At 67.3% G+C, this 47,541-nt stretch carries 47 protein-coding genes and 1 riboswitch; of the genes, 29 read left to right on the top strand and 18 right to left on the bottom strand.

Features of this window, described 5'->3' with window-relative positions; all coding sequences use genetic code 11:
- Nucleotides 1-1,029: IS66 family transposase (tnpC, locus tag MXC11_RS09045; RefSeq protein WP_250008998.1), on the top strand; the 1,029-nt coding region annotated here is incomplete at its 5' end.
- Between the two features lie 56 nt (nucleotides 1,030-1,085).
- Here tnpC and uvrA read toward each other — a convergent pair.
- Nucleotides 1,086-3,920, bottom strand: coding sequence for an excinuclease ABC subunit UvrA (uvrA, locus tag MXC11_RS09040; RefSeq protein WP_250008993.1), 2,835 nt, complete (start codon nucleotides 3,918-3,920; stop codon nucleotides 1,086-1,088).
- A gap of 128 nt (nucleotides 3,921-4,048) precedes the next feature.
- Here uvrA and MXC11_RS09035 point away from each other — a divergent pair, with 128 nt between their 5' ends.
- The 4 genes from MXC11_RS09035 to MXC11_RS09020 are packed head-to-tail and all read left to right on the top strand — an operon-like array spanning nucleotide 4,049 to nucleotide 7,789.
- A complete protein-coding gene (locus tag MXC11_RS09035; RefSeq protein ID WP_250008990.1) occupies nucleotides 4,049-5,434 on the top strand; it encodes an MFS transporter in 1,386 nt (461 codons plus the stop codon).
- A gap of 18 nt (nucleotides 5,435-5,452) precedes the next feature.
- Nucleotides 5,453-5,962 carry a single-stranded DNA-binding protein gene (locus tag MXC11_RS09030; RefSeq protein ID WP_250008984.1) on the top strand — a complete coding sequence of 170 codons (510 nt, stop codon included), beginning with the start codon at nucleotides 5,453-5,455 and terminating at the stop codon, nucleotides 5,960-5,962.
- A 20-nt stretch (nucleotides 5,963-5,982) separates the two neighbouring features.
- Nucleotides 5,983-6,867, top strand: coding sequence for a sugar nucleotide-binding protein (locus MXC11_RS09025; RefSeq protein ID WP_250008977.1), 885 nt, complete (start codon nucleotides 5,983-5,985; stop codon nucleotides 6,865-6,867).
- Nucleotides 6,860-7,789, top strand: a complete 930-nt coding sequence (locus MXC11_RS09020; protein ID WP_250008970.1) for an NAD-dependent epimerase/dehydratase family protein — start codon at nucleotides 6,860-6,862, stop codon at nucleotides 7,787-7,789. Before MXC11_RS09025 ends, MXC11_RS09020 begins: the two co-directional genes overlap by 8 nt.
- 89 nt (nucleotides 7,790-7,878) lie before the next feature.
- Here MXC11_RS09020 and MXC11_RS09015 read toward each other — a convergent pair whose 3' ends face one another.
- Nucleotides 7,879-8,532, bottom strand: coding sequence for an OmpW family outer membrane protein (locus tag MXC11_RS09015; protein ID WP_250008962.1), 654 nt, complete (start codon nucleotides 8,530-8,532; stop codon nucleotides 7,879-7,881).
- 173 nt (nucleotides 8,533-8,705) lie between these two features.
- Between MXC11_RS09015 and MXC11_RS09010 the strand changes: the two genes are divergently transcribed.
- The 6 genes from MXC11_RS09010 to MXC11_RS08985 are packed head-to-tail and all read left to right on the top strand — an operon-like array spanning nucleotide 8,706 to nucleotide 13,593.
- Nucleotides 8,706-9,479 (top strand): DUF3450 domain-containing protein, encoded by a 774-nt coding sequence (locus tag MXC11_RS09010; protein WP_250008955.1) that lies wholly within the window; start codon nucleotides 8,706-8,708, stop codon nucleotides 9,477-9,479.
- Nucleotides 9,476-10,816 (top strand): MotA/TolQ/ExbB proton channel family protein, encoded by a 1,341-nt coding sequence (locus MXC11_RS09005; RefSeq protein ID WP_250008948.1) that lies wholly within the window; start codon nucleotides 9,476-9,478, stop codon nucleotides 10,814-10,816. The genes MXC11_RS09010 and MXC11_RS09005 overlap by 4 nt, the downstream gene beginning before the upstream one ends.
- A gap of 46 nt (nucleotides 10,817-10,862) precedes the next feature.
- Entirely contained in the window at nucleotides 10,863-11,345 is a 483-nt protein-coding gene (locus MXC11_RS09000) for a MotA/TolQ/ExbB proton channel family protein (RefSeq protein WP_250009005.1), read from the top strand.
- A gap of 13 nt (nucleotides 11,346-11,358) precedes the next feature.
- Nucleotides 11,359-11,769 carry an ExbD/TolR family protein gene (locus MXC11_RS08995; RefSeq protein WP_250008942.1) on the top strand — a complete coding sequence of 137 codons (411 nt, stop codon included), beginning with the start codon at nucleotides 11,359-11,361 and terminating at the stop codon, nucleotides 11,767-11,769.
- Nucleotides 11,769-12,515 (top strand): energy transducer TonB, encoded by a 747-nt coding sequence (locus MXC11_RS08990; RefSeq protein ID WP_250008940.1) that lies wholly within the window; start codon nucleotides 11,769-11,771, stop codon nucleotides 12,513-12,515. Before MXC11_RS08995 ends, MXC11_RS08990 begins: the two co-directional genes overlap by 1 nt.
- Before the next feature lies 1 nt (nucleotide 12,516).
- A complete protein-coding gene (locus MXC11_RS08985) occupies nucleotides 12,517-13,593 on the top strand; it encodes a tetratricopeptide repeat protein (RefSeq protein ID WP_250008932.1) in 1,077 nt (358 codons plus the stop codon).
- On the opposite strand, the gene MXC11_RS08980 is transcribed toward MXC11_RS08985, so the two are convergent.
- The 6 genes from MXC11_RS08980 to thpR form a co-directional block, all read right to left on the bottom strand.
- Nucleotides 13,581-14,096 carry a DUF3299 domain-containing protein gene (locus MXC11_RS08980; protein WP_250008925.1) on the bottom strand — a complete coding sequence of 172 codons (516 nt, stop codon included), beginning with the start codon at nucleotides 14,094-14,096 and terminating at the stop codon, nucleotides 13,581-13,583. The two genes, MXC11_RS08985 and MXC11_RS08980, sit on opposite strands and share 13 nt — an antisense overlap.
- Before the next feature lie 10 nt (nucleotides 14,097-14,106).
- A complete protein-coding gene (locus MXC11_RS08975) occupies nucleotides 14,107-15,369 on the bottom strand; it encodes an ABC transporter permease (RefSeq protein ID WP_250008917.1) in 1,263 nt (420 codons plus the stop codon).
- A 3-nt stretch (nucleotides 15,370-15,372) separates the two neighbouring features.
- Complete coding sequence (locus MXC11_RS08970; protein ID WP_250008911.1) at nucleotides 15,373-16,080, bottom strand: ATP-binding cassette domain-containing protein; 708 nt, start codon at nucleotides 16,078-16,080, stop codon at nucleotides 15,373-15,375.
- Nucleotides 16,081-16,085: 5 nt separating this feature from the next.
- On the bottom strand, nucleotides 16,086-16,724 hold the full coding sequence (locus MXC11_RS08965; RefSeq protein WP_250008908.1) for a DUF2796 domain-containing protein: 639 nt from the start codon (nucleotides 16,722-16,724) through the stop codon (nucleotides 16,086-16,088).
- Nucleotides 16,725-16,800: 76 nt separating this feature from the next.
- A complete protein-coding gene (gene trxA, locus MXC11_RS08960) occupies nucleotides 16,801-17,670 on the bottom strand; it encodes a thioredoxin (RefSeq protein WP_250008905.1) in 870 nt (289 codons plus the stop codon).
- Between the two features lie 105 nt (nucleotides 17,671-17,775).
- The gene (thpR, locus tag MXC11_RS08955; protein WP_250008899.1) at nucleotides 17,776-18,333 is read right to left on the bottom strand and encodes an RNA 2',3'-cyclic phosphodiesterase; all 558 of its coding nucleotides are present in this window, start codon (nucleotides 18,331-18,333) and stop codon (nucleotides 17,776-17,778) included.
- An 87-nt stretch (nucleotides 18,334-18,420) separates the two neighbouring features.
- Here thpR and nrdR point away from each other — a divergent pair, with 87 nt between their 5' ends.
- The 15 genes from nrdR (at nucleotide 18,421) to MXC11_RS08880 (ending at nucleotide 30,799) form a co-directional block, all read left to right on the top strand.
- Nucleotides 18,421-18,885 carry a transcriptional regulator NrdR gene (nrdR, locus tag MXC11_RS08950; RefSeq protein ID WP_250008883.1) on the top strand — a complete coding sequence of 155 codons (465 nt, stop codon included), beginning with the start codon at nucleotides 18,421-18,423 and terminating at the stop codon, nucleotides 18,883-18,885.
- 5 nt (nucleotides 18,886-18,890) lie between these two features.
- The gene (gene ribD, locus MXC11_RS08945; protein ID WP_250008882.1) at nucleotides 18,891-20,015 is read left to right on the top strand and encodes a bifunctional diaminohydroxyphosphoribosylaminopyrimidine deaminase/5-amino-6-(5-phosphoribosylamino)uracil reductase RibD; all 1,125 of its coding nucleotides are present in this window, start codon (nucleotides 18,891-18,893) and stop codon (nucleotides 20,013-20,015) included.
- Nucleotides 20,016-20,084: 69 nt separating this feature from the next.
- Nucleotides 20,085-20,234: riboswitch (FMN riboswitch) on the top strand.
- Between the two features lie 122 nt (nucleotides 20,235-20,356).
- Nucleotides 20,357-21,019 (top strand): riboflavin synthase, encoded by a 663-nt coding sequence (locus MXC11_RS08940; RefSeq protein ID WP_250008876.1) that lies wholly within the window; start codon nucleotides 20,357-20,359, stop codon nucleotides 21,017-21,019.
- Between the two features lie 8 nt (nucleotides 21,020-21,027).
- Complete coding sequence (gene ribBA / locus MXC11_RS08935) at nucleotides 21,028-22,119, top strand: bifunctional 3,4-dihydroxy-2-butanone-4-phosphate synthase/GTP cyclohydrolase II (protein WP_250008874.1); 1,092 nt, start codon at nucleotides 21,028-21,030, stop codon at nucleotides 22,117-22,119.
- A 50-nt stretch (nucleotides 22,120-22,169) separates the two neighbouring features.
- Nucleotides 22,170-22,646, top strand: a complete 477-nt coding sequence (gene ribH / locus MXC11_RS08930; protein WP_250008867.1) for a 6,7-dimethyl-8-ribityllumazine synthase — start codon at nucleotides 22,170-22,172, stop codon at nucleotides 22,644-22,646.
- Nucleotides 22,647-22,696: 50 nt separating this feature from the next.
- Nucleotides 22,697-23,119 carry a transcription antitermination factor NusB gene (gene nusB / locus MXC11_RS08925; protein WP_250009002.1) on the top strand — a complete coding sequence of 141 codons (423 nt, stop codon included), beginning with the start codon at nucleotides 22,697-22,699 and terminating at the stop codon, nucleotides 23,117-23,119.
- An 8-nt stretch (nucleotides 23,120-23,127) separates the two neighbouring features.
- Nucleotides 23,128-24,108 (top strand): thiamine-phosphate kinase, encoded by a 981-nt coding sequence (thiL, locus tag MXC11_RS08920; RefSeq protein WP_250008860.1) that lies wholly within the window; start codon nucleotides 23,128-23,130, stop codon nucleotides 24,106-24,108.
- The gene (locus MXC11_RS08915; protein ID WP_250008854.1) at nucleotides 24,095-24,589 is read left to right on the top strand and encodes a phosphatidylglycerophosphatase A family protein; all 495 of its coding nucleotides are present in this window, start codon (nucleotides 24,095-24,097) and stop codon (nucleotides 24,587-24,589) included. The genes thiL and MXC11_RS08915 overlap by 14 nt, the downstream gene beginning before the upstream one ends.
- 71 nt (nucleotides 24,590-24,660) lie before the next feature.
- Nucleotides 24,661-24,855, top strand: a complete 195-nt coding sequence (locus tag MXC11_RS08910) for a putative motility protein (RefSeq protein WP_250008852.1) — start codon at nucleotides 24,661-24,663, stop codon at nucleotides 24,853-24,855.
- A 64-nt stretch (nucleotides 24,856-24,919) separates the two neighbouring features.
- The gene (locus MXC11_RS08905; protein WP_250008846.1) at nucleotides 24,920-26,491 is read left to right on the top strand and encodes a thymidine phosphorylase family protein; all 1,572 of its coding nucleotides are present in this window, start codon (nucleotides 24,920-24,922) and stop codon (nucleotides 26,489-26,491) included.
- A 2-nt stretch (nucleotides 26,492-26,493) separates the two neighbouring features.
- Nucleotides 26,494-27,402, top strand: coding sequence for a ribose-phosphate diphosphokinase (locus MXC11_RS08900; RefSeq protein ID WP_250008839.1), 909 nt, complete (start codon nucleotides 26,494-26,496; stop codon nucleotides 27,400-27,402).
- A gap of 35 nt (nucleotides 27,403-27,437) precedes the next feature.
- Nucleotides 27,438-28,817: a DEAD/DEAH box helicase gene (locus MXC11_RS08895; RefSeq protein WP_250008831.1), complete on the top strand. Its 1,380-nt coding sequence runs from the start codon at nucleotides 27,438-27,440 to the stop codon at nucleotides 28,815-28,817.
- Between the two features lie 133 nt (nucleotides 28,818-28,950).
- On the top strand, nucleotides 28,951-29,565 hold the full coding sequence (ribA, locus tag MXC11_RS08890) for a GTP cyclohydrolase II (RefSeq protein ID WP_250008823.1): 615 nt from the start codon (nucleotides 28,951-28,953) through the stop codon (nucleotides 29,563-29,565).
- A complete protein-coding gene (locus MXC11_RS08885; protein WP_250008816.1) occupies nucleotides 29,562-29,984 on the top strand; it encodes an MFS transporter in 423 nt (140 codons plus the stop codon). The genes ribA and MXC11_RS08885 overlap by 4 nt, the downstream gene beginning before the upstream one ends.
- Entirely contained in the window at nucleotides 29,984-30,799 is an 816-nt protein-coding gene (locus MXC11_RS08880; RefSeq protein ID WP_250008808.1) for a cobalamin-binding protein, read from the top strand. Before MXC11_RS08885 ends, MXC11_RS08880 begins: the two co-directional genes overlap by 1 nt.
- 12 nt (nucleotides 30,800-30,811) lie before the next feature.
- Here the strand turns inward: MXC11_RS08880 and MXC11_RS08875 are convergent, their stop codons facing one another.
- The 4 genes from MXC11_RS08875 to MXC11_RS08860 form a co-directional block, all read right to left on the bottom strand.
- Nucleotides 30,812-32,695, bottom strand: a complete 1,884-nt coding sequence (locus tag MXC11_RS08875; RefSeq protein WP_250008801.1) for a TonB-dependent receptor domain-containing protein — start codon at nucleotides 32,693-32,695, stop codon at nucleotides 30,812-30,814.
- Nucleotides 32,696-32,782: 87 nt separating this feature from the next.
- A complete protein-coding gene (gene dxs, locus MXC11_RS08870; protein WP_250008794.1) occupies nucleotides 32,783-34,693 on the bottom strand; it encodes a 1-deoxy-D-xylulose-5-phosphate synthase in 1,911 nt (636 codons plus the stop codon).
- Nucleotides 34,694-34,824: 131 nt separating this feature from the next.
- Nucleotides 34,825-35,715 (bottom strand): (2E,6E)-farnesyl diphosphate synthase, encoded by an 891-nt coding sequence (gene ispA / locus MXC11_RS08865; protein ID WP_250008776.1) that lies wholly within the window; start codon nucleotides 35,713-35,715, stop codon nucleotides 34,825-34,827.
- On the bottom strand, nucleotides 35,712-35,954 hold the full coding sequence (locus MXC11_RS08860; protein WP_250008768.1) for an exodeoxyribonuclease VII small subunit: 243 nt from the start codon (nucleotides 35,952-35,954) through the stop codon (nucleotides 35,712-35,714). Before MXC11_RS08860 ends, ispA begins: the two co-directional genes overlap by 4 nt.
- Nucleotides 35,955-36,090: 136 nt before the next feature.
- On the opposite strand from MXC11_RS08860, the gene MXC11_RS08855 reads away from it, so the two are divergent.
- Nucleotides 36,091-37,149 (top strand): efflux RND transporter periplasmic adaptor subunit, encoded by a 1,059-nt coding sequence (locus MXC11_RS08855; RefSeq protein WP_250008761.1) that lies wholly within the window; start codon nucleotides 36,091-36,093, stop codon nucleotides 37,147-37,149.
- Nucleotides 37,146-40,208: an efflux RND transporter permease subunit gene (locus MXC11_RS08850; RefSeq protein ID WP_250008754.1), complete on the top strand. Its 3,063-nt coding sequence runs from the start codon at nucleotides 37,146-37,148 to the stop codon at nucleotides 40,206-40,208. Before MXC11_RS08855 ends, MXC11_RS08850 begins: the two co-directional genes overlap by 4 nt.
- Here the strand turns inward: MXC11_RS08850 and MXC11_RS08845 are convergent.
- The 6 genes from MXC11_RS08845 to MXC11_RS08820 form a co-directional block, all read right to left on the bottom strand.
- Nucleotides 40,193-40,951: a sulfite exporter TauE/SafE family protein gene (locus tag MXC11_RS08845; protein WP_250008747.1), complete on the bottom strand. Its 759-nt coding sequence runs from the start codon at nucleotides 40,949-40,951 to the stop codon at nucleotides 40,193-40,195. The genes MXC11_RS08850 and MXC11_RS08845 overlap by 16 nt on opposite strands.
- Nucleotides 40,952-41,050: 99 nt before the next feature.
- Entirely contained in the window at nucleotides 41,051-41,578 is a 528-nt protein-coding gene (gene ppa, locus MXC11_RS08840) for an inorganic diphosphatase (RefSeq protein WP_250008746.1), read from the bottom strand.
- Nucleotides 41,579-41,615: 37 nt separating this feature from the next.
- Nucleotides 41,616-42,476, bottom strand: a complete 861-nt coding sequence (locus MXC11_RS08835; RefSeq protein ID WP_250008738.1) for a M90 family metallopeptidase — start codon at nucleotides 42,474-42,476, stop codon at nucleotides 41,616-41,618.
- Between the two features lie 81 nt (nucleotides 42,477-42,557).
- Complete coding sequence (locus MXC11_RS08830; RefSeq protein WP_250008732.1) at nucleotides 42,558-42,857, bottom strand: hypothetical protein; 300 nt, start codon at nucleotides 42,855-42,857, stop codon at nucleotides 42,558-42,560.
- Nucleotides 42,858-42,903: 46 nt separating this feature from the next.
- Nucleotides 42,904-44,448, bottom strand: a complete 1,545-nt coding sequence (locus MXC11_RS08825; protein WP_250008727.1) for an ATP-binding protein — start codon at nucleotides 44,446-44,448, stop codon at nucleotides 42,904-42,906.
- Nucleotides 44,445-45,995 carry an ATP-binding protein gene (locus tag MXC11_RS08820; RefSeq protein ID WP_250008725.1) on the bottom strand — a complete coding sequence of 517 codons (1,551 nt, stop codon included), beginning with the start codon at nucleotides 45,993-45,995 and terminating at the stop codon, nucleotides 44,445-44,447. Before MXC11_RS08820 ends, MXC11_RS08825 begins: the two co-directional genes overlap by 4 nt.
- A gap of 109 nt (nucleotides 45,996-46,104) precedes the next feature.
- Here MXC11_RS08820 and MXC11_RS08815 point away from each other — a divergent pair, with 109 nt between their 5' ends.
- Nucleotides 46,105-47,427, top strand: coding sequence for a UDP-glucose dehydrogenase family protein (locus MXC11_RS08815; RefSeq protein ID WP_250008720.1), 1,323 nt, complete (start codon nucleotides 46,105-46,107; stop codon nucleotides 47,425-47,427).
- Nucleotides 47,428-47,541 lie beyond the last annotated feature (114 nt).

The following is a 47,541-nucleotide window of genomic DNA, read 5'->3' as shown; positions in this document are numbered from 1 at the left end:
GCACCGGTACCGGCTCAGGTGATCGACAAGGGCATCCCGACCGCCGGCCTGCTGGCCCAGGTCATGGTCGCCAAGTATGCCGACCATCTGCCGCTGTACCGCCAGGAACGGATCTTTGGTCGCGCCGGCCTGGCCATCCCGCGTTCGACGCTGGCCGAGTGGGTTGGCGCCTGTGGCGTGCAACTGCAACCACTGGTCGATGCGCTGCGTGATGGCCTGCTGCGCCAGGAGGTCCTGCATGCCGATGAAACCCCGGTACCGATGCTGGCTCCGGGCATGAAGAAGACCCAGCGGGCCTACGTGTGGGCCTATGCGACCAGCCCGTTTGCCGCGCTGCGTGCCGTGGTCTACGACTTCAGCCCCAGCCGTGCCGGCGAGCATGCGCGTACCTTCCTCGGCGACTGGAAAGGTCAGCTGGTCTGCGATGATTTTGCCGGCTACAAGGCCTGCTTCGAGCAGGGCGTGACTGAAATTGGCTGCATGGCCCATGCCCGACGCAAGTTCTACGATCTGCATGCGGCCAACCAGAGCTCACTGGCCGAACAGGCGCTGCACCACATCGGTCAGCTGTACGCCATCGAGCGTGAAGTCGGCGATCTGCCGCCTGATGAGCGACAACGAATACGCCAGGAACAAGCCAAGCCCATCGCCGATGCCCTGCACGTCTGGATGCTCGCCCAGCGCCAGTTGGTGCATGAAGGCACGGCCATCGCCAAGGCGCTCGACTACAGCCTCAAACGCTGGACGGCCCTGGTGCGCTATCTCGATGATGGCAGGGTCGCCATCGACAACAACGGGTGCGAAAACCAGATCCGCCCGTGGGCTATTGGCCGCTCTAACTGGCTGTTTGCCGGATCGCTACGCAGCGGCAAGCGTGCGGCGGCGATCATGAGCCTGATCCAGTCGGCGCGCTTGAATGGGCATGATCCGTATGCCTACCTGAAAGATGTGCTCACCCGTCTGCCGACGCAGCCGGCCAGTGCACTGTCGGAGCTGCTGCCGCATTGCTGGAAACCGGCCGGGGCGTGATGCCCGGACGGTTACAGTGCGCCGGGGCTGGCCCGGCACACTGTGGGCCGGCCCGGTCAGCTCCGGTCGCGCTCCAGCAGCGGCGCGAGGAAGCGTCCGGTGTGGGAGTGGGGCATGGCTGCGACGGTCTCCGGCGTGCCGGTAGCAATGATCTGCCCTCCCCGTGAGCCCCCTTCGGGGCCCAGATCGACCAGCCAGTCAGCCGTCTTGATCACGTCGAGGTTATGCTCGATCACTACCACGGTATTGCCGTGATCGCGCAGGCGATGCAGCACATCAAGCAGCTGCTGAATATCGGCAAAGTGCAGGCCCGTGGTCGGCTCATCGAGGATATACAGAGTCTTGCCAGTGTCGCGTTTGGACAGCTCGCGGGCCAGCTTGACCCGTTGCGCCTCGCCCCCGGACAGGGTGGTTGCGCTTTGCCCCAAGCGGATATAGGACAGGCCGACATCGATCAGGGTCTGCAGCTTGCGCGCCACCGCGGGAACAGCATCAAAGAAGGCGCGTGCCTCCTCGATGGTCATTTCCAGCACCTCGTGGATGCTTTTGCCCTTGTACTTCACTTCAAGCGTTTCGCGGTTGTAGCGCTTGCCCTTGCAGACATCGCACGGCACGTAGATGTCCGGTAGAAAATGCATCTCCACCTTGATCATGCCATCGCCCTGGCAGGCCTCGCAGCGCCCTCCCTTGACGTTGAAGGAGAAGCGCCCTGGTCCGTAGCCGCGCGAGCGCGCTTCCGGCACGCCGGCAAACAGCTCACGGATCGGCGTGAACAGCCCGGTATAGGTCGCCGGGTTGGAGCGCGGAGTGCGGCCGATCGGGCTCTGGTCGATATCCACCACCTTGTCCAGCTGCTCCAGCCCCTCGCAGCGCTCGTGCTCGGCGACCTCCAGCATGCTGGCACCGTTGAGCGCGGTGGCGGCCAGCGGGTAGAGGGTGTTGTTGATCAGGGTGGATTTGCCCGAGCCGGATACCCCGGTCACGCAAGTCAGCAAGCTCAGCGGAATCTCCAGATCGACGCCCTGCAGGTTGTTGCCGCGCGCCCCGGTCAGGCGCAGCACCCGCGCCGGGTCCATCGGTGTGCGGCTGCTCGGATAGCGGATCCGCTCGCGCCCCGACAGGTACTTGCCGGTCAGCGAATCCGGGTGTGCCATCACCTCGTCGGGTGTGCCCTGGGCCACGATGCGTCCACCGTGCATGCCCGCGCCCGGACCAATATCGACCACATAATCCGCCAGGCGGATGGCATCTTCGTCGTGCTCGACCACGATCACCGTGTTGCCCAGATTGCGCAGGTGGGTGAGGGTGGCCAAGAGGCGTTCATTGTCGCGCTGGTGCAGACCGATGCTCGGCTCATCGAGGATGTACATCACCCCGACCAGGCCGGCGCCGATCTGGCTGGCCAGACGGATGCGCTGTGCCTCACCGCCGGATAGCGTATCGGCGCTGCGCTCCAGGGTCAGGTAGTCGAGGCCGACGTTAACCAGAAACTGCAGGCGTTCGCGGATCTCCTTGAGGATCTTTTCGGCAATCTCGCCGCGCCGGCCTTCCAGCTGCAGCGCGGAAAAATAGGCACTGGCCTCGCCGACCGGCAGCGCGGTGACCTCTGGCAGGGTGCGCTCACCGACCCAGACATGCCGCGCCTCCGGGCGCAGGCGCGAGCCCTGGCAGGCTGGGCACGCATGGCTGCTGAGCAGCTTGCCGAGCTCCTCGCGCAGGCTGGCAGACTCGGTTTCCCGGTAACGCCGCTCCAGGTTGGGAATGATGCCCTCGAAGGGGTGCTGGCGACGCACCACATCGCCCCGGTCATTGAGGTAGCGAAATTCGATGGCATTGTTGCCGCTGCCGTGCAGCAGCACCTCCCGCACCTTGCTGGGCAGGCTGTCGAAGGGCGCTTCCAGGCTGAACGCAAAATGCGCCGCCAGCGAGGCGAGCATCTGGAAGTAATAGACGTTGCGCCGGTCCCAGCCGCGGATCGCACCTTCGGCGAGGCTCAGCTCGCCGTTGACCAGCCGGCGCGGATCAAAGAACTGCTTGACCCCCAGCCCGTCACAGCTCGGGCAAGCCCCGGCCGGGTTGTTGAAGGAGAACAGCCGCGGCTCCAGTTCGCCCAGCGAGTGACCGCAGTGCGGGCAGGCAAAGCGGGCGGAGAAGATGATTTCCTCCCCGTCTTCGCCGTCCATGGGGGTGACCAGGGCAATGCCCTCGGCGAGCTTGAGCGCGGTTTCAAAGGATTCGGCCAGGCGCTGCTGCAGATCGCCGCGCACCTTGAAGCGATCCACCACCACCTCGATCGTGTGCTTCTTCTGCTTGTCCAGCTTGGGCAGCTCATCGAGTTCATGCAGCCGGCCATTGATGCGCGCCCGCACAAAGCCCTGGGCGCGCAGTTCTTCAAACACCGACAGGTGCTCGCCCTTGCGTTCACGGATCACCGGGGCCAGCAGCATGCGCTTGCTGCCTTCTGGCAGGGCCAGCACCTGATCGACCATCTGGCTGACGGTCTGCGCCTCCAGCGGTACGCCGTGTTCCGGGCAGCGCGGAATGCCGACGCGCGCATATAAAAGGCGCAGGTAGTCGTAGATCTCGGTGATGGTGCCGACGGTGGAGCGCGGGTTGTGGGAGGTGGACTTCTGCTCGATGGAAATGGCCGGCGACAGCCCTTCGATGGTGTCGACATCGGGCTTTTCCATCATCGACAGAAACTGCCGGGCATAGGCTGACAGCGACTCGACGTAGCGGCGCTGGCCCTCGGCATACAGCGTATCGAAGGCCAGCGATGACTTGCCCGACCCGGACAGGCCGGTGATGACGATCAGCTGGTCGCGGGGCAGGGTGAGATCGATGTTCTTCAGGTTGTGGGTGCGGGCCCCACGAATCAGGATCTTGTCCACAGTGCTCTCGGCTGGCGGGCGATGGGGCGGCGAGTATAAGGCGCGCTGCGCGCGTGCGGCAAAGCGCGCGCCTGTGCCGAGGCGGGCGGTGCTGCTAGAATCGCAGGCCCTTTTTGCGAGGTGTCCGCATGCACGATCCGCATTCCGAACGCATGAGCCCGACCGAGCAGCGTGCGACCGCTGGCCTGGCCGCGGTGTTCGCCTTCCGTATGCTTGGCATGTTCATGGTGCTGCCGGTCATGGCGACCTATGGCCTGGAGCTGACCGACGCCACTCCGGTGCTGATCGGTCTGGCGATTGGCGCTTATGGCCTGACCCAGGCGCTGCTGCAGATTCCCTTCGGCATGCTCTCCGATCGCATCGGCCGCATGCCGGTGATCTATGCCGGGCTGCTGATCTTTGCCCTGGGTGCTGGGGTGGCTGCGCTGTCCGACTCGATCTGGGGCGTGATTGCTGGGCGCATCCTGCAGGGCGCCGGGGCAATTTCTGCCGCAGTGATGGCGCTGCTCTCCGACCTGACCCGCGAACAGCACCGCACCAAGGCGATGGCCAGCATCGGCATGAGCATTGGCTTGTCCTTTGCCCTGGCGATGATCGTCGGCCCGCTGCTGACCCGCGCCTTTGGCCTGGCTGGCCTGTTCTGGGCCACGGCGGTGATGGCCCTGCTGGGACTCTTAATCATTGCACTGCTGGTGCCGCGCCCCTCGCGCAGCCTGCAGACTCGTGAGGCCGGGGTGGCACGTCAGGCGCTGGGCGCCACGCTGCGCCATGCTGAGCTGCTGCGCCTGGACTTTGGCATCGCCGCCTTGCACGCGATTCTGATGGCCAGCTTCGTGGCACTGCCGCTTGCGCTGGTCGAGCAGGGCGGGCTGCCCCGCGAGGAGCACTGGTGGGTGTACCTGACCGCCATGCTGCTAGGCTTCTTCGGCATGATCCCCTTCATCATCTACGGTGAAAAGAAGCGCCAGATGCGCCGTGTGCTGACGGGTGCCGTGCTGCTGCTGTTGGTGTGTGAGCTGTTCTTCTGGCAATTCGGCAACGGGCTCGGTGCGCTGCTGGGCGGTACCGTGCTGTTCTTCGTCGCCTTCAACCTGCTGGAGGCCTCGCTGCCTTCGCTGGTCAGCAAGATTGCGCCGGCAGGCGGCAAGGGCACGGCGATGGGGGTGTATTCGACCAGCCAGTTTCTCGGTGCGGCGCTCGGCGGGCTGCTCGGTGGCGCGCTGTTTGCGCAGGGTGGTGTGTCGGCGGTGTTTCTGGGCTGCGCGCTGCTCGCTGCCCTGTGGCTGATCATTGCTGCTACTATGCGCGAGCCGCCGTATGTGACCAGTCTGCGCCTGGTGCTGTCCCCTGCAGCCCTTGCGCAGCCTGATCTGATCGCCCGCATCAAGGCGGTGCCCGGCGTGAGCGATGCGGTGCTGGTGGCTGAGGAAGCCGCCGTGTATGTCAAGGTGGATAAACAACAAGTGGACCGCACGTCCCTCGAGCGCCTGGTCAACATGGCCGCGACGTGCTGATGCCCAGGAGAGAACGTCATGGCCCGTGGGGTTAACAAAGTCATTCTGATCGGCAACGTCGGCGGCGATCCGGAAACCCGCTACCTGCCCAGCGGCAACGCTGTCACCAATATCACCCTGGCCACCTCCGAATCCTGGAAGGACAAGCAGACCGGCCAGCCGCAGGAGCGTACCGAATGGCACCGCGTGGTGTTCTTCGGCAAGCTGGCAGAGATTGCCGGCGAGTACCTGCGCAAGGGCTCGCAGGTGTATGTCGAAGGCAGCCTGCGCACCCGCAAGTGGCAGGATCAGAGCGGTCAGGACCGTTACACCACGGAAATCGTCGTCGACATGGGTGGCCAGATGCAGCTGCTCGGCGGGCGTCCGGGTGCCGGTGATGACGCGCCGCGTGCTCCGCGCAGTGCGCCGCAGTCCGCCCCGCAGGCCAGCGCGCCGCGTCCCTCGGCGCCCAGTCGCCCGGCGGCGCCGCAGCCGAGTGCCCAGCCGGCCCCGGACTACGACAGCTTCGACGACGACATCCCGTTTTAGATCCCTGCGGAGTCATTCCCATGCGTATGCGTCTGATGCTGCTGGGCGGCGGCAATGCCCTCGGTCAGGCGTTGCTGCGCCAGGGCGCCGAGGAAGACATCGAACTGCTGGCCCCGCGTCCGCCAGAAGGCGGCTGGGATCCGGCCAGCCTGACGGCGCTGCTCGATGAGCAGCGTCCGGATGCGCTGATCAACCTGGCCTACTACAGCGACTGGCTGCAGACCGAGCAGGTTGAAGCCGAGCGGCTGTTTGCCCAGGAGCGTGCCATCCAGCGCCTGGCGGAGCTGTGCCTGCACCATGATGTGATCCTGCTGCAGCCTTCGAGCTGCAAGGTGTTCGATGGCAGTCGCACCACGGCCTACAACGAAAAGGACGAGGTGCACCCGCTAAGCCTGCGCGGTCAGGCGCTGTGGCGTTTCGAGCAGATCGTGCGTTCGACCTGTCCGCGGCATGTGCTGCTGCGCTTTGGCTGGCTGCTCGATGAGAGCGGCGAAGGGCGCCTGGCGCGGGTGCTGCGACGGGCTGCCAGCGGTGAGCCGCTGTATCTGGCCGATGACCGGCGCGGTAATCCGACGCTGGTGGACGATGCGGCGCGGGTGATTCTCTCGATCCTCAAGCAGCTCGACTGCGGGGCTCCCCTGTGGGGAACCTACCACTATGGGGGGATCGAGGCAGCCACCAGTCTGGCGCTGGGGCAGGCCGTGCTGGCTGAGGCGCGCCGCTACCAGGGTGGCCTGGTCGAGGAGGTGCTGGCCCAGGCCCATAGCGATCGCCCGGATGCCCCGGAAGAGCCGCAGCACGCCGTCTTGTCCTGCAAGAAGATCCTCAACACCTTCGGCATCAAGCCGCGCGCCTGGCGTGCCGGTCTGCCGGCCCTGCTGGAGCGCTACTACCGTCATGGCTGAGTCCTGCATCCTGGTGACCGGCGGCGCCGGCTTTATTGGCTCGCACCTGGTCGAGGCGCTGCTGACGCGCGGTCACCGGGTGCGGGTGCTGGATAATCTGTCGTCCGGGCAGCGCAGCAACCTGCCCGTGAATGATCCGCGCCTGACCCTGGTCGTGGCTGATGTAGCGGATGCCGCCGCGGTCAGCGCAGCAATGCAGGGCTGTACGGCGGTGGCCCATCTGGCGGCGGTGGCCTCGGTACAGGCCTCGGTCGAGGATCCGGTGGCAACCCATCGCAGCAACTTCCTCGGTACCCTCGCAGTCTGCGAGGCGATGCGTGAGCAGGGGGTGCGCCGCGTAGTGTTCGCCTCCAGTGCCGCGGTCTACGGGCAGAACGGTGAGGGGCAGGCGATTGCCGAGGATACGCCACCGGCGCCGCTGACTCCCTATGCCGCCGACAAGCTGGCCAGCGAGCACTATCTGGCGTTCTATCGCCGCCAGCATGGCCTGTCGCCGGCGATCTTCCGCTTCTTCAACATCTTCGGGCCACGCCAGGACCCTTCTTCGCCGTATTCCGGGGTGATCAGCATCTTCTGCCAGCGTGCGCAGGCCGGGCAGCCGATCACCGTATTTGGTGATGGCGAGCAGACCCGTGACTTCGTCTATGTGGCCGATCTGGTCGCGCTGCTGGTGCAGGCGCTGGAGGCGGATGAGGTGCCGGAGGGAGCGGTCAATGTTGGTCTGGGGCAGGCCACCAGCCTCAACCAGCTGCTGGCGCTGCTGGGCGAGCTGCTCGGCACGCTGCCGCCGGTCAGTCATGCCCCGGCGCGCGCCGGTGATATCCGCCATTCGCGCGCCGACAACCACCGGCTGCAGCATCATTACCCTTTCCCCGAGCCCACGCCGATGCGTGAAGGGTTGCGCCAGTTGCTGCGGCGCTGAGCGGGGCAGGGCCGGCCTCAACGCAGTCTTGCCGTGTAACCATGAAAAAAGGGGCGCCTTGAGGCGCCCCTTTTGTGTGTGGCTTACGTTTAGAACTTGTAGCCAAGGCCAACCATGTACACCCACGGGTCGATATCCACATCAACCTTGACCTTCTGGCCGGCGAGCTTGGCGGTGGCCGTGGTGTCGATATCGGCATACCACACCGACATGTTGAACAGCAGGTTGTCAGTGAGCAGGAAGTCGACACCGGCTTCTACCGCCAGACCGAACGAGTCATCCAGCTCCAGATCGCTGAAGCCCATGCCCTTGGCGCCGCTGCTCAGGTCTTCAGAGAAGAACGTGGTGTAGTTGAGGCCGGCACCGACATACGGCTGCACTTCATAGCTGCCACCGATCGGGTAGTACTGCACCGAGAGGGTCGGCGGCAGGTGCTTAGTATCCGCCAGATCACCGATGCCTTTCACACTGATGGTGTGCGTGTACGGGGTCACGGCCAGCAGTTCGATACCGATGTGTTCGGTGAGCATATAGGTGCCGGTCACGCCCAGCTGAGTGTCGCTGTCCAGCGAGGCTTTGAGGCCGGAGGGCGCGCCACCGATGCTGATGTCCGAGCTGTCTTCGCGCGGATCAACGGTCGCGGCACCGGCACGGACGATGATGTCACCCGGCTGGTAGGCATGAGCAAACGGAGCAGCGACAGCCAGAGCCAGCAGGGAAGCGGTGAGAGTCTTGCGGATCATGGGAACGCTCCAGGCGATATGTTCTGTGGTGATGTGGGCACATCGTAAGGGGCGGCTGTGCGCGTGTTCTTGATCCAGCTCAATAGATTGGCCGGTGAGTTGCAAAAGCGCCATGCGCAGATGATAATTCTTCTCCTTTGCGTAGCAGCCCCATCCCCGAGGACGACGGCCCCATGATCTTCCATCCCTTCCGCCTGCTGGCGGCCACGCTGGCCCTGACCAGTTTGCCGCTGACGGCGGCACCGCTGGATGCCGCCCTGGACGAGAGCCAGCGTCTGGCCGCTGAGGCCAAGGCCTCCCAGGCGCGCATCGATGCGCTGGATGACGCCAGTCAGCGCATGCTGGCCGAGTATCGCAGCGCGCTGCAGCAGGCCGAGGCGTTGAAAGGCTATAACAAACAGCTGCGCGAGCTGGTCGCCGCCCAGCGCGAGGAGCTGGCCGGTTATCAGCACCAGCTGGACAGCCTGGCGCGCACCCAGGAGGCGGTCACGCCGCAGATGCGGCGCATGGTCGAGGTGCTGGGCGAGTTCATCGAGGCTGATCTGCCGTTCCTGCCTGAGGAGCGTGCCGAGCGCCTGACGCAGCTGCGTGAGCTGCTGCCGCGCGCGGATGTCAGTCTGGCCGACAAGTACCGGCGCATCCTGGAGGCCTATCAGGTTGAGAGCGATTACGGCCGCACCCTGGAAGCCTGGCGTGGTGAGCTGGTGGCACAGGAGGCTCCGCCGCGCAGTGTCGACTTCCTGCGTCTGGGGCGCAGCATGCTGTATTACCAGACCCTCGATGGTCATGAGAGTGGCTGGTGGGATGCGCAAAACCGTCGCTGGCAGGTGCTGGAGGGCGATCAGCGCCGGCCGCTGCGCCAGGCGATTGCCGTGGCTCGCCAGCAACAGGCCCCGCAATGGCTGACCCTGCCGGTGAAGACCCTGACTCCCGAGGTAACCCCATGAAGCGTCTGCTGTGCAGTCTGTTGCTGGCCACCGCGCCGCTCCTGGCCCAGGCCGAATTGCTGAACCCCGATCAACTCCTGGAGCGCATCCGCAGCGAGCGTCTGAACGAGCAGCAGGCCATGCAGGTCCGCGAGCAGGTCTTTATCGCCCAGCGCGCCGAGCAGGCCCGCCTGCTGGAGGAGGCGCGCCGCGCGCTGGCCGAGCAGGAGGCGGAAGCGGCGCGTCTCAAGGCTGACTTCGAGCGTCAGGAGCGCACGCTGACCGAACAGGAGCAGCTACTGGCGCGCCAGAGCGGGGATCTGGGCGCGCTATTTGGGGTGATTCGCCAGAGTGCCGGCGATATGGCCGGTCAGTGGCAGGACAGCGTACTCAATGCCCAGTACCCCGAGCGCCTGACGCAGCTGCGCACCTTGGCGCAAAGCCGCACGCTGCCCTCGACTGATGATCTGCAGAACTACTGGCTGCTGCTGCTGGAAGATCTGGCCGCCAGTGGCCGTATCGAGCAGCAGACCCTGCCGGTCGTCGGCGCCGATGGCCTGCGCCGCGAGCAGCCGGTGCTGCGGGTGGGCACCTTCAGCGCCTACGCCGATGGGCAGTTCCTGCGCTATGACGCCGATGCCGCGCAGCTGCTGGCGCCGCCGCGCCAGCCAGCAGGCGCCGATCAGGTGGCGGATTTTCTCAAGACCCGCGAGGCACTGGCGCCCCTGACCCTGGATCCGACCCGCGGCACGCTGCTCGATCAGCTGCAGCGCGCCCCGACCCTCTGGGATCGTGTGCAGCAGGGTGGGCTGGTCGGTGGGGTGATTCTTGCCTTGGGTGTGGTCGGGCTGCTGCTGGCGCTGTGGCGGATGCTCTGGCTGGCCGGCGTGGCGCGCGGCGTGCAGGGGCAGATGCGCGATCTGGGGAATCCACGGGATGATAATGCGCTGGGGCGGATCATCGGCGTGCTGGGCGAGCGTCCGCAGCTGGCGGATCTGGACACCCTCGAACTGCGGCTGGATGAGGCGATTCTCCTCGAAACCCCGCCGCTGGAAAAAGGCCAGGGCCTGCTCAAGCTGCTGGCGGCGGTGGCGCCGCTGCTCGGCCTGCTCGGCACGGTGACCGGGATGATCGTCACCTTCCAGGCCATCACCCAGTCGGGTAGCGGGGATGCCAGCCTGATGGCCGATGGCATCTCCCAGGCGCTGGTCACCACCGTGCTGGGGCTGGTGGTGGCGATCCCGCTGCTGTTCCTGCATGCCCTGCTGGCCAGTCGCAGCAAGGCGCTGATCCAGCTGCTGGAACAGCAGAGCGCCGGACTGATCGCCCTGCATCTCTCGGGTAGCCGCCGTGACTGACAGTCTGATCGCCCTGCAGGATCACTGGCACGCGCTGCTCGATTTCATGGGCGCTGGCGGGGTGGTGATGTGGGCGCTGGCGGCGCTGTGTGTGGCGTTCTGGACCCTGGTGTTCGAGCGTCTGCACTACATGGCCCGGGTGTTTCCGGCCTGGTCGCAGGAGCGGCGCCGTGCCTGGTTCGAGCTCGAGCGCACGCCCGGGCGCTGGCAGCACGCGGTGCGCAGCGCCTGGCTGGCCCAGGCCCGCCAGCAGCTGATGGGGCCGCTGCGCCTGCCGCGGGTGCTGGTGGCGCTGTATCCGCTGCTGGGCCTTCTGGGCACGGTCAGCGGTATGGTGGCGGTCTTCGATGTGCTGGCGCTGAGCGGTGGCGGCGATCCGCGCGGCATGGCCGCCGGTGTCTGGCAGGCCACCCTGCCGACCATGGCCGGCATGGTGCTGGCGATTTCCGGGCTGTTCAGCCTGGCGCGTCTGGAGCGTAATGCGCGCCGGGCGCTGGAGCGGCTGGCCGACCAGCTGCGTAACGACTGATTCGAGGTTTGCCATGCGCATGCGCCGTCACCACCAGACTGACGAAGACACGGGGATCGACCTGACCCCGATGCTCGATGTGGTCTTCATCATGCTGATTTTCTTCATTGTCACCAGCTCGTTCATCAAGGAGTCGGGCATCGAGGTGGCGCGCCCGCAGGCCGGCACGGCCACCGCCCAGGACAAGGGCAACATCCTGATTGCCGTCACCGCCGACGGCCAGGTATGGCTGGATAAGCAGCCGGTGGACGTGCGTAGCGTGCGCGCCCATGTCGAGCGCCTGCGTCTGGATCAGCCGGAAGGCTCGGTGGTGGTCCAAGCGGATCGCGAAGCGCGTACCGGGCTGGTGGTGCAGGTGATGGATCAGGCGCGTCTGGCCGGCGCGCGCGATGTGGCGCTGGCCACCAGCGCGGAGAGCCGCTGATGCTGCGCTGGGCAGGATCACTGCTGGCGGCCTTTGCCGTGGCGCTGGTGCTGTTTGTCCTGATGATGAGCATGGTGGCGCCGCGTCAGGCCCGGCAGGCCGAGGAGCCACTGCGCATTGCCGAGTACGTGGCGATACCCAGCGACAGTCCGCTCAACAGCCGCAGCCGCGCCGTCGCTCCCGAACGCCCGCAGCCGCCGACGCCCGAGCCACCGAGTCCGCAACCGCTGACGCTCAGCGCCGCGATGCCCAGCCTGCTGAGTCTGGCCATCGAGCTGCCGGATCTGGCCAGTGATATCAGTCTGGCCCCGGCGCCGACCCCGAGCCTGAGGGGGCTGAGTGCCGCCGCCAGCGCGCCGGCCCCTACGCCTGCCGCCGCGACGGCAGCATCCGCCACAGCCGCCGCAGCATCCGCCTCGCCAGCCCAGGGCGATCCGGGGCCGCCGGCTGCGGCAGGGCGTGAGGACAGCGAGGTGGTGCCGCTCAACAACATCATTCCCGAATACCCGCGCCAGGCCCGTCAGCGTGGTATCGAGGGCCATGTGCGGCTGGCCTTTACCATCACCCGCGAGGGCCGGGTGGAGAATATCCGCGTGCTGGAAGCGCAGCCGCGCCGGGTCTTCGAGCGCGAAGCGCGCCGCGCCGCCGCCCGCTGGCGCTTTGCGCCGCGCAGCGAAAACGGCCTGAGCGTCGCCCGCGAAGCGACCAAGACGCTGTACTTCCGTCTGCAAAAAGGAGGCCGCTGAGATGCGTCTTCTCTACCTGATGCTGCTGCTGGCACTGGCGGCCCCGAGCTGGGCGCAGAGCGTGCAGCCGGCGGTGTTCATGGCGCTGGAGAGTGCGCGCCAGGCGCAGCAGCGCGGTGATCTGGAAGCCGCGCAGCGCACGCTGGACGCCGTGAGCGTCAAGGACGGCACGCTGGAGGCGGCGCTGCTCTGGCGCAGCCGCGCTTATCTGGCTTGGGCGCAGGGGCGTCATCCAGCCGCCATCGAGGCGCTGGAGCGGGCGCTGGCCAGTGGCCTGCTGGAGCCGGCGCAGGCTGAGCAGGAGCGCCTGAATCTGGCGCGCCTCAACCATGCCGAGGGGCGTCATCGTCAGGTGGTCATGCTGCTCGGGGAGCGGGCAGGGCGCCTGGAGGATGACGATCTGCAGCGGCTGATTCAGGCCTATCAGGCCCTCAAGCAGCCGGAGCGGGCGCTGCCGCTGGTCGAGCGCTACCTGGCGCGCCAGCCCAGGGCGGCTGATCGCTGGCTGGAGTTTGCCATGGCGGCGCATCTGCAGGCGGGGCAGGCTGGTGAGGCGGAGCGCTGGCAGCGCCATCTGCTGCAGCGCCATCCCGACAGTCTGGTGGCCTGGCAGCGTCTGGCCGCCCTGCAGCAGCGGGCCGGGGCGCCGGACAAGGCACTGGCGACCCTGCGCGCCGCCTATACGCGGGGGCTGCGCTTCTCAGCCGATGAGCTGGAGCAGCTGGTGCAGTTGTCGGTCGCGGCTGGGCAGCCCTGGCAGGGGGCTCGTCTGCTCGGCGGGCTGCTGGAGGCCGGGCTACTGGCGCCGAGTGCCGAGCGGGAAGAGTTGCAAGCGCGGCTCTGGTGGCAGGCGCGTGATCGGGCGCAGGCGCTGCGTGCGTATCGCAGCCTGGCCGAGCGCAGCGGTCAGGGTGTGCACTGGCTGCGGGTCGCGCAGCTGGAAATCGAACAGCAGCGCTGGCAGGCCGCACTCACCGCGCTGTCGCGCGCCGAGCAGGCGGGCGCGGGGCAGGCTCAGGTGGCGCGCTGGCGGCGCTGGGCGCAGCAGCAGCTAGAGGAAACCGCTCACTCCTCGTAAGGCACCAGCCGGGTGGCGTTCATCTGATAGCCAGCCTCGGCCAGCGCCGTGGCTTCACGGCTGACCTTTAGCATGCCCTCGATCCAGTACGGGCGCTGCAGGTCGCTTATCGGCACACCCGCCTCACTGCGCACCAGAACCAGCTGGTTGGGCGGTGGCGGCGGGACGTGGATGCAGGCACCAACATACGGGGCGAACAGAAACTCCCGCACCCGGCCATCCCGACCCAGATACAGCGGCACCAGATAACCCGGCAGGCGAATCTCCTGACCATCCAGCGCCTCGACCAGCGGGGTGTTTTCGGTCTGCTGCGGGGCGGCGGGGCCGCTCTCATCGCTGAGCAGGCTGTTGAGGCGCGCCAGTTCATGGAAGGCCGCCAGCGGCGGCAGGGGCGCGGCGGCGCCTTCAGGCAGCAGATCGGCCCAGTCGAGGGTGCGCGGGGCGGCATGTAGGCCGGCGCTGGCCAGCAGCAGGGATAACAGCAGGTGGCGGAGGCGGGTCACTGGCAAGGTCTCACAAACGAATACTCAGGCCATCGACCAGCGATTGGCGGTAGGCACGCCATGCCGGCAGCAGGCCCAGCAGCAGTCCGGCCAGCAGGGTGGCGCCCAGCAATTGCCATTCATGGGCGCTGGGCGCTGAGAGCGGCAGGTGCAGACCGTACTCGCTGAGCAGCCAGCCGCGTCCTGCCAGTAGCGTCAGATACAGCAGCCCCAGCCCGCCGAGTAGGCCGGCGAGGGTCAGTGCGCCGGTTTCGGCCAGCAGCAGCGCCGCAATCTGCCAGGGCCTTGCACCGACCGAGCGCAAAATGGCCATTTCCCGCCGCCGCTCGCCAAGGCTGGCCAGCAGTGCGGTGAGCATGCCGAGCAGGCCGACCAGCACCACGCAGGCCGAGACCAGCAGCAGTGCCTGTTCGGCACTGGCCATCAGGCTCCACAGCTCCTGCAGCGCCACGCCGGGCAGCACCGCCAGCAGCGGTTCGCCACGGTAATCGTTGATGGCCCGTTGCACGGCAAACGTCGCCACGCGCTGCTCCAGGCCAAGCAGCACGGCGGTGATTGCCTGCGGGGTCAGGTCCTGCTGGCGGGCCTGTTCGGCATCGAGACGGGCGCGACCGCGCACCGGCACGCCTTGTTTCCAGTCGATATGCAGCGCCTGCATGCCGGCCAGGGAAATATGCAGGGTGCGATCGACCGGGGTGCCGGTCGGGGCGAGGATGCCGCTGACCCGGAAGGGCTTGTCATCATGGCGGGTCAGGCTGATGCGCCCGGTGCCGTGGGCCAGCACGAGGCGCTGCCCGAGCCGGTAGCCAAGCGCGCGCGCCACCTCGGCGCCCAGCACCACGTCGTACAGATCCGCGAAGGGCCGCCCTTCACGCAGCTGCAGCGCCTGACGCTCGCCGTAGCGGTAATGTGTGAAGTAGTCAGCGCTGGTGCCAAGCACCGGATAGCCGCGGTGCGAGTCACCCAGCGACAGCGGAATCGCCCACTTCACCTGCGGCAGGGCGGCAATCTGCTGATAGCTGTCCCAGCGGATGTTGTGGGTGGCATGGCCGATGCGAAACACCGCATACAGCAGCAGGTTGATCGAACCGGCCCGCGCCCCGACCAGCAGATCCGTACCGCTGACGGTGTTGGCAAAGCTCAGGCGGGTTTCGGTGCGTACCCGCTCGACGGTCAGCAGCAGGGCGCTGGACAGGGCGATCACCAGCAGCACGATCAGCGCACTGGCGCGGCGGTTGGCCAGGCTGGCCAGGGCCAGACGGATCAGCGGCATGGCTCAGAGGCTCCGCGCAGCATGGTTGAGGGTGGCAAGATCCAGGCAGCGGGTGAAGTGGCCGGCCAGGCTATGGTCGTGACTGACGAACAGCAGGCTGGCGCCGGCGGCGCGGCACTCCTCCAGCAGCAGCTCGATGAAGGCCTGACGGGCCTGGGCATCCAGCGCCGAGGTCGGCTCATCGGCGATCAGCAGTTCTGGCTGGCCGATCAGCGCCCGCGCCGCCGCCACCCGCTGCTGTTGGCCGATCGACAGCTGATCGACCCGCCGCGCAAGCAGCGCCCCGTCCAGCCCCAGACGGGCCAGCAGGGCATGGGCCGCCGCGTTGACGCTGCCGTGGCGCTGACAGGCGCGCTGGCGGCGCAGGGCGGAAAAGCGGCAGGGCAGCGTGACGTTGTCGCACAGATCCAGAAACGGCAGCAGGTTGAATTGCTGGAACAAAAAGCCGCTGTGATCGACCCGCAGCCGATCGCGCTGCCCGGCGCGCAGGCGGCCCAGCTCGTGACCAAGCAGGCAGACCCGCCCGCCTTGGGGCATCTGCACGCCGCCGAGCAGGCCGAGCAAGGTGCTCTTGCCGCTGCCGCTGGCGCCCTGCAGGAACAGCCGCTCACCGGCCTCCAGACGCAGGTGCGGGACGTCCAGCAGCAGCGGCTGGCCAGGCCAGGCAAAACGCAGGTCGTGCAGCTCCAGCACGGGCGCGGCAGTGGTCATGGTGTTCAGAAACGCAGCTGGCTGTGGCGGGTATCCAGACTCAGGCCTTGCTGGCCGGCCGGGCCGATCAGTTGCACCTGCAGGCGCTCAAGCCCGGCAAAGCGCACGAAAAGTCCCTCCAGATTCAGGCTCTCCAGCGCGGCGGGCTGCTGGCAGGTGAAGCGGTAGCGGGCCTGGATATCGCTGTGCTCGGCCGCTGCTGCGGGCTTGTGTTCATGTTCGTGTTCATGGGCGTGTGTAGCGTCTGCCGGCGCGTGGGTCTCGAACAGCGGGCTGTTCAGGCTCGGGGTTGCAGCCGTGCAGCCGGCGGCTGCAGGCAGGGCGAACAGCGCGGCGCCTTCCTGCAGGGCGGCCTGCAGCTGCTGGACGGCTTGGCGCTCGGCGGCCGTGCGCGGTGCATGCTCAAAGCCCAGCAGGTTGGCGGCCGGAGTGTGCCAGTCGATCTGCAGCTCGCCGGCCTCCAGCACCACATCCAGCTGGGCAACGCCGTGCTGATGGCTGCCAAGGCTGGCCGCCGGTGCGGCGGCGGCGCTGTGCTCGCTGTGGGCATGTGCGTGCTCATGCGCATGATCATGAGGCGGCGCGGCAGCCAGTACGCTCAGCGGCAGCAGGATCAGGGACAAGGCAGACAGCAGCAGACGCATGACAGCTCCGGGGTGATGGGCGGGCGTTACTTTGTAACAAAGCGCCGCCGGCCCGACAACCCGGCGCGTCAGCAGATCAGTACAGCGCCTGATAGAGCTTGCGGCGGTAGGGGCCGACCAGCGGGTGCTCGTTGCCGAGCAGGTCGAACACCTGCACCAGGGTCTTGCGCGGCAGATCATCCGCATAGCTGCGGTTGCGCATGAACAGGCGCAGCAGCCCTTCCAGTGCGGCCTCGTACTGCTGGCGGGCCAGCTGATGGATGGCCAGCTGATAGGCCGCCTCATCGTCACCGGCATCCTGAGCCAGCCGGCTCTTGAGCAGCGCGGCGTCCGGCAGATCCAGCACTTGGCGCAGGAAGGTCAGCTGGGCGCGGGCGCCGGCCAGCTCCTGACGGTGCTCGTCACTCTTGACCGCGTCCAGCACCAGCTCGGCTTCGCCCAGCTCGCCACGCTCGGCCAGGCAACGTGCGTAGAGGATCAGGGCTGCCGCGTTCTGGTTGTCCTCGCTGAGCAGTTGCTTGAGCAGTTGCTCGGCACTGGCCGGCTCCCCAGCGGCGTAGTGCTCGCGGGCGGTGGCCAGCAGGTCGCCTTGCGGCGCAGCGGGCTCGGCGACATGCGGGGCGAGCAGGGCGCGGATCGCCGATTCGGGCTGGGCGCCGGCAAAGCCATCGACCGGCTGGCCATCCTTGAACAGCACCACGGTGGGCAGGCTGCGGATGCCAAAGCGCATCACCGTGTCCTGCTCAAGATCGCAGTTGACCTTGGCCAGCAGCAGCTCGCCCTGATAGTCCTCGGTGATCTTGGCCAGCAGCGGCATCAGCGCCTTGCAGGGCGCGCACCACTCGGCCCAGAAATCGACCAGAACCGGCTTGTGGAAGGAGTTTTCGATCACCAGCTGCTCGAAGCTGGCGTCGGTGACGTCGAAGATGTACGGAGTGGCGCTCATAGTGCTCTCGCGGCAGGCGCGTGGCGGGCACGCGCAAAAGAAACAGGGCAGACAGCATACGTGGGGGCGGGGCCGTACAGAAGCAAGCCCCGCGCCGCAGGTGCCTCAGCGCAGTCCCAGTCGCGCAGCCCAGGCCGGTGGCTCGACACCTTCCAGCGGCCAGCTGGCCAGCGCGCGGTAGTAGACCCCGCGCGGGCCGTCCTGAGAGGCATACAGGGCAAAGCGCTGAGCCTCCAGGCAGAAGGAGGCATCGACCTGTGCGGGCTGCAGCGCGGCGTGGCGCACCAGGGTCAGGTGCGGGCGAAAGCGCCGTGGCTCGACCGGGATGCCGGCCTCGCGCAGCGCCGTGTGCAGATCAGCGGCCAGTTGCAGCAGCGCGGCCGGCGGCCTCTGGGGTGCCAGCCCGAACAGGCCGTGGCGCAGTACGAACGGGCTGTCCAGCGGAATGCGCAGCGGCGGGGCGCTGATATCGGCGGCAATCCGCTCTAGCAGTGGCAGACGGCTGCGCGGCTGCTGGCCGAGAAACGCCAGGGTCAGGTGCAGGCTCTCGGCGGGGACCTCCTTGCCGCCCAGTGCCAGCGCATCGCGCCACTGGCAGAGCGCGCTGGCCAGCTCCGCAGGACAGGGCAGGGCAAAGAACAGGCGCAGGCTATCGTCAGGCATGGGCAATACTCGTGAACGGGACGCTTCAGTATGACGGGTCATCGGTTACCATGACCGGCACTTTCATCCGTTGCCGATCGAGCCATCATGCACTGTCCCTTCTGTGGCGCCCACGATACCAAGGTCATCGATTCCCGGCTGGTCGCCGAGGGGCAGCAGGTGCGCCGGCGCCGCGAGTGCCTGGCCTGCCAGGAGCGCTTCACCACCTTCGAGACCGCCGAGCTGGTCATGCCGCGGCTGATCAAGTCCGACGGCGTGCGCCAGCCGTTCGATGAGGAAAAACTGCGCGCCGGCATGCAACGTGCGCTGGAGAAGCGCCCGGTCAGCGTCGAGCGCCTCGAGGAGGCCATCGCCCATATCAAGCACAAGCTGCGTGCCACCGGCGAGCGCGAGGTGCGCTCGCGGGTGGTCGGCGAGCTGGTGATGGATGAGCTGCGCGGTCTCGACGAGGTGGCCTATATCCGCTTCGCCTCGGTGTACCGGCATTTCCAGGATCTCGAGCAGTTCCGCGAGGAAATCGAGCGCCTGTCCCGCGATCCTGCCAAGGGCTGATCCCGATGCACGACTCCCTTTTGGCCTGCGATCAGGCCCATATGGCCCGCGCGCTTGAGCTGGCGCGCCGTGGTCTGTTCTCCACCCACCCCAACCCGCGGGTCGGCTGCGTGATTGTCGCGGCGGATGGCGAGATCATCGGCGAGGGCTGGCATGTCCGTGCCGGCGAGCCGCACGCCGAGGTGCACGCGCTGCGCCAGGCCGGCGCGCGGGCGCGCGGCGCCACCGCCTACGTGACCCTTGAGCCGTGCAGCCATCACGGCCGCACCCCGCCATGCGCCGAGGCGCTGGTCACGGCCGGGGTGGCGCGGGTGGTCGCGGCGATGCAGGACCCCAATCCGCAGGTCGCCGGGCGCGGGCTGGCGCGGCTTGAGGCCGCCGACATCGCGGTGAGCTGCGGGGTGCTGGAAAGCGAAGCGCGGGCGCTCAATCCGGGCTTCATCAAGCGCATGGAGTGCGGCCTGCCCCATGTGCGGGTCAAGCTGGCGATGAGCCTGGATGGGCGCACCGCGATGGCCAGCGGCGAGAGCCAGTGGATCACCGGGCCGGCGGCGCGCGCCGCGGTGCAGCGTCTGCGCGCGCGCTCCAGTGCGATCATCACCGGCGTCGATACGGTGCTCTGTGACAACGCCCGCCTCACCGTACGCCCCGACGAGCTGGGCGTGGAGCCCGAGCAGGCGGCACTGGCCGCCGCGCGCCCGCCGCTGCGGGTGCTGATCGACGGCCAACTGCGCGTGCCGCTGTCCGCGGCGTTCTTCCAGGCCGGGCCGGCGCTGGTGGTCTGCGTCGAGGAGGGCGGGCGCAGCGCCGAGTATCAGGCCGCCGGCCATCGCCTGTTGTGCCTGCCGGGCGCCGAAGGGCGTGTCGATCTGTCCCTGCTGCTGCTGGAGCTGGCGGCAGTGGGGGTCAACGAGCTGCTGGTCGAGGCCGGGCCGCGGCTGGCCGGCGCCTTCGCCCGCGCCGGGCTGGTCGATGAGTACCGGATCTTCATGGCCCCGCAGCTCTTGGGCTCCAGTGCGCGGCCGCTGCTCGACTGGCCGCTGGCGCGGATGAGCGAAGCGCCGCAGCTCTCCATTCGCGAGATCCGCGCGGTGGGCCGCGACTGGCAGATCATCGCCACCCCGGCCTGAACGGCTGCCCGCCGGCCGTCTGCAGCCGGCAGGCAAATGTGGTAAAAGATCCCCGCGGCCGCCTGGCCGCAACGTTCTCAGGGCGGGGTGCAATTCCCCACCGGCGGTGATGGCGCGCAGCGCCCAGCCCGCGAGCGCCTGGCGTCTTCGGCGGCAGGGTCAGCAGATCCGGTGTGATTCCGGAGCCGACGGTAACAGTCCGGATGAGAGAGAGCGGGATGCACGCCACGGGGCGGATGTACCGCGCCCGTGCGCTCCCTATCTGTCCAGCGCCCTGTTTTTGACCAAAACAGGAGTTTGACCATGCACAGTTGTGTGAATCGCTGCGGAGGGCTGGCCTGATGTTTACCGGCATCATCGAAGCCATCGGCAGCATCCGCGCCATGACCCCCAAGGGCGGCGACGTGCGCGTCTACGTTGCCACCGGCAAACTGGACCTGTCCGACGTCAAACTCGGCGACAGCATCGCCGTCAACGGCATCTGCCTGACCGCGGTGGAGCTGCCGGGTGATGGCTTCTGGGCGGATGTCAGCCGCGAGACCCTGACCCGCACCGCCTTCGTCGATCTCAAGGTCGGCACCCGGGTCAATCTGGAAAAGGCCCTGACTCCGACCAGCCGCCTCGGTGGCCATCTGGTCAGCGGTCACGTCGATGGGGTGGGCGAGATCCTCGCGCGCGCTGACAATGCCCGCGCCATCCAGTTTCGGGTGCGTGCGCCGCGCGAGCTGGCCAAGTACATCGCCTTCAAGGGCTCGATCACCGTCGATGGCATCAGCCTGACCGTCAACGCGGTGGACGGCGCCGAGTTCGAGCTGACCATCGTCCCGCACACCCTGCAGGAAACCATCATGGCCGACTACCAGGCCGGGCGGCGCATCAACCTTGAGGTCGATCTGCTGGCCCGCTACCTGGAGCGCCTGCTGATGGGCGAGCAGGCCGCAGAACCGGCATTCTCCGGCATTACCGCCAGCTTCCTCGCCGAACACGGCTACCTGAACAAGTGAGAACGCCCATGGCACTGAACAACATCGCCGAACTGGTCGAGGACATCCGCCAGGGCAAGATGGTCATCCTGATGGACGACGAGGATCGCGAGAACGAAGGCGATCTGATCATGGCCGCCGAATGCGTGCGGCCTGAAGACATCAATTTCATGGCCAAGTACGCCCGCGGGCTGATCTGCATGCCGATGGACCGCGCGCGCTGCGAGCGCCTCGGCCTGCCGCTGATGGTGCAGCGCAACGGCTCGGGCTTTGGCACCAAGTTCACCGTCTCGATCGAGGCCGCCGAGGGCGTGACCACCGGCATTTCCGCCGCCGACCGCGCCCGCACCGTGCAGGCTGCGGCAGCTCGCGAAGCGGTCGCCGCCGACATCGTCAGCCCCGGGCATATCTTCCCGCTGATGGCCCAGCCGGGTGGCGTGCTGGCGCGCGCCGGGCACACGGAGGCCGCCTGCGATCTGGCGCGGATGGCCGGCTTTCAGCCAACCGGGGTGATCTGCGAGATCATGAACGATGACGGCAGCATGGCCCGTCGCCCGGAGCTGGAAAAGTTCGCCGCCGAGCACGGCATCAAGATCGGCACCATTGCCGACCTGATCCACTACCGTCTGGTCCACGAGCAGACCGTCGAGCGGCTCTCCGAGCGCACGCTGGACAGCGAGCTTGGGCAGTTCCGCCTGCTCACCTACCGCGATCACGTCGAAGGGCAGGTGCATCTGGCGCTGATCAAGGGCGAGATCAGCAGCGATGAGCCGATTCTGGTGCGGGTGCACAACATGGACCCGCTGCGGGATCTGCTGGCGGTACAACGCCCTGGGCGCTGGAGCCTGCGCGCAGCGATGCAGGCCGTCGAGGCCGAGGGCCGTGGCGTGGTGCTGCTGCTCAATCACGCGATCAGCGGCAACGAGCTGCTGGATCTGGTCGAGCAGCAGCTGGGCAATGCCCGCCCGGCAGAGCCGGCCACCTACAGCACGGTGGGCGCCGGTTCGCAGATCCTGCGTGATCTGGGCGTGCGCAAGATGCGCCTGCTCAGCTCGCCGATGAAGTTCAACGCGATATCCGGCTTCGATCTGGAAGTTGTAGAATACCTGCCCTCCAAATGACCTCTCTTCGGGGCGCTGCGGCGCCCCGGCTCTTTATCTGGAATCCGCTCATGACCCTGAAGACCATCGAAGGTACCTTCATCGCCCCCAAAGGCCGTTACGCCCTGGTGGTCGGCCGCTTCAACAGCTTCGTCGTGGAAAGCCTGGTGCAGGGCGCGGTCGATGCGCTGGTGCGTCACGGCGTCAGCGAAAGCGACCTGACCATCATCCGCGCGCCGGGCGCCTTCGAGATCCCGCTGGTGGCGCAGAAAGTGGCCAAGCGCGGCGAATTTGACGCGATCATCGCCCTGGGGGCGGTGATCCGTGGGGGCACCCCGCACTTTGAATACGTCGCCGGCGAGTGCACCAAGGGCCTGGCCCAGGTGTCGCTGGAGTACGACGTGCCGGTCGCCTTTGGCGTGCTGACCGTCGATTCCATCGAGCAGGCCATCGAGCGCTCCGGTACCAAGGCCGGCAACAAGGGCGCGGAAGCCGCGCTGTCCGCGCTGGAAATGGTCAGCCTGCTGGCACAGCTGGAGGCCAAGTGAGCGAGCTCGATCGCGCCGCGGCCGCGCCCAAGAAGCCCAACAAGATCGCCATGCGCCGCAAGGCCCGCAGCCTCGCGGTGCAGGCGCTGTATTCCTGGCAGATGGCCGGTCAGCCCCTCAACGAGATCGAAGCGCAGTTTCGCGTCGACAACGATTTCAGCGATGTCGATGGCGCCTACTTCCAGGAAATCCTCCACGGCGTGCCGCGCCTGAAGAGCGAGCTGGATGCCGCGTTCAGCAGCTGTCTGGATCGCCCGATCGAGGAGATCGATCCGGTCGAGCTGGCCATCCTGCGCCTCTCCACTTATGAGCTGCGCAACCGCATCGATGTGCCCTACAAGGTAGTGATCAACGAGGGTATCGAGCTGGCCAAGGTGTTCGGCGCCACGGACGGGCACAAGTTCGTCAACGGCGTGCTGGACAAGCTGGCGCCGCGCCTGCGCAGTGCGGAAGTGCGCAGCAAGCGCAGCTGATCCCGGCGATGGCCGCTCCCGGCGAGTTCGAGCTGATCCGGCGCTACTTTGCCGCCGCCCGCTGTGCGGCGCGGCGTGACGGGGTGGCGCTGGGCATTGGCGATGACTGCGCGCTGCTGCAGTTACCCGCCAGCGAGCAGCTGGCGATCTCCACCGACAGTCTGGTTGCCGGGGTGCATTTTCCCCACGATCCAGACCCGGCCCTGCTCGCCCAGCGGGCGCTGGGCACCGCGGCCAGCGATCTGGCCGCGATGGGCGCCGCGCCCCTGGCCTTCACCCTGGCGCTGACCCTGCCAGACGCCGAACCTGACTGGCTGGCAGCGTTTGCTGCGGGGCTGGAGCAGATGGCCGCCGCTTGCCAGCTGAGCCTGATCGGCGGCGACACCACCCGTGGTCCGCTCAATCTCAATATCACCGTGTTTGGCCGGGTGCCGGCCGGGCAGGCGCTGACCCGCAGCGGTGCGCAGGTCGGGGATCTTCTGTGCATTGGCGGGCCGACCGGCGAGGCCGCCGCCGCGCTGCCGCTGGTGCTGGGCGAGCGCACCGCCGCGGGCGCCCACGATGCGCGGCTGCTGGAGCGCTACTGGCACCCGCAACCGCAGTTGGCGCTGGGTCTGGCCCTGCGTGGCCGGGCCAGTGCGGCGCTGGATGTCTCCGATGGCCTCCTGGCGGACTGCGGGCACATCGCCGCGTCTTCTGGGGTGCGTCTCTTGATCGAGGCGGCGCGGGTGCCGCTGAGTGCTGCGCTGCGCGCCGCCGCGGGTGAGCAGGCGCTGTCCTGCGCGCTGAGTGGCGGTGATGACTATGTGCTGGCCTTCACCCTGCCGGCCCAGGCGCTGGCCGCGCTGCAGGCGGCGGCACCGTATTTCCATGTGATCGGGCGGGTCACGGCCGGGCAGGGCGTGGTGCTGCTGGATGCCGAGGGCCACGAGATCACCCCGGCGCGTGCCGGCTATCAGCATTTCGGAGGCCCCGATGGGCAAGCCTGAGCGTCCCGAGACCACCCCGGCCAGCCTCTGGCATGACCCCTGGCAGTTCATCGCCTTCGGCTTTGGCAGTGGCGCGATCCGCCCGGCGCCCGGCACCTGGGGTACGTTGGTCGGGCTGGCCTTCGTGCCTCTGTTGCAGGCACTGCCGGCGCTGGGCTTTCTGGCCGTCATCCTGATCGCCAGCCTGTTCGGCTGCTGGCTGTGCGGGCGGGTGGCGCGGGATCTGGGCGTGCACGATCACGGCGGCATCGTCTGGGATGAGATCGTCGGCATCTGGATCGCCTGCTGGCTGCTGCCGCCGGGCTGGCCGTGGCTTGTGGCGGCGTTTTTGCTGTTCCGTCTGCTGGACATCGCCAAGCCTTGGCCGATCCGCTGGGTCGATCGTCATGTGCACGGCGGCACCGGGATCATGCTCGATGATCTGCTGGCGGGCCTCGGCGCCTGGCTGCTGCTGCAGGCGGCCGTCTGGCTGATCGGTTGAGCCGAGCGGCGTTGCGGCTGGTAAGCTGAAGACATTGCCCCGTTGCGGGCGTCTGTCGTGAGGACATGCCAATGGATATCGCCGCCAACAACATGGTCGACATCGCCGTGGCCCTGGGTGAGGTCAACACCCGCCAGGAAGCACAGGCCAGCCTGCTCAAGCAGGCGCTCGACACCCAGGCCAGCCAGATCACCCAGCTGGTCGACAGCGTACCGAAGCTGGCCGACAGCGGCAGCGTCGGCACCCTACTGCACGAAATCGCCTGACCTTGCCCCTCCGGTGCACCGCCCCCCACGCGGGGCGGTGTCTGCTGCGCTCAAGGAGGCGGCCATGCACGATGAAGGCACCGCGGCTGAGCCGCATCCCGAGCACCTGGCCCTGCGCCGGGTCGCCATCGATACCTACCGCGAGAACGTCGCCTACCTGCACCGCGACTGTGCGGTGTACCGCGCCGAGGGCTTTCAGGCGTTGTCCAAGGTCGAGGTGCGCGCCAATGGCCGGCGCATCCTCGCCAGCCTCAACGTGGTGGATGATCCGGCGATCGTCGATTGCGGCGAGCTGGGGCTTTCCGAGGATGCCTTCGCCCAGCTGGCGGTAGCGCCCGGGCATCCGGCCAGCATTTCCCAGGCTGAGCCGCCGCCGTCGATCCCGGCCCTGCGCCGCAAGATTGCCGGCGAGCGCCTGAATGGCGAGGACTTTCGCGCCATCATCCGCGACATTGCCGGGCGCCGTTATTCAAAGATCGAGCTGACCGCCTTTCTGGTTGCCTGCAATCAGGGCGAGCTGGACCGCGAGGAGGTGTATTTTCTCACCGATGCGATGAGCCGGGTGGGCCGGCGCCTCGACTGGCACGAGCAGCCGGTGGTCGACAAGCACTGCATCGGTGGCATCCCCGGCAACCGCACCTCGATGCTGGTGGTGCCGATCGTCGCCGCCCACGGCATGCTCTGCCCGAAAACCAGCTCGCGGGCGATCACCTCACCGGCCGGCACCGCCGACACCATGGAAGTGCTGGCCAACGTCGCGCTGCCGTTCGAGCGCCTTGAGGAAATCGTCCGCGAGCACCGTGGCTGCCTGGCCTGGGGCGGCACCAGCGATCTGTCGCCGGCCGATGATGTACTGATCGCCGTGGAGCGGCCACTGTCGATCGACTCGCCCGGGCAGATGGTCGCCTCGATCCTCTCCAAGAAGCTCGCCGCCGGCTCCACCCATCTGGTGCTAGACATCCCGGTCGGACCGACCGCCAAGGTGCGCTCGATGCCGGAGGCGCAGCGCCTGCGCAAGCTCTTCGAGTTCGTCGGCCGCCGGCTGGGCTTGACCATCGACGTGGTGATCACCGATGGCCGCCAGCCGGTGGGCAGCGGCATCGGTCCGGCGCTCGAGGCACGCGATGTGATGCGCGTACTGGAGAACGACCCCAGGGCGCCCAACGATCTGCGCCAGAAGTCGCTGCGTCTAGCCGGGCGGATGATCGAGTTCGATCCGGATGTGCGCGGTGGCGATGGCTACGCGATTGCCCGCGACATCCTCGAATCCGGTCGGGCGCTGGCCAAGATGCAGGCGCTGATCGCCGCCCAGGGGAGCAAGGCCTTCGATCACAATGATCCGCCTCTGGCGCCGTTGAGTTTTGAGGTGTTGGCTGAGTGCTCGGGCGTGGTGGTCGGGGTCGATAACCTGCAACTGGCACGGATTGCCCGGCTGGCCGGTGCGCCCAAGGTGCAGGGCGGCGGCGTCGATCTGCTGCGCAAGCTCGGTGAGCCGGTGACGGAGGGTGAGCCGCTGTACCGGGTGTATGCGGCCTTCCCGGCGGATCTGGAGTTTGCCCGCCAGGCCAGCCTGCGCAGCAGCGGCTTTGCCTTAGGGGATGCCGATGAGCTGCCTCACCTGTTCGTGGAGTTCTGAGCATGGCCGTACAGTTGTGGTACTTCGCCGATGAGCGTGACGCGGCGCTGCGTCTGGCCGCTGCGCTGGCGCTGCCGGCGGCGGAAATCGAGCGTCACCGCTTCCCCGATGAGGAGCTGCGCCTGCGTTTGCCACTGGGCGAGGAGGGCGCACTGGCCGACACCCTGCTGCTTTATCGCAGCTTAGATCGGCCCAACGAGAAGCTGGTCGAGCTGCTGCTGGTCGCCGGTGAGGCGCGCCGCCTCGGCGCCCAGCGCCTGCTGCTGGTGGCCCCGTACCTGGCCTACATGCGTCAGGACATGGCGTTTCGGCCGGGCGAGGTGGTCAGCCAGCAGGTGATTGGCGCGTTTCTCGCCGAGCATTTTGATGCGCTGGTCACCGTTGATCCGCACCTGCACCGCATCAGCACCCTGAGCGAGGCGGTGCCGCGGGGCACGGCGCTGAGCCTGTCCGGCGCGCCGCTGCTCGCCGAGCTGATTGCCGCGCGAATCAACAACCCGCTGCTGATCGGCCCGGATGCCGAGTCGCGGCAGTGGATCGAGGCGGCCGCGGCCGCCCACGGTTTCGACTACGGGGTATGCGACAAGGTGCGCCACGGCGATCACGCGGTGCAGATTGCTCTGCCTGAGCTGGATGTACGTGGCCGCGCGGTGGTGCTGCTCGATGATGTCGCCAGCTCCGGGCATACCCTGGCGCGCGCCGCCGAGCTGCTGCTGGCCGCCGGCGCGGCCTCGGTGGATGTGGCGGTGACCCACGCGCTGTTCGCCCCCGGTGCGCTGGAGACAATCCAGGCCGCCGGGGTCGGTGAGGTGTGGAGCAGCGACTGCATCGCCCACCCCAGCAATGCGATGGCCGTTGCGCCGCTGCTGGCTGACGCGCTGCGGCCGTTGCTGGCGCGCGGCAGCTGTTAAACTGCGCGCCTTCGTTTCCCTGCCGGTTGCCTGCCATGACCTTCGCTTCCCTCGGCTTGCTCGAGCCGCTGCTGCGCGCCCTTGCCGAACTCGACCACCAGACCCCCACGCCGATCCAGCAGCAGGCGATCCCCGCGATCCTCAAGGGCCGTGACCTGCTGGCCGCCGCGCAGACCGGCACTGGCAAGACCGCAGGCTTCGCCCTGCCGCTGCTGCAGCGGCTGGTGACCGAAGGCCCGGCGGTGGCGCCCAATGCGGTGCGTGCGCTGATCCTGGTGCCGACCCGCGAGCTGGCCGAGCAGGTGCACCAGAGCGTGCAGGACTATGGCCGCCACCTGCCGCTGCGCACCCTGGCCGCCTACGGTGGGGTGAGCATCAATCCGCAGATGATGCGCCTGCGCCGTGGCGTCGATGTGCTGGTGGCCACTCCCGGCCGGCTGCTCGATCTGTTCCGGCAGAACGCGGTGAAGTTCGCCCAGCTGCAGGCGCTGGTGCTCGATGAGGCCGATCGGATGCTCGATCTCGGCTTTGCCCGCGAGCTCGACGAGCTGTTCGTGATGCTGCCGCAGCGCCGCCAGACCTTGCTGTTCTCGGCGACCTTCTCCGAGGAGGTACGGCAGATGGCCCGGCTGCTGCTGCGCGATCCGCTGTCCATTGAGGTCGCGCCGCGCAACAGTGCGGCCAAGACGGTGCGCCAGTCGCTGATTCCGGTGGACAAGAAGCGCAAGAGCGAGCTGTTCCTGCACCTGCTGGAAAGCCGCCGCTGGGGTCAGACCCTGGTGTTTGCCAAGACCCGCAAGGGCGTCGAGGCGCTGGTCGGCGAGCTGGAGGCGCAGGGCATCCGTGCGGATGCGATCCACGGCGACAAGCCGCAGCCGGCGCGCCTGCGGGCGCTGGAGCGCTTCAAGGCTGGTGAGGTGCAGGTGCTGGTCGCCACCGACGTGGCCGCGCGCGGGCTGGACATCGAGGCGCTGCCGCAGGTGGTCAACTTCGATTTGCCGATCGTCGCCGAAGATTACGTGCACCGCATCGGCCGTACCGGGCGTGCCGGTGCCTCGGGTGAGGCGCTTTCCCTGGTCTGCGCCGACGAGGTGGAGCTGCTGGCGGCCATCGAGGCACTGCTGGGCCGGGTACTGGCGCGTCAGGATGAGCCGGGTTTTGTCCCCGAGCACCGGGTGCCACCGACCACCGCCGATGGTCAGGTCTTGAAGAAGCCGAAGAAATTCAAGAAGCCCAAGACCGACGCCGCATCGGGCAAGGCGCTAGGCCGCTGGGTGGACAGCAGCGCGCCCAAGGTCGAGGCGGTGCGCCAGATTCCAGCCTTCTCGGCCGGGCGGCTGGGTAAAGGTCCACGCCCGGCCGGGGCTGGCAAGGGCGGCAAGCCCGCCGGCAAGCCGGGCGGTCGCGGACGCTGAGTGCGAGCAGGGACGCCGTTCTCGCGAGCGTCCGTGGCGTTTCGGCCGGCGGGCCGGGCGATCAATCGTCGCGCCAATCCGCCGGGTGCTGCTGCTACAATCGCCGGCCTTACCGATCTGCAGGAGTGTCCCGGTGTCCGTCGTCTTTGTCGCCGCTTCCAAGCTGCCCACCCCCTTTGGCGTGTTCACCATGCACGGTTTTCTCGATGAGGAGACCGGCAAGGAGCACGTGGCCCTGACCCTGGGCGATGTCGCCGACGGCGCGCCGGTGCTGGGGCGTCTGCACTCCGAATGCCTGACTGGCGATGCGCTGTTCAGCCTGCGCTGTGACTGCGGCGCCCAGCTGGAGGCGGCGCTGCGCGCCATCGCTGCCGAGGGCCGTGGCGTGCTGCTCTACCTGCGTCAGGAAGGCCGCGGCATTGGCCTGCTGAACAAGATCCGCGCCTATGAGCTGCAGGATGCCGGCGCAGATACGGTGGAAGCCAACGAGCGCCTGGGCTTTGCCGCTGACCAGCGCGACTACGCCATGTGCCGGCCGATGCTCGATCATCTGGGCATCCGCGAGCTCAAGCTGATGACCAACAACCCGCGCAAGCTCAAGGCGCTGGAGGTCTACGGCATCCATCTGGCCGAGCGGGTGCCGCTGCACAGCGGGCTCAATCCCCACAACCGGCATTACCTCTCGACCAAGGCCGGCAAGCTCGGCCACCTGCTCGGCAACCTGCATCAGGGCGAGGAGGAGGCATGAGCAGCGCGATCAAGCGTCAGCGTGCCGGCTTTGCCCGCCGCTGGTGGGGGCTGCTGATCCTCGGCTGGGTGCCGCTGCTGGCGCTGCGCCTGGCGCCCGAGCAGGCGGGACTGCCGGAGAACCTGGCAATGCCGCTGTTTATCGTCGCGCTCACCAGCATGTTCGTCAGCCTGCCGCTCTTTCATCGCTACAAGCGCGCGCTGATCGCCTGCCAGCGCGCCCTGCGCAGCGATGGTGAGGCCGCTGCCTGGCAGCACCTGGCCACCACCCAGCGCAACGGCCTGCTGGCGGCGCTGCTGCCGGTGTGGATTGCTGCGCTTGGCCGGGTCGCCGAGCTGCATGCAGTTCCGGTGGCGCTGCTGCTGATGGCCAGTCTGGTGATTGCCATTCTCTACCGTCTGCCCCGTCAGCTCGGCTGATGCGCCGCGGCATCGCCCTGCTGCTGGCGTTGCTGGCGACCCTGAGCCACGCCGCGCTAGCTGCGCAGCCAGCGCGGCGTGTGGTGACCACAGCACCCTCGCTCAGCGACATCATGATCGAGCTGGGCGCCGCCGAGCAGGTGGTCGGCATCCTCGATGGCGGACCGCGCCCGCCTGAGCTGGCCGATGTGCCCTCGCTGGGGCGCCAGGGACAGCTCAATCTCGAAGCCCTGCTGGCCCTGCAGCCGGACCTGATCCTGCTCTGGCCCGATGGGCTGGGCCCGGCCCTGCATGCGCGGCTGCGTGAGCTGGGCATCCCGCTGATCGAAACCCAGCCCCACAGCCTCAGCGAGCTGGCCACCCAGCTGGCGGTGATCGGCCGGGCGGTCGGGCGGGCGGAGGCGGGTGAGCGGCTGGCCCATACCATGCGTGCAGAAATTGCCGAGCTGCGGACGCGCTATGCGCGCGCCGAGCCGCTGACGGTGTTCTATCAGGTCTGGGATCGCCCGCTGTACACCCTGGGCGGGCGGCAGATCATCAGCGATGCGCTGCGCCTGTGCGGGGCGCGCAACGTGTTCGAGGATCTGAGCCTGCCGGCGCCGCAGGTGAGCGTCGAGGCGGTGCTGGCGCGTGATCCGCAGGTGATCCTGGTCGGTGACGCGCACCTGGCTACCGACTGGCAGCGCTGGAGTCACCTGCGCGCCGTGCAGGCGCAGCAGGTCTGGGCGGTGCCGGACAGCCGCCTGGTGCGCCCGAGTTTCCAGATGCTGGCGGCGACCCGCCAGCTTTGTGCGCAGCTGGCGCGGGCGCGCTGAGTTCCGGGTTCCTCAGGGCTGAGGCGTCCAGCTCACGGAGAACAGCGCGCTGCGCCCCTCTTCGCGGTAGGGGTGGTACAGGCCATCGAAGTCATGGTCGTAGAGGGCGCGCGCGTAGGCCTTGTCCAGCAGGTTATCGACTTTGAGGCCCAGCTGCAGCGAGGGGGTCGCCTGCCAGCTGGCCCGCACGTTCAGCAGCCCGAAGCCGTCGATCTCCCGCTGGGTGGCGGCATCGTCATAGCTGCGGCTGACCGCCAGCCAGCCTGCTCCGATCGAGAAGGCGCCGAACGGGCGGTCCAGATCAACGCTCAGCGTGCGCTTGGCGCGGCGGCTGAGCTGCTGGCCGGTATCGCGGTCACGCGGATCGATCAGGCTCAGTGCCACGCTGCTCTGCCAGCCGAACAGCTCCTGTTGCAGCCCCATCTCGAAGCCATTGATGCGCACCGCCTGCACATTGCGCGGTATGCCGCTGAAGACGATGGCATCGCGCAGGTCGGTGCGGTAGATCGCCGCTTCCAGGCGCGTCTGCTCGCCGAGTTCGGCGCGCCACTGCAGCTCATAGGTTTTGGATTGCTCCGGGCGCAGCGCCGGGTTGGCGTAAGTGAAGCAGCCAAAGCCCGGGAAGCAGGAGTCGGGGTAGTAGAGATCGGTGAAGCTGGGCGCGCGGAAGCCCTCGGCGTAGGAGAGCGTCAGGGCGTGGGCCTCGCTGATGTTCAGGTTAAGGGCGGCGTTGAGGGTGTTCTGGCTTCCGAACTGGCTGTTCTTGTCGTGGCGCAGGCCCAGTTCGCCGCCCAGTTGCTCGCCGGTGACGCGGTATTGCAGCAGACCGGCATGGTTGCGCCGCTCGGTCTGCTGATAGCGCGGGACGCTGTGCAGGCTTTCCTGATAGGCATCGGCGCCGAGCAGCAGGCTGTGCCCGTCGGCCAGCTCCAGGGTGTTGAGCCACGCCACACTGTCACGGTAGGTGTTGAATGGGCTGCTGCTGGTCGAGCCATCGCCGCGGGTGACGTTGCGATTGGTGGTGTGGCCCAGCTCCAAGCGGCTGTTCCAGCGTTCGTGTACTTGTGCGTCCAGGTAGGCGGCGTAGCTGCTGACCTGAAAATCGTTGTAGGGGTAGGGCTGCGCGAAGCTCAGGTCGAACTCGCTCTCACCGCGCTGATCCAGCACGCTGGCGCCGGCGGCGAGTCGGTCACTGAAACGGTGGCTGACGTTGAGGCTGAAGGCGTTGTTGCGCCAAGCATCGCGGTCCTGATCAGAGGGGCTGGAGGCCGTCGTGCGGTCGATGCCCTGGGTGCTGTCGGCGCTGGCCTGCAGGCTGAAGCGGGTGGCGGCATCACCGCCGGCAACACCCAGCGAACGCTCCCAGGTGCCGCGATTGCCATAGGCGAGGCGCAGGTTCGGCTGCAGCCCGGTGCCCTCGGCGCGGCGGGTGAAGATCTGCACCACGCCACCGATGGCATCGGCGCCATAGACCGCCGAGCGCGGGCCGCGCAGCACTTCGATGCGCTCGATCTGCGCGACGCTCAAGGCCTCCAGCTGGGCGATGCCGCTGGCGGCATCCAGCACGCGCTGGCCATCGATCAATACCAGACTCTGCGCGCTGCGGGTGCCGCGGATCGACAGGCTGCTCAGGCTGCCGCGTCCACCGTTCTGCAGCACCTGCACGCCCGGCACCCGGTTGAGCAGATCAACCAGGCTTGAGGCCTGCAGGCGCTCGATGTCGGCGCGGGTGAAGACGTGGGTCAGGGCGCTGCTCTGCTCGCGCGGCTGCGCTTGGCGGTTGGCGGTGATCACCAGATCCGCCAGCTTGAGCTGCCGGTCGAGGTCGCTGGGCACTTGCGCCCAGCCAAGGCTCGGCAGCAGGGCAATCGCCAGCGCCAGACGGGACATCTTCATGGGAATTTCTCAACGGTCAGGCCGGCACAGGCCGGGAAGCGGGTGCCGCGCATCCTGCACGGCACCGTCCGGGGGCTCAAGTGAGGATTACGCCGCCGGCGATGAGCCGGATTCATGCTGGGCCAGTCGGGTGCGAATCGCCGCCTCGATGCCGGGCGCATCCAGGCCGCATTCGGCGAGCATCTGCGCTGGTTTGGCGTGCTCGACGTAGTGATCCGGCAGGCCCAGCTGCAGCAGCGAGACGCGCTGATCAAGGCGGGCCAGGTACTCACCGACCGCGCTGCCGGCGCCGCCCATCACCGCGTTTTCTTCGAGGGTCACCAGCAGAGCATGCGTTTCGGCCAGCTGGCGGACCAGCGCCTCGTCCAGCGGCTTGACGAAGCGCATGTCGGCGACCGTGGCATCCAGCCGCTCGGCCACCTCCAGCGCGGCGGCCAGCTGCACGCCAAACACCAGCAGCGCCACACCGCGGCCCTGACGGCGGAGCACGCCCTTGCCGATTTCCACGCCGTCCAGCGCGGGGCTGATCGGCGCATTCGGGCCGTTGCCGCGCGGGTAGCGCACCGCCGCCGGGCCCGGATAGTGGTAGCCGGTGGAGAGCAGCAGGCGCAGCTCGTTTTCATCGCTCGGGGTCATGACCAGCATGCCGGGGATGCAACGCAGGTAAGAGATGTCGAAGCTGCCGGCATGGGTCGGGCCGTCCTCGCCGACCAGTCCGGCGCGGTCGATGGCGAACAGCACGTCCAGATCCTGCACCGCCACATCGTGGATCAGCTGATCGTAGGCGCGCTGCAGGAAGGTCGAGTAGATCGCCACCACCGGCTTGGTGCCTTCGCAGGCGAGGCCGGCGGCGAGGGTCACCGCGTGCTGCTCGGCAATCGCCACATCAAAGTAGCGCTCGGGGTACTGCTCGGCGAAGGCGACCAGATCCGAGCCTTCCTTCATCGCCGGGGTGATGCCGATCAGCCGCGCATCCTGGGCGGCCATGTCGCACAGCCACTGGCCGAACACGCTGGCGTACTTGGGGCCGCTCGGTTTGCGCGGCTGCTGCGGGTCGTCCACTTCCAGCTTGCCGATGGCGTGATAGCCGATCGGATCGGCCTCGGCCGGGGCAAAGCCCTTGCCCTTCTTGGTCACCACATGCAGGAACTGCGGGCCCTTGTGGCTGCGCATCTTGCCGAGGGTGGCGATCAGCAGCGGCAGGTCGTGGCCGTCGATCGGGCCGACGTAGTTCCAGCCCAGCTCCTCGAACAGCGTGCCGGGTACCAGCATGCCCTTGGCGTGTTCCTCGGTGCGCCGGGCGATTTCCCAGGCGCCGGGGATGCGCGAGAGGATCTTCTTACTGCCCTCGCGCATGCTGGCGTAGGTGTTGCTGGAGAGGATCTTCGCCAGGTAGTTGGACAGTCCGCCGACGTTCTTGGAGATCGACATGTCGTTGTCGTTGAGCACCACCAGCATGTTGGCGCCGACTTCCGAGGCGTGATTGAGGGCCTCGAAGGCCATGCCGGCGGTCAGCGCGCCATCGCCGATCACCGCCACGCTGCGTCGCTCGCTACCCTGCAGGCGGTGGGCGATGGCCATGCCCAGTGCGGCGCTGATCGAGGTGCTGGAGTGGCCGACGCCAAAGGTGTCGTACGCGCTCTCGCTGCGGCGCGGGAAGGCGGCCAGGCCGTCCTTCTGGCGCAGGGTGGCCATCTGCTCGCGGCGCCCGGTGAGGATCTTGTGGGGGTAGGCCTGATGCCCGACATCCCAGACCAGCCGGTCCTCCGGGGTCTGGTAGACGTAGTGCAGGGCGATGGTCAGCTCGACCACGCCAAGGCCGGCACCAAAGTGTCCACCGGTGCGTGCCACCGTGTAGAGCAGGTACTGGCGCAGCTCGTCGGCCAGGGTGTCCAGCTCGGCTTCGCTGAGGGTGCGCAGCACGGCGGGACTGTCGATGCGATCGAGCAGGGGCGTGTCAGGCCGCTGGCGGGGAAACTCGTGCAGCGTCTTGGGCATCGGGGCAGGTTCGGCAGTCGGACAATGAGGGTCGCGAGTTTACCCGAAGCTACCGAGGCGCCCAAGCAAGGCGAAGGTCGAGCCGCGTGGCCGCTCACAGCGGCGCGGCGGGTGCCTCAGTGCTGGGGGGCTCAGTGCTGGCGCTCGACGATATAGCGGGCCAGTGCGCGCAGGGCATCGGCGCGGGCATCAAAACTGGCCAGGGCTTCTAGCGCCTGATCGCACAGCGCCCGGGCATAGTGGCGGGCGGCGTCAAGGCCGAGCAGCTGCGGGTAGGTCGGCTTGTCGTTGGCCTGATCCTTGCCGGCGGTCTTGCCAAGGGTGGCGCTGTCGCTGTCGACATCGAGGATGTCGTCCTGCACCTGAAAGGCTAGGCCGATGGCCGCGGCATAGCGGGCGAGTGCCGCGCGGCAGGCGGCGGTGGCGTGGCCGCTGGCCAGGGCGCCGAGCTGCACGCTGGCCTCGATCAGCGCGCCGGTCTTGTGGCGGTGCATGGTTTCCAGCGCCGCCTGATCGAGCTTGTGGCCGACCGCGCCCAGATCGATTGCCTGTCCGCCGACCATCCCGGCAGGTCCTGCGGCGCGGGCCAGCACGCTGATCATCGCCAGGCGCACCTCGGTTTCCAGCGGATTGTGCCGCGGATCACTGAGCACCTCGAAGGCCAGCGCCTGCAGGCCGTCGCCGGCGAGGATCGCGGTGGCCTCGTCGAAGGCAATGTGGGTGGTGGGCAGGCCGCGGCGCAGGTCGTCATCGTCCATGGCCGGCAGATCGTCATGCACCAGCGAGTAGGCATGGATCAGCTCCAGCGCACAGGCGGCGGCAGTGGCCCGCTCCGGCGCGCCGCCCAGCGCCTGACAGGCGGCATAGGCCAGCAGCGGGCGTACCCGCTTGCCGCCGTTGGTCACGCTGTAGCGCATCGCCGCATACAGGTGGCTCAGCTCGGCAGAGGGCGCCTGTAGCAGGGCCTCCAGGGCGGCATCGACGCGGGTCTGGCAGCCGCGCTGGTAGTCGGCAAGGTTCACGCGCTTGGCTCCTCGCTGCTGAATGGCACGCGGCGCAGGTTTTCCCCCTCGCCGAGCAGCAGCTGCACCTTCTGTTCCGCTTGGCTGAGGGCGGCCTGGCAGTCGCGGGTCAGACGGATGCCCTGCTCGAAGGCGCCGAGCGATTCTTCCAGCGACAGCGTGCCGCTTTCCAGGCGCTCGACCAGGGTTTGCAGCTCACTGAGGGACTGCTCGAAGTCGGGGGTTTGCTTGCGGGCCATGACAGCACTCTCGGCGCAGAAAAAACGCCGCGACACTAGCAGACCGCCCCGGCCAGCGGCAAACGCCGATGCGGGAAAGCCGCCCTGCTTCGGGTAGAATCGGCGCCCATTCATCGTCACCCACAGGGAATCTGCCATGTCCGGCAAGGTGCTGATCGCCGCGCTGCTTGCGCTCCTGCTCGCCGGCTGTTCCGGCGAAGATTCGTCCGATCCACGATCCGCTGCCGCGCCCTGGGTGCTGACCGTGGCGGTGGAGGCCGAGGGCGAGGCCAGCCGCCTCTATTCAGCCACCGTGCAGGCCCGTCGGCAGGTGCCGCTGGCTTTTCAGGTCGGTGGTCGGGTGCTGGAGCGCTGGGTGGACGCCGGGCAGGTGGTCAAGCCCGGTCAGCGCCTGCTGCAACTCGACCCGCGTGACCTGCGTCAGCGCCTGCAGGCCGCCGAGGCCGAGCAGTCGGCCGCCAGCCGGGCGCTGGAGCTGCAGCAGCGCGACCTGCAGCGTTTGCGCAGTCTGCAGGGGGAGGGCGCGGTCAGCCTGCAGGCGCTGGAGCTGGCCGAGCGCGCCACCCGCGAGGCGCAGGCGCGGCGGCGCGCCGCTCAGGCTGCCTATCGCGAGGCGGGCAATGCACTGGGTTACGCCACGTTGCAGGCCGCTGAGGCGGGGGTGCTGATCGAACTGCATGCCGAGCCCGGGCAGGTGGTGGCCGCCGGCGAGCCAGTGGCGGAGCTGGCGGTTGCTGGCGAGCGGGAGGTCGAGGTGTTCCTGCCGGAAGGCGATCACCCGCCGGTGCGCGGCGAGCTGCTGCTGGCCGAGGGCCGTACCGCACTGACCCTGCGCGAGATCGCCGGGGCGGCTGATGCACAAAGCCGCAGCTGGCGCGCCCGCTATCGGATCGAGGATCCGGCCCTGCTGCCGGCACTTGGCAGCGTGGTGCAGGTGCGGCTGCAGCAGGCGCCCGCTGGCGCCAACGAGGCGGCGACGCTGCGGGTGCCGCTGGGCGCGCTGGATGAGCGCGGGCAGGGGGCGCAGGTCTGGCAGGTGATCGAGGGCCGCGCCACGCCGCTGGCCGTCGAGGTGCTGGCTCTTGAGGCAGAACACGCACGAATCCGCGCTCCGCTGGCGCCCGGTGCGCGGATCATCGCCTTGGGCACCCACCTGCTGAGCCCGGGTCTTGCGGTACAGGAGCGCAGCCGATGAGTTTCCCCAACTTGTCAGCGCTGGCGGTGCGTGAGCGGGCGCTGTCGCTGTTCTTCCTGCTGCTGTCGATCCTCGCCGGCAGCTACGCCTTCCTCGCGCTCGGGCGTGCCGAGGATCCGGCGTTTACCGTGCGGGTCATGGTGGTTTCGGCGCTGTGGCCGGGGGCGAGTGCCGAGCAGCTGCAGACGCAGGTGGTCGATCGGCTGGAAAAGCGCATTCAGGAAGTCGAATACCTCTACCGCATCGACACCACGGTGCGCGCCGGGCGTGCTGATCTGCAGGTGGAGTTCGAGGACTTCACCCCCAGCGAGAAGGTGCCCGAGCTGTTCTACGAGGTGCGCAAGCGCATGCTTGACGAGATGCCGCGCCTGCCGGACGGGGTGATCGGGCCGCTGGTCAATGATGATTTCTCCGATGTGTATTTCTCGCTCTTGGCCCTCAGCGCGCCGGGGCTGCCGATGCGCGAGCTGACCCGCGAGGCCGAGGCGATCCGCGATCGCCTGCAGCGCGTCGAGGGGCTGCACAAGGCGCTGCTACTCGGTGAGCGCAGCGAGCGGGTGCAGCTAGAGTTCGATCTGGCACGGCTCAATAACCTCGGCATCAGCGCCGAGCAGGTGTTCGCTGCCATCGATGCCCACAACCGCCTGCTGCCCGCCGGGCAGCTGGAGCTGGCCGGACCGCGCGCCTACCTGCGCCTGGACAGCGATCTGGCCGACCCTGAGCGGCTGGCCGCCGTGCCGCTGCGCATCGGCGAGCGCCTGCTGCGCCTGAGTGATCTGGCCACGGTGCGCCGCGGCTACGAAGACCCGCCCAGCTACCTGGTGCGCGCCCGCGGCGAGGATGCGCTGCTGCTGGGTGTGGTGATGCGCCGCGGCGAGAATGGCCTGGCATTTGGCGAGCGACTGGCCGAGTTCATGACCCGCGAACAGGCGCGCCTGCCGCTTGGCATGCACCTGCGGGCGCTGACCAACCAAACCGAGGCGATCTCGGCGGCGGTCGATCTGTTTCAGGTCAAGTTCTTGGTCGCGGTGCTGGTGGTGATGGGCGTCAGCGTGCTGGCCATCGGCCTGCGCGCCGGGCTGGTGGTAGGGATTGCCGTACCGCTGACTCTTGGCCTGACCTTCCTGCTGATGAAGCTGACCGGCGTCAACCTCGACCGCATCACCCTCGGCGCGCTGATCATTGCCCTCGGGCTGTTAGTGGACGATGCGATCATCGCCATCGAGATGATGATCGTGAAGATCGAGGAGGGCTGGGACCGGGTACGCGCCGCCACCCACGCCTGGAACGTCACCGCCGCGCCGATGCTGTTTGGCACGTTGGTCACGGTGGCCGGCTTTGTGCCGATCGGCTTTGCCGAGTCGGGGGTCGGGGAGTACGCCGGCAATATCTTCTGGGTGCTGGCTTACGCGCTGCTGGTCTCCTGGCTGGTGGCGGTGACCTTCACGCCGTACCTGGGCGTGCGCCTGCTGCCCGCAGCCCTCAAGCCCCATGCGCATGGCGATCTGTACCAGAGCCCCGGTTACCGGCGCTTGCGGGTGCTGATCGAGCGCTGCGTACACGGGCGCAAGCGCGTGGTGTTCGGCACGCTGGGCCTGTTGCTGCTGGCGATGCTGGGCATGGCCCAGCTGGTGCAAAAGCAGTTCTTCCCCAGCTCCGACCGCAGCGAGGTGCTGATCAGCGTCTACCTGCCGCCGGGCAGCGCGATTGGCCAGACCGATGCCACTGTGCGGCGGCTGGAGCAGATCCTCGCGGCGATGCCGGAGGTGAAGACCCTCTCGGCCTATGTCGGCGCTGGCGCGCCGCGCTTTTTCATCTCCGCCAACCCGGAGCTGCCGGATCCGGCGTTCGCCAAGCTGATCGCCATTGGGCAGGACGCGGAAGCCCGCGATCGGATCATCGCCGCGCTGACCCAGCGCCTCGCCGCCGGCGAGTTCCCCGAGGCACGGGTGCGGGTCACCCGCCTGCTGTTCGGCCCGCCGGTGGTCTGGCCGGTGAGCTTCCGGGTGGTCGGCCCGGATCCGCAGCGCCTGCGCGAGATTGCCCATCAGGTGCGTGAGGCGATGGCGGCCAATCCCCACGCCGTGGATGCCCATCTGGAGGCGGATGCGCGGGTGCCGGTGCTGCATCTGGCGCTGGACATCGAGCAGCTGCAGCGCATCGGCCTGACGCCCGCCGAGCTGTCCCGCCAGCTGCAGTTCCAGCTCGATGGCGTGCCGGTGACCCAGTTGCGGCAGGATATTCGCAGCGTCGAGGTGCAGGCGCGCGGCCTGCGCGGTACGGACGGCGTGCTGCTGCCCGAGCAGCTCGAAGTGCGTACCGGCGATGGCCGCAAGGTGCCGCTGGCGCAGCTGGGCTCGCTTGAGGTGCGCTTTGAAGAGCCTGTGATTCGCCGCTACAACCGCGAGCGTGCGCTGTCGGTGCAGGCGGATATTCAGGGCGCGCAGGCGCCGGATGTGACCCTGGCAGTGTGGGCGGCGCTGGTGCCGCTGCGCGCCGGGCTGCCGGAGGGTTATCGCATCGATATTGGCGGCTCGCTGGAGCAGTCCGGCAAGGCCGACGCCTCGATCCAGAAGCTGCAGCCGGTGATGGTGGCGCTGATGCTGATCTTCATCATGCTGCAGATGCGCTCGTTCTCCGGCACCTTCATCGTGGTGGCCACCGCGCCGCTGGGGCTGATCGGGGCGGTGCTGGCGCTGCTGCTGTTCGATCAGCCGTTCGGCTTTGTCGCGCTGCTCGGGCTGATTGGTCTGGCGGGGATTCTGATGCGTAACACCATGATCCTCACCCAGCAGGTGCAGGATCATCTGGCCGAGGGCATGGAGCCGCGCGCGGCGGTGGTGGAGGCCGCGGTGCGCCGCGCCCGGCCGGTAGTGCTTACCGCCTTGGCGGCGGCGCTGGCCTTTATCCCGCTGACTCTGGACAGCTTCTGGGGGCCGCTGGCCTTTGTGCTGATCGGTGGCGTACTGGCCGGCACGGCGATCACCCTGCTGTTCGTGCCGGCGCTGTATGCGCTGTGGTTCCGCCTCGGGCGTACTCCAGCTCAGGCGACGAAGTAGTAGAGGGTCATGCCGCTGCCGACGCTGATCACCAGCGCGCGCAGCCAGCGGGCCGGCAGGCGCTCACCGAGCGCCCCGCCGGCGTAACCGCCGAGCGTCGCGCCGGCGAGCAGCACGGCCAGCTCCATCAGGCTGACCCGCCCGGCGATCAGGAAAGTCAGGCTGGCGATGCTGTAGATCATCGCTGAGAGCAGGTTCTTCAGCGCATTGGCCCTTGCCGGTGCATGACCCTCGATGGCAAACGCCGCCAGCTGCAGGATGCCCATGCCGGCGCCAAAGTAGCCGCCGTACACCGAGACCAGCGTATGGGCACTGAGGCCGATTACGCCGTGGCGCGGCTGCGTGGCTGCGCTGCGCCAGCGGGCCAGCAGGCGACTCAGCCAGGGGCTGGCGGCAAACAGCGCGGTGGCGGCGAGCAGCAGCCAGGGGATCAGCGCCCGAAAGCGCTCATCGCCCCCAGCCAGCAGCAGCAGGCCACCGGCCAGCCCGCCGGCAAGGCCAGCCAGCAGCAGCCCGAGCAGGTAATGCGACCCCAGTTCGCGCAGGGTGCGTCGTCCGGCCCAGGCCCCGGCCAGGCTGGCTGGCCACAGCGCCACCGCGTTGGTGGCGTTGGCGGTCACCGGCGGCAACCCGACCGCCAGCAGCGCCGGGAAGGAGAAGAAGGTTCCGCCACCGGCCAGGGCGTTCATGCCGCCCGCCGCCAGCCCGGCGAGCAGAAGCAGCAGTGCATCAGTCAGGATCATCAGGTTCGTCCTTGGGATGGGTCGGCCGAGGATACGCCAGCGCAGACAATAAAAAACCGGCCCTTGTGGGGCCGGTTTTCCGTACAGACAGCGTCGTCCTTACTTTTGATGGGCCGCCGCTGCCTTGAGAATCACCTGGCGGGCCTCTTCGGCATCGCCCCAGCTCTCCACCTTGACCCACTTGCCCGGCTCGAGATCCTTGTAGTTCTCGAAGAAGTGCTTGATCTGCTCGATCAGCAGGTTCGGCAGGTCGGTGTAGTTCTGCACGTCCTTGTACAGGACGGTCAGCTTGTCGTGCGGGACGGCCAGCACCTTGGCATCGCCACCGCCTTCATCGCTCATGTGCAGGATGCCGACCGGACGGGCGCGGATCACGGCACCCGGCGCGACCGGGTAGGGGGTGACCACCAGCACGTCGAGCGGATCACCGTCGTCGGCCAGGGTGTTGGGGATGTAGCCGTAGTTGGCCGGGTAGAACATCGGGGTGGCCATGAAGCGGTCGACGAACAGCGCGTCGCTGTCCTTGTCGATCTCGTACTTGATCGGCGCGTGGTTGGCGGGGATCTCGATGGCGACGTAGATGTCGTTCGGCAGGTCCTTGCCGGCCGGGATGTTGCTGTAGCTCATGCGGGGCTCCAAGGGAGGGGGCCAAAAGTGGCGGCGATTATAGGGGGATTCCGCCGGTCTCGCCATGCGCGCCGTCCGGGTCAGCCGCTGACGGTGTGGCGCGGTCGGCTGCCAGTGCCGCCAGCGCCGGGGCCAGACGCTGCAGCGGGTCCTGCCGGTAGAACAGCGCGAGCTGCTGGTACACCGCGGGAAAGGCGTCGTGCAGCAGATCCGGGGCGCTGAAAAAGTATTCGCTGGTCACCGCAAAGAACTCGGCCGGATGCTCGGCGGCGTAAGGGTCGATCTGCGTCTGTGCGTCGGGGTCGGTATCAAGCTGGGTATTCAGTTGGTCGTAGGCGCTCTGCATCGCCTCGGCCCAGTCCTGCAGGCGCATGTTCGCGTGCAGGGGCGGCAGGCCGTTGGCGGCGCCGTTCAGCATGTCCAGCTTGTGGGCCAGTTCGTGGATCGGCAGGTTGTAGCCATCCAGCGTGCCGCTGGCCAGCACACCCGGCCAGGCCAGAATCACCGGCCCTTGCTGCCAGGCCTCACCGCTGCGTGCCTCATCCCAGGCATGCTCGATACCGCTCTCATCGCGGTAGCGCTGCGGGCTGAGAAAATCATCGGGATACAGCACGATTTCACGAAAGCCTTGGTACCAGTCCAGCTCCGGCAGCCCGAGCAGCGGAAGGCAAGCCTGCGCGGCCAGACGCAGCCTAGCCGGTTGGTCGAGCGCGACCCCGGCGAGGGCGGTCAGCTGTTTGTCGTGCAGGAACAGCACGCACCGCTCGCGCAGGCGCGTCAGCGCCAGCTCATCCAGACCACTCAGCAGCGGCAGTGCGGTGCAGGCGGCCTGCCAGTCGGCATCCGCCACCGGATGGCGCGCCAGCACACGGCGCCGGCGCCAATTGCGAAAGAACATGCAAGCCTCACAGCCTTGGGGGTGCCGGATGCTAATACGCCTCAGCGCTTGCAGCGAGTGTGCCGGTGGCGGGGTGGCCGCTCAGTGCGGGTGCATCTGGACGATGCCCAGCTCATCAAGAAACTGCTCGGCGCCGCGGATGAAGTCCAGCTCGCGGTTGAACAGCGCCTGGAACTCGCGCAGGCCCATCGGCAGCTGCAGTAGGCCATGCAGCAGGGCGCAGCGTTTGTGGATGTGCTCGACCCGCAGCAGGATGCGTTGCGGGTGGCGGTAGTGGGCCAGATGCGGCCGCCATGCATCGCTGAGGGCGTGATCACACTGGACGCCAATCGCCGCAAGGCGCTTGGCGAATTGGCGTTGATGGTGGGGCAGGGTCGTCATGGGTGGGCAGTTTACCAGCGTCGTGTCTGGGCGTCGCCGCGCTGGCTCAGGCTGGCTCCACCGCAAACCCCACCACGCTGCGCTGCTCGCGGCTGAACTCGACGCCGATCAGATGGATTGGCTCGCCACGGGCGCGGTATTTTTCGGCATAGCCACGCTGGCGAATCTGCTCGAGGGCTTTGCCCTCTGGCACCAGCTCCACCACCTTGAACTCGAACAGATACACATGGCCGTTGAACAGCACCGTCATGTCGATGCGACCGTGGTTGGTTGTATCTTCCAGACGAATATCCAGCCCCAGCGCGGCAAAGTGGCTGTAGAACACGCTGGCCCAGTAGCCCTCATATTGGGCAATCGGGTTATTGCGGTACCAGTCGTGGGGGATGCTGGCGAAGAAGGCGGTGAACAGCTGCTGCAAGCCGGGGAAATCGTTGGCCAGTAGCAAATCATAGAGCCGCGGCAGGTGTACGCCCTGGCGAGCAGGATTATCGGTAAGGGCGCCGAGCAGGGCATTGTTCAGGCTGCTGCGTACTTCCAGGTTGGGGTAACGCAGGGTCATCTGCATCAGCCCCGGTAGGCGACGAACCTTATCAATGGTCAGATACCCCGCCTGGAACATCAGGGCTTCGGTGGGGATGTGATCCACATCGAAACTCGATAGCAACGATTCCAGCGCGATCACCCGCTCCAGATCCGGAGTGAAGGTACGCCGTGCAGTGAGTAGATCAATGAGAAAAGTCGGTGTGCCCGTCTCAAACCAGAATGGCCGAAATTCGCGCTCTTGGAACAGCAGGAGCAAATCAAACGGGTTGTAGACCGGGGTGCCGGTCCAGTTATAGCCGTTGTACCAGGCGCGGATTTCCTCGCGGTCCAGCCCTTCCAGCTCCGGGGCAAACACACTATCGACATCGGTATCCGTGTAGCCACACAACGCGGAATAGGCGCTGGAGAGGGTGATGTCGCGCAGGTTGTTCAACCCCGAAAACAGGCTGACCTTGCTGAATTTGGATACGCCGGTGAGCATGGCAAAGCGGATGTGGGCATCGCTGTCCTTGATCACTGAATACAGGTCGCGCAAGCCATCGCGGATCTCGCCGGCGATCTCCGGGCGGGTCAGGTTGTCGAGAATCGGCTTGTCGTATTCATCGACCAGAACCACCACACGCTGGCCATACTGGCGCTCTGCCGCGCGGATCAGCTCGGCAAAGCGGCTGCGCCGGTCGTGCTGGGTGCAGGCTAGGTTGAGGCGCTGTGCGTTGACCCTCAGCAGTTCATCGATCTTGCTGCCCAGGTCGGCCGCGTCGCGAATCACCCCACCGCCAAAGCTCAGGCGAATGACCGGATAACGCTTGCTCCAGTCCCAACGCCCGTGCGCGGCCAGGCCGCGAAACAGCGGCTCGCTGCCCTCGAACAGCTCGGCAATCGTGTCGATCAGCAGGCTTTTGCCAAAGCGCCGCGGGCGGGAGAGGAAGTAATAGCTGCCCTCGTCGATCAGCTGCAGGATCAGCGCGGTTTTATCGACGTAATAGCAGCCATCCTCGCGCAAGCGGGCGAAGGTCTGGATGCCGATCGGTAATTTTTGACGTTTCATAAATGCTCCACCGCAAATCCCACCACGCTGCGCTGCTCGCGGCTGAACTCGACGCCGATCAGATGGATTGGCTCGCCACGGGCGCGGTATTTGTCGGCATAGCCACGCTGGCGAATCTGCTCGAGGGCTTTGCCCTCTGGCACCAGCTCCACCACCTTGAACTCGAACAAATACACTTGGCCGTTGAACAGCACCGTCATGTCGATGCGTCCGTGGTTGGTTGTATCTTCCAGACGTATATCCAGCCCCAGCGCGGCAAAGTGGCTATAGAACACGCTGGCCCAGTAGCCCTCGTATTGAGCGATCGGGTTATTGCGGTACCAATCGTGGGGGATGCTGGCAAAGAAGGCGGTGAACAGCTGCTGCAAGCCGGGGAAATCGTTGGCCAGTAGCAGGTCATGGAGGCGGGTGGTGTTAGCCACGGCGCTGCCAGGATTGGCCAGGTAGCGGCCCAGCAACGCATCGTTCAGGCTGCTGCGCACCTCAAGGTTGGGGTAGCGCAACCGGTAGCGAGGCTGCGCACCGATGCGCCGAACGCTGTCGATAGTCAGATAGCCAGCCTGGAACATCAGTGCCTCGGTAGAAATATCGCCCACCTCAAAGGCCGACAGCAGGCTTTCGCTGGCCATAAGATGCTCCAGATCTGGCGCAAAGATCCGGCGCTCGGTGAGCAGATCGACCAGAAACGTCGGTGTGCCAGTCTCAAACCAGTAGGGCTGGAATTGGCGCTTCTGGAACAGCAAGAGCAGATCGAACGGGTTGTAGACCGGCGTGCCGGTCCAGTTGTAGCCGTTGTACCAAGCGCGAATCTCCTCGCGATCCAGCCCGCCCAGCTCCGATGCAAATACCGTGTCGACATCCTCGTCGGTATACCCGCAGATTGCCGAATAGGCGGCATCCAGCGTGATGTCGTTGAGGTTGTTCAGCCCGGAAAACAGACTGACCTTGCTGAACTTGGACACGCCGGTGAGCATGGCAAAGCGCAGATGCGCATCCTGGCCCTTGATCACGGAATACAGGTTACGCAGGCCATCGCGGATCTCGCGGGCGATCTCCGGCTGGGTCAGGTTATCGAGGATCGGCTTGTCGTACTCATCGACCAGCACCACCACGCGCTGGCAGTGGGTCTTCTCGGCATTACGGATCAGCGCCGCAAAGCGCCCGGGGATGCTGGCCTCTACAGGCGCTACGCCCAGCCGCTGCTCGTTTTCGGCAAGAATCTCGTTGATCCGCTCATCCAGCGCCTCGCGGCTGTGCAGTACGCCATCGGCAAAGCTGATGCGGATCACCGGATAGCGCTTGCTCCAGTCCCAACGCCCGTGCGCGGCCAGGCCGCGAAACAGCGGCTCGCGGCCCTCGAACAGCTCGGCGATGGTGTCGATCAGCAGGCTTTTGCCAAAGCGCCGCGGGCGGGAGAGGAAGTAATAGCTGCCCTCATCGATCAGCTGCAGGATCATCCCGGTCTTGTCGACGTAATAGCAGTCATCCTCGCGGAGGCGGGCGAAGGTCTGGATGCCGATGGGCAGCTTGCGACGGGGCAGGGGCATGGCGGACACCTTGGCGAAGACTGCGCCGATTGTAGCTTAGTGGGCGGGGCTTACTCGTTTGTGTGGCGAGGTGCTAACGTCTCAGCACACGTCTTGGGGGCTGTATCGCATGAAAGTGACCGTTTTCGGGATTGGCTATGTCGGGCTGGTACAGGCTGCTGTGCTGGCTGAGGTGGGCCATGAGGTGCTGTGTATCGATGTCGATGCCGCCAAGGTCGAGCGTCTGCAGCAAGGCAGCATACCCATCTACGAGCCGGGCCTTGAGTCTCTGGTGCGGGATAACCATCAGGCTGGCCGGCTGCGGTTCAGCACCGATGCGGCCGAGGGCGTACGCCACGCATCACTGCTGTTCATCGCCGTTGGCACGCCACCGGATGAGGATGGCTCCGCCGACCTTCAGTACGTGCTGGCTGTGGCGCAGGACATTGCCCGGCACATGGATGCCCCCAAGATCATCGTCGATAAATCCACAGTGCCGGTCGGCACGGCTGACAAGGTCCTGCAGCGCATTCGACAGATCCTCCATGAGCGTGGGCGTGATGACCTGTGCGTCGATGTGGTGTCAAACCCCGAATTCCTCAAGGAAGGCTCCGCCGTCGCCGACTGCATGCGCCCCGATCGCATCATCATCGGCACCGCCAGCGCTGACAGCGAGGACGTGATGCGCGAGCTCTACGCGCCCTTCAACCGCAACCGGGAAAAGATCATCGTCATGGACGTGCGCAGCGCCGAGCTGACCAAGTACGCCGCCAACGGCATGCTAGCCACCAAGATCAGCTTCATGAACGAGATCGCCAACCTCGCCGAGCGCCTCGGCGCCGATATCGAGATGGTCCGCCAGGGCATCGGCGCCGATCCACGCATCGGCTACCACTTTATTTATGCCGGTGCCGGCTACGGCGGCTCCTGTTTCCCCAAGGACGTGCAGGCGCTGATCCGCACTGCCGAGGGCATCGACTTCGACGCCTGCCTGCTCAAGGCCGTGGAGCGCCGCAACGAAGCGCAGAAGACGGTCCTGTTCGAGAAGATCCACCGCCACTTCGGCGGCGAACTGGCCGGCAAGACCTTCGCCCTCTGGGGCCTGAGCTTCAAGCCCAACACCGACGACATGCGCGAAGCGCCCAGCCGGGTGCTGATGGAAGCGCTCTGGGCCGCTGGCGCGCGGGTGCAGGCCTACGACCCGGAGGCCATGCACGAGGCCCAGCGCCTCTACGGCAACCGCGATGGCCTGAGCCTGTGCGGCACCAAGGAGGCTGCACTGAAAGGTGCCGATGCCCTGGTAATCGTCACCGAATGGCAGGCCTTCAAAGCGCCGGACTTTGACTTCATCAAGCAGCAGCTCCGGCAGCCGGTGATCTTTGATGGGCGCAACCTGTTCGAGCCGCGCAGGATGGAGAGGAAGGGGATTTTGTATCGGTCGATTGGGCGTTGAGTGAAAAAGGGGGGGAGACATCCTCCCCCCTTTGCGTTATTAATCCGGCAATAAGATAGAGCATAATCAGTATTTTCAAAATGACCAACGATGCACGCAGCCTCAGCCCCCTGG

It is taken from the genome of Pseudomonas eutrophicaquae, from assembly GCF_023544715.1.
Classification (GTDB): Bacteria; Pseudomonadota; Gammaproteobacteria; order Pseudomonadales; family Pseudomonadaceae; genus Geopseudomonas.
Note: the sequence above shows the minus strand (reverse complement) of the source record. Positions and strands in the feature narration are given on the sequence as shown.

Coding starts and splice junctions, on each gene's coding strand:
- MXC11_RS09035 (WP_250008990.1), top strand. CDS start 4,049: ATGCACGATCCGCATTCCGAACGCATGAGCCCGACCGAGCAGCGTGCG.
- MXC11_RS09030 (WP_250008984.1), top strand. CDS start 5,453: ATGGCCCGTGGGGTTAACAAAGTCATTCTGATCGGCAACGTCGGCGGC.
- MXC11_RS09025 (WP_250008977.1), top strand. CDS start 5,983: ATGCGTATGCGTCTGATGCTGCTGGGCGGCGGCAATGCCCTCGGTCAG.
- MXC11_RS09020 (WP_250008970.1), top strand. CDS start 6,860: ATGGCTGAGTCCTGCATCCTGGTGACCGGCGGCGCCGGCTTTATTGGC.
- MXC11_RS09015 (WP_250008962.1), bottom strand. CDS start 8,532: ATGATCCGCAAGACTCTCACCGCTTCCCTGCTGGCTCTGGCTGTCGCT.
- MXC11_RS09010 (WP_250008955.1), top strand. CDS start 8,706: ATGATCTTCCATCCCTTCCGCCTGCTGGCGGCCACGCTGGCCCTGACC.
- MXC11_RS09005 (WP_250008948.1), top strand. CDS start 9,476: ATGAAGCGTCTGCTGTGCAGTCTGTTGCTGGCCACCGCGCCGCTCCTG.
- MXC11_RS09000 (WP_250009005.1), top strand. CDS start 10,863: ATGGGCGCTGGCGGGGTGGTGATGTGGGCGCTGGCGGCGCTGTGTGTG.
- MXC11_RS08995 (WP_250008942.1), top strand. CDS start 11,359: ATGCGCATGCGCCGTCACCACCAGACTGACGAAGACACGGGGATCGAC.
- MXC11_RS08990 (WP_250008940.1), top strand. CDS start 11,769: ATGCTGCGCTGGGCAGGATCACTGCTGGCGGCCTTTGCCGTGGCGCTG.
- MXC11_RS08985 (WP_250008932.1), top strand. CDS start 12,517: ATGCGTCTTCTCTACCTGATGCTGCTGCTGGCACTGGCGGCCCCGAGC.
- MXC11_RS08975 (WP_250008917.1), bottom strand. CDS start 15,369: ATGCCGCTGATCCGTCTGGCCCTGGCCAGCCTGGCCAACCGCCGCGCC.
- MXC11_RS08970 (WP_250008911.1), bottom strand. CDS start 16,080: ATGACCACTGCCGCGCCCGTGCTGGAGCTGCACGACCTGCGTTTTGCC.
- MXC11_RS08965 (WP_250008908.1), bottom strand. CDS start 16,724: ATGCGTCTGCTGCTGTCTGCCTTGTCCCTGATCCTGCTGCCGCTGAGC.
- trxA (WP_250008905.1), bottom strand. CDS start 17,670: ATGAGCGCCACTCCGTACATCTTCGACGTCACCGACGCCAGCTTCGAG.
- thpR (WP_250008899.1), bottom strand. CDS start 18,333: ATGCCTGACGATAGCCTGCGCCTGTTCTTTGCCCTGCCCTGTCCTGCG.
- nrdR (WP_250008883.1), top strand. CDS start 18,421: ATGCACTGTCCCTTCTGTGGCGCCCACGATACCAAGGTCATCGATTCC.
- ribD (WP_250008882.1), top strand. CDS start 18,891: ATGCACGACTCCCTTTTGGCCTGCGATCAGGCCCATATGGCCCGCGCG.
- MXC11_RS08940 (WP_250008876.1), top strand. CDS start 20,357: ATGTTTACCGGCATCATCGAAGCCATCGGCAGCATCCGCGCCATGACC.
- ribBA (WP_250008874.1), top strand. CDS start 21,028: ATGGCACTGAACAACATCGCCGAACTGGTCGAGGACATCCGCCAGGGC.
- ribH (WP_250008867.1), top strand. CDS start 22,170: ATGACCCTGAAGACCATCGAAGGTACCTTCATCGCCCCCAAAGGCCGT.
- nusB (WP_250009002.1), top strand. CDS start 22,697: ATGCGCCGCAAGGCCCGCAGCCTCGCGGTGCAGGCGCTGTATTCCTGG.
- thiL (WP_250008860.1), top strand. CDS start 23,128: ATGGCCGCTCCCGGCGAGTTCGAGCTGATCCGGCGCTACTTTGCCGCC.
- MXC11_RS08915 (WP_250008854.1), top strand. CDS start 24,095: ATGGGCAAGCCTGAGCGTCCCGAGACCACCCCGGCCAGCCTCTGGCAT.
- MXC11_RS08910 (WP_250008852.1), top strand. CDS start 24,661: ATGGATATCGCCGCCAACAACATGGTCGACATCGCCGTGGCCCTGGGT.
- MXC11_RS08905 (WP_250008846.1), top strand. CDS start 24,920: ATGCACGATGAAGGCACCGCGGCTGAGCCGCATCCCGAGCACCTGGCC.
- MXC11_RS08900 (WP_250008839.1), top strand. CDS start 26,494: ATGGCCGTACAGTTGTGGTACTTCGCCGATGAGCGTGACGCGGCGCTG.
- MXC11_RS08895 (WP_250008831.1), top strand. CDS start 27,438: ATGACCTTCGCTTCCCTCGGCTTGCTCGAGCCGCTGCTGCGCGCCCTT.
- MXC11_RS08885 (WP_250008816.1), top strand. CDS start 29,562: ATGAGCAGCGCGATCAAGCGTCAGCGTGCCGGCTTTGCCCGCCGCTGG.
- MXC11_RS08880 (WP_250008808.1), top strand. CDS start 29,984: ATGCGCCGCGGCATCGCCCTGCTGCTGGCGTTGCTGGCGACCCTGAGC.
- MXC11_RS08875 (WP_250008801.1), bottom strand. CDS start 32,695: ATGAAGATGTCCCGTCTGGCGCTGGCGATTGCCCTGCTGCCGAGCCTT.
- dxs (WP_250008794.1), bottom strand. CDS start 34,693: ATGCCCAAGACGCTGCACGAGTTTCCCCGCCAGCGGCCTGACACGCCC.
- MXC11_RS08860 (WP_250008768.1), bottom strand. CDS start 35,954: ATGGCCCGCAAGCAAACCCCCGACTTCGAGCAGTCCCTCAGTGAGCTG.
- MXC11_RS08855 (WP_250008761.1), top strand. CDS start 36,091: ATGTCCGGCAAGGTGCTGATCGCCGCGCTGCTTGCGCTCCTGCTCGCC.
- MXC11_RS08850 (WP_250008754.1), top strand. CDS start 37,146: ATGAGTTTCCCCAACTTGTCAGCGCTGGCGGTGCGTGAGCGGGCGCTG.
- MXC11_RS08845 (WP_250008747.1), bottom strand. CDS start 40,951: ATGATCCTGACTGATGCACTGCTGCTTCTGCTCGCCGGGCTGGCGGCG.
- ppa (WP_250008746.1), bottom strand. CDS start 41,578: ATGAGCTACAGCAACATCCCGGCCGGCAAGGACCTGCCGAACGACATC.
- MXC11_RS08835 (WP_250008738.1), bottom strand. CDS start 42,476: ATGTTCTTTCGCAATTGGCGCCGGCGCCGTGTGCTGGCGCGCCATCCG.
- MXC11_RS08830 (WP_250008732.1), bottom strand. CDS start 42,857: ATGACGACCCTGCCCCACCATCAACGCCAATTCGCCAAGCGCCTTGCG.
- MXC11_RS08825 (WP_250008727.1), bottom strand. CDS start 44,448: ATGAAACGTCAAAAATTACCGATCGGCATCCAGACCTTCGCCCGCTTG.
- MXC11_RS08820 (WP_250008725.1), bottom strand. CDS start 45,995: ATGCCCCTGCCCCGTCGCAAGCTGCCCATCGGCATCCAGACCTTCGCC.
- MXC11_RS08815 (WP_250008720.1), top strand. CDS start 46,105: ATGAAAGTGACCGTTTTCGGGATTGGCTATGTCGGGCTGGTACAGGCT.